This is a genomic window from Pseudoalteromonas sp. BDTF-M6, from assembly GCF_018334135.1.
Taxonomy (GTDB): domain Bacteria; phylum Pseudomonadota; class Gammaproteobacteria; order Enterobacterales; family Alteromonadaceae; genus Pseudoalteromonas.
The window spans coordinates 344,935-402,605 of sequence record NZ_JAGXTQ010000003.1 but is presented as its reverse complement, the minus strand read 5'-3'; the positions used below and the strand labels follow the sequence as shown (position 1 = coordinate 402,605).

54 protein-coding genes (2 of these 54 only partly in view) are annotated in these 57,671 nt (G+C 51.0%); 29 read left to right on the top strand and 25 right to left on the bottom strand.

Annotation, left to right across the window (positions count from 1 at the left end):
- A protein-coding gene (locus KD147_RS09040) for a TonB-dependent receptor domain-containing protein (RefSeq protein WP_212547594.1) crosses the window boundary here: on the top strand, positions 1–1,359 show its final stretch. Its footprint begins 1,563 nt before the window's first position; 1,359 of the gene's 2,922 nt are visible here — the last part of the coding sequence; its start codon lies off the left edge, out of view; it ends in the stop codon at positions 1,357–1,359.
- Between the two features lie 533 nt (positions 1,360–1,892).
- Here the strand turns inward: KD147_RS09040 and KD147_RS09035 are convergent.
- From KD147_RS09035 to KD147_RS09025, 3 genes are all read right to left on the bottom strand, one after another.
- The gene (locus KD147_RS09035; RefSeq protein WP_212547593.1) at positions 1,893–3,956 is read right to left on the bottom strand and encodes a S9 family peptidase; all 2,064 of its coding nucleotides are present in this window, start codon (positions 3,954–3,956) and stop codon (positions 1,893–1,895) included.
- Positions 3,957–4,154: 198 nt separating this feature from the next.
- The gene (locus tag KD147_RS09030) at positions 4,155–5,549 is read right to left on the bottom strand and encodes a hypothetical protein (RefSeq protein ID WP_212547592.1); all 1,395 of its coding nucleotides are present in this window, start codon (positions 5,547–5,549) and stop codon (positions 4,155–4,157) included.
- 187 nt (positions 5,550–5,736) lie between these two features.
- A complete protein-coding gene (locus KD147_RS09025) occupies positions 5,737–6,684 on the bottom strand; it encodes a LysR family transcriptional regulator (RefSeq protein WP_212547591.1) in 948 nt (315 codons plus the stop codon).
- A gap of 378 nt (positions 6,685–7,062) precedes the next feature.
- Here KD147_RS09025 and KD147_RS09020 point away from each other — a divergent pair, with 378 nt between their 5' ends.
- Positions 7,063–8,079, top strand: a complete 1,017-nt coding sequence (locus KD147_RS09020) for a zinc-binding dehydrogenase (RefSeq protein ID WP_212547590.1) — start codon at positions 7,063–7,065, stop codon at positions 8,077–8,079.
- Between the two features lie 88 nt (positions 8,080–8,167).
- Here KD147_RS09020 and KD147_RS09015 read toward each other — a convergent pair whose 3' ends face one another.
- Positions 8,168–8,707 carry an acyloxyacyl hydrolase gene (locus KD147_RS09015; RefSeq protein WP_212547589.1) on the bottom strand — a complete coding sequence of 180 codons (540 nt, stop codon included), beginning with the start codon at positions 8,705–8,707 and terminating at the stop codon, positions 8,168–8,170.
- 233 nt (positions 8,708–8,940) lie between these two features.
- Here KD147_RS09015 and KD147_RS09010 point away from each other — a divergent pair, with 233 nt between their 5' ends.
- Positions 8,941–9,552, top strand: coding sequence for an MlaC/ttg2D family ABC transporter substrate-binding protein (locus tag KD147_RS09010; RefSeq protein WP_212547588.1), 612 nt, complete (start codon positions 8,941–8,943; stop codon positions 9,550–9,552).
- Between the two features lie 228 nt (positions 9,553–9,780).
- Here the strand turns inward: KD147_RS09010 and KD147_RS09005 are convergent, their stop codons facing one another.
- The 3 genes from KD147_RS09005 to KD147_RS08995 form a co-directional block, all read right to left on the bottom strand.
- On the bottom strand, positions 9,781–11,007 hold the full coding sequence (locus KD147_RS09005) for a threonine/serine exporter family protein (RefSeq protein WP_212547587.1): 1,227 nt from the start codon (positions 11,005–11,007) through the stop codon (positions 9,781–9,783).
- An 81-nt stretch (positions 11,008–11,088) separates the two neighbouring features.
- A complete protein-coding gene (locus KD147_RS09000) occupies positions 11,089–12,318 on the bottom strand; it encodes a glycosyltransferase (protein ID WP_212547586.1) in 1,230 nt (409 codons plus the stop codon).
- Entirely contained in the window at positions 12,315–13,355 is a 1,041-nt protein-coding gene (locus KD147_RS08995) for a LacI family DNA-binding transcriptional regulator (protein WP_212547585.1), read from the bottom strand. Before KD147_RS08995 ends, KD147_RS09000 begins: the two co-directional genes overlap by 4 nt.
- An 80-nt stretch (positions 13,356–13,435) precedes the next feature.
- Here KD147_RS08995 and KD147_RS08990 point away from each other — a divergent pair, with 80 nt between their 5' ends.
- Positions 13,436–14,128 (top strand): SDR family oxidoreductase, encoded by a 693-nt coding sequence (locus tag KD147_RS08990; protein WP_212547584.1) that lies wholly within the window; start codon positions 13,436–13,438, stop codon positions 14,126–14,128.
- A 131-nt stretch (positions 14,129–14,259) separates the two neighbouring features.
- Positions 14,260–16,719, top strand: coding sequence for a S9 family peptidase (locus KD147_RS08985; protein WP_212547583.1), 2,460 nt, complete (start codon positions 14,260–14,262; stop codon positions 16,717–16,719).
- 65 nt (positions 16,720–16,784) lie between these two features.
- Here the strand turns inward: KD147_RS08985 and KD147_RS08980 are convergent, their stop codons facing one another.
- From KD147_RS08980 to KD147_RS08965, 4 genes are all read right to left on the bottom strand, one after another.
- Positions 16,785–17,207 (bottom strand): GNAT family N-acetyltransferase, encoded by a 423-nt coding sequence (locus KD147_RS08980; protein ID WP_349304683.1) that lies wholly within the window; start codon positions 17,205–17,207, stop codon positions 16,785–16,787.
- Between the two features lie 20 nt (positions 17,208–17,227).
- Entirely contained in the window at positions 17,228–18,847 is a 1,620-nt protein-coding gene (locus KD147_RS08975; protein ID WP_212547582.1) for a sensor histidine kinase, read from the bottom strand.
- Between the two features lie 268 nt (positions 18,848–19,115).
- Positions 19,116–20,327 carry a M24 family metallopeptidase gene (locus tag KD147_RS08970; RefSeq protein ID WP_212547581.1) on the bottom strand — a complete coding sequence of 404 codons (1,212 nt, stop codon included), beginning with the start codon at positions 20,325–20,327 and terminating at the stop codon, positions 19,116–19,118.
- A 17-nt stretch (positions 20,328–20,344) separates the two neighbouring features.
- The gene (locus tag KD147_RS08965; protein WP_212547580.1) at positions 20,345–21,610 is read right to left on the bottom strand and encodes an NAD(P)/FAD-dependent oxidoreductase; all 1,266 of its coding nucleotides are present in this window, start codon (positions 21,608–21,610) and stop codon (positions 20,345–20,347) included.
- 190 nt (positions 21,611–21,800) lie between these two features.
- Here KD147_RS08965 and KD147_RS08960 point away from each other — a divergent pair, with 190 nt between their 5' ends.
- The 4 genes from KD147_RS08960 to KD147_RS08945 all read left to right on the top strand — a co-directional run bounded on the left by KD147_RS08960 (position 21,801) and on the right by KD147_RS08945 (position 26,055).
- Positions 21,801–22,715 carry a dihydrodipicolinate synthase family protein gene (locus KD147_RS08960; RefSeq protein ID WP_212547579.1) on the top strand — a complete coding sequence of 305 codons (915 nt, stop codon included), beginning with the start codon at positions 21,801–21,803 and terminating at the stop codon, positions 22,713–22,715.
- Positions 22,716–22,718: 3 nt separating this feature from the next.
- Positions 22,719–23,720, top strand: coding sequence for a 4-hydroxyproline epimerase (locus KD147_RS08955; RefSeq protein WP_212547578.1), 1,002 nt, complete (start codon positions 22,719–22,721; stop codon positions 23,718–23,720).
- Between the two features lie 10 nt (positions 23,721–23,730).
- Positions 23,731–25,227: an aldehyde dehydrogenase (NADP(+)) gene (locus KD147_RS08950; RefSeq protein WP_249319090.1), complete on the top strand. Its 1,497-nt coding sequence runs from the start codon at positions 23,731–23,733 to the stop codon at positions 25,225–25,227.
- Between the two features lie 159 nt (positions 25,228–25,386).
- On the top strand, positions 25,387–26,055 hold the full coding sequence (locus KD147_RS08945; RefSeq protein WP_212547576.1) for a GntR family transcriptional regulator: 669 nt from the start codon (positions 25,387–25,389) through the stop codon (positions 26,053–26,055).
- A gap of 110 nt (positions 26,056–26,165) precedes the next feature.
- Here KD147_RS08945 and KD147_RS08940 read toward each other — a convergent pair whose 3' ends face one another.
- Positions 26,166–27,710: a S8 family serine peptidase gene (locus tag KD147_RS08940; protein ID WP_212547575.1), complete on the bottom strand. Its 1,545-nt coding sequence runs from the start codon at positions 27,708–27,710 to the stop codon at positions 26,166–26,168.
- Positions 27,711–27,726: 16 nt separating this feature from the next.
- Complete coding sequence (locus KD147_RS08935; protein ID WP_212547574.1) at positions 27,727–28,296, bottom strand: hypothetical protein; 570 nt, start codon at positions 28,294–28,296, stop codon at positions 27,727–27,729.
- A 649-nt stretch (positions 28,297–28,945) separates the two neighbouring features.
- On the opposite strand from KD147_RS08935, the gene KD147_RS08930 reads away from it, so the two are divergent.
- From KD147_RS08930 to KD147_RS08910, 5 genes are all read left to right on the top strand, one after another.
- On the top strand, positions 28,946–30,031 hold the full coding sequence (locus KD147_RS08930) for a M24 family metallopeptidase (protein WP_212547573.1): 1,086 nt from the start codon (positions 28,946–28,948) through the stop codon (positions 30,029–30,031).
- Position 30,032: 1 nt separating this feature from the next.
- Positions 30,033–30,983 (top strand): bifunctional Delta(1)-pyrroline-2-carboxylate/Delta(1)-piperideine-2-carboxylate reductase, encoded by a 951-nt coding sequence (gene lhpI / locus KD147_RS08925; protein ID WP_212547572.1) that lies wholly within the window; start codon positions 30,033–30,035, stop codon positions 30,981–30,983.
- On the top strand, positions 30,958–31,272 hold the full coding sequence (locus tag KD147_RS08920) for a hypothetical protein (RefSeq protein WP_212547571.1): 315 nt from the start codon (positions 30,958–30,960) through the stop codon (positions 31,270–31,272). Before lhpI ends, KD147_RS08920 begins: the two co-directional genes overlap by 26 nt.
- A gap of 134 nt (positions 31,273–31,406) precedes the next feature.
- A complete protein-coding gene (locus tag KD147_RS08915; protein ID WP_212547570.1) occupies positions 31,407–31,808 on the top strand; it encodes a hypothetical protein in 402 nt (133 codons plus the stop codon).
- Between the two features lie 219 nt (positions 31,809–32,027).
- A complete protein-coding gene (locus KD147_RS08910; protein ID WP_212547569.1) occupies positions 32,028–33,434 on the top strand; it encodes an InlB B-repeat-containing protein in 1,407 nt (468 codons plus the stop codon).
- A 52-nt stretch (positions 33,435–33,486) separates the two neighbouring features.
- On the opposite strand, the gene KD147_RS08905 is transcribed toward KD147_RS08910, so the two are convergent.
- Entirely contained in the window at positions 33,487–34,185 is a 699-nt protein-coding gene (locus KD147_RS08905) for a cation efflux transmembrane domain-containing protein (protein WP_212547568.1), read from the bottom strand.
- A gap of 197 nt (positions 34,186–34,382) precedes the next feature.
- Here KD147_RS08905 and KD147_RS08900 point away from each other — a divergent pair, with 197 nt between their 5' ends.
- A complete protein-coding gene (locus KD147_RS08900) occupies positions 34,383–35,264 on the top strand; it encodes a LysR family transcriptional regulator (protein WP_212547567.1) in 882 nt (293 codons plus the stop codon).
- Between the two features lie 12 nt (positions 35,265–35,276).
- Here KD147_RS08900 and KD147_RS08895 read toward each other — a convergent pair whose 3' ends face one another.
- The 3 genes from KD147_RS08895 to KD147_RS08885 form a co-directional block, all read right to left on the bottom strand.
- Entirely contained in the window at positions 35,277–36,497 is a 1,221-nt protein-coding gene (locus KD147_RS08895; RefSeq protein ID WP_212547566.1) for an iron-containing alcohol dehydrogenase, read from the bottom strand.
- A gap of 120 nt (positions 36,498–36,617) precedes the next feature.
- Positions 36,618–37,118, bottom strand: a complete 501-nt coding sequence (locus KD147_RS08890) for a GNAT family N-acetyltransferase (protein WP_212547565.1) — start codon at positions 37,116–37,118, stop codon at positions 36,618–36,620.
- A gap of 115 nt (positions 37,119–37,233) precedes the next feature.
- Positions 37,234–38,973, bottom strand: coding sequence for a collagenase (locus KD147_RS08885; RefSeq protein WP_212547564.1), 1,740 nt, complete (start codon positions 38,971–38,973; stop codon positions 37,234–37,236).
- A gap of 138 nt (positions 38,974–39,111) precedes the next feature.
- Between KD147_RS08885 and KD147_RS08880 the strand changes: the two genes are divergently transcribed.
- From KD147_RS08880 to KD147_RS08860, 5 genes are all read left to right on the top strand, one after another.
- Complete coding sequence (locus KD147_RS08880; protein WP_212547563.1) at positions 39,112–39,594, top strand: glutathione peroxidase; 483 nt, start codon at positions 39,112–39,114, stop codon at positions 39,592–39,594.
- Between the two features lies 1 nt (position 39,595).
- A complete protein-coding gene (locus KD147_RS08875; protein ID WP_212547562.1) occupies positions 39,596–40,048 on the top strand; it encodes a MarR family winged helix-turn-helix transcriptional regulator in 453 nt (150 codons plus the stop codon).
- Between the two features lie 73 nt (positions 40,049–40,121).
- A complete protein-coding gene (locus KD147_RS08870) occupies positions 40,122–40,568 on the top strand; it encodes a hypothetical protein (RefSeq protein ID WP_212547561.1) in 447 nt (148 codons plus the stop codon).
- Between the two features lie 78 nt (positions 40,569–40,646).
- Positions 40,647–41,042, top strand: coding sequence for a DUF4019 domain-containing protein (locus KD147_RS08865; protein ID WP_105254478.1), 396 nt, complete (start codon positions 40,647–40,649; stop codon positions 41,040–41,042).
- A 60-nt stretch (positions 41,043–41,102) separates the two neighbouring features.
- Positions 41,103–42,035: a patatin-like phospholipase family protein gene (locus tag KD147_RS08860; RefSeq protein WP_212547560.1), complete on the top strand. Its 933-nt coding sequence runs from the start codon at positions 41,103–41,105 to the stop codon at positions 42,033–42,035.
- Here KD147_RS08860 and KD147_RS08855 read toward each other — a convergent pair.
- Complete coding sequence (locus KD147_RS08855; RefSeq protein WP_212547559.1) at positions 42,032–42,904, bottom strand: EamA family transporter; 873 nt, start codon at positions 42,902–42,904, stop codon at positions 42,032–42,034. The two genes, KD147_RS08860 and KD147_RS08855, sit on opposite strands and share 4 nt — an antisense overlap.
- A 210-nt stretch (positions 42,905–43,114) precedes the next feature.
- Between KD147_RS08855 and KD147_RS08850 the strand changes: the two genes are divergently transcribed.
- From KD147_RS08850 to KD147_RS08835, 4 genes are all read left to right on the top strand, one after another.
- Positions 43,115–44,824, top strand: a complete 1,710-nt coding sequence (locus KD147_RS08850) for a sensor histidine kinase (RefSeq protein WP_212547558.1) — start codon at positions 43,115–43,117, stop codon at positions 44,822–44,824.
- Positions 44,821–46,161 (top strand): sigma-54-dependent transcriptional regulator, encoded by a 1,341-nt coding sequence (locus KD147_RS08845; RefSeq protein ID WP_105254482.1) that lies wholly within the window; start codon positions 44,821–44,823, stop codon positions 46,159–46,161. Before KD147_RS08850 ends, KD147_RS08845 begins: the two co-directional genes overlap by 4 nt.
- A 165-nt stretch (positions 46,162–46,326) precedes the next feature.
- Entirely contained in the window at positions 46,327–47,274 is a 948-nt protein-coding gene (locus KD147_RS08840; RefSeq protein ID WP_212547557.1) for a porin, read from the top strand.
- 12 nt (positions 47,275–47,286) lie between these two features.
- Positions 47,287–48,735: an SLC13 family permease gene (locus KD147_RS08835; protein WP_249319088.1), complete on the top strand. Its 1,449-nt coding sequence runs from the start codon at positions 47,287–47,289 to the stop codon at positions 48,733–48,735.
- A 152-nt stretch (positions 48,736–48,887) separates the two neighbouring features.
- Here the strand turns inward: KD147_RS08835 and KD147_RS08830 are convergent, their stop codons facing one another.
- The gene (locus KD147_RS08830) at positions 48,888–49,853 is read right to left on the bottom strand and encodes a GlxA family transcriptional regulator (RefSeq protein ID WP_105189157.1); all 966 of its coding nucleotides are present in this window, start codon (positions 49,851–49,853) and stop codon (positions 48,888–48,890) included.
- A gap of 53 nt (positions 49,854–49,906) precedes the next feature.
- Between KD147_RS08830 and KD147_RS08825 the strand changes: the two genes are divergently transcribed.
- Positions 49,907–50,722 carry an MBL fold metallo-hydrolase gene (locus tag KD147_RS08825; RefSeq protein WP_212547556.1) on the top strand — a complete coding sequence of 272 codons (816 nt, stop codon included), beginning with the start codon at positions 49,907–49,909 and terminating at the stop codon, positions 50,720–50,722.
- A gap of 39 nt (positions 50,723–50,761) precedes the next feature.
- Complete coding sequence (locus KD147_RS08820; RefSeq protein ID WP_158678888.1) at positions 50,762–51,427, top strand: SGNH/GDSL hydrolase family protein; 666 nt, start codon at positions 50,762–50,764, stop codon at positions 51,425–51,427.
- Here KD147_RS08820 and KD147_RS08815 read toward each other — a convergent pair.
- The 5 genes from KD147_RS08815 to KD147_RS08795 form a co-directional block, all read right to left on the bottom strand.
- Complete coding sequence (locus KD147_RS08815) at positions 51,407–51,973, bottom strand: DUF2799 domain-containing protein (RefSeq protein WP_105254485.1); 567 nt, start codon at positions 51,971–51,973, stop codon at positions 51,407–51,409. The genes KD147_RS08820 and KD147_RS08815 overlap by 21 nt on opposite strands.
- A gap of 193 nt (positions 51,974–52,166) precedes the next feature.
- Positions 52,167–53,675: an FG-GAP repeat domain-containing protein gene (locus KD147_RS08810; protein WP_212547555.1), complete on the bottom strand. Its 1,509-nt coding sequence runs from the start codon at positions 53,673–53,675 to the stop codon at positions 52,167–52,169.
- A 215-nt stretch (positions 53,676–53,890) separates the two neighbouring features.
- On the bottom strand, positions 53,891–54,700 hold the full coding sequence (locus KD147_RS08805) for a Rossmann-like fold-containing protein (protein WP_212547554.1): 810 nt from the start codon (positions 54,698–54,700) through the stop codon (positions 53,891–53,893).
- 6 nt (positions 54,701–54,706) lie between these two features.
- Positions 54,707–55,078, bottom strand: coding sequence for a hypothetical protein (locus KD147_RS08800; RefSeq protein WP_212547553.1), 372 nt, complete (start codon positions 55,076–55,078; stop codon positions 54,707–54,709).
- Positions 55,079–55,142: 64 nt separating this feature from the next.
- Positions 55,143–55,556 (bottom strand): DUF3429 domain-containing protein, encoded by a 414-nt coding sequence (locus tag KD147_RS08795; protein ID WP_212547723.1) that lies wholly within the window; start codon positions 55,554–55,556, stop codon positions 55,143–55,145.
- A 160-nt stretch (positions 55,557–55,716) separates the two neighbouring features.
- On the opposite strand from KD147_RS08795, the gene KD147_RS08790 reads away from it, so the two are divergent.
- On the top strand, positions 55,717–55,869 hold the full coding sequence (locus tag KD147_RS08790) for a hypothetical protein (RefSeq protein ID WP_212547552.1): 153 nt from the start codon (positions 55,717–55,719) through the stop codon (positions 55,867–55,869).
- 231 nt (positions 55,870–56,100) lie between these two features.
- Positions 56,101–56,508, top strand: coding sequence for a GFA family protein (locus KD147_RS08785; protein WP_212547551.1), 408 nt, complete (start codon positions 56,101–56,103; stop codon positions 56,506–56,508).
- A gap of 44 nt (positions 56,509–56,552) precedes the next feature.
- Here KD147_RS08785 and KD147_RS08780 read toward each other — a convergent pair whose 3' ends face one another.
- Positions 56,553–57,116 (bottom strand): TetR/AcrR family transcriptional regulator, encoded by a 564-nt coding sequence (locus KD147_RS08780; RefSeq protein WP_105189150.1) that lies wholly within the window; start codon positions 57,114–57,116, stop codon positions 56,553–56,555.
- A 97-nt stretch (positions 57,117–57,213) separates the two neighbouring features.
- Between KD147_RS08780 and KD147_RS08775 the strand changes: the two genes are divergently transcribed.
- A protein-coding gene (locus tag KD147_RS08775) for an HPP family protein (RefSeq protein ID WP_105189149.1) crosses the window boundary here: on the top strand, positions 57,214–57,671 show its 5' portion. 1 nt of this gene lie beyond the right edge of the window; the window shows 458 of its 459 coding nt (coding positions 1–458); its start codon is at positions 57,214–57,216; the stop codon is cut by the window's right edge — 2 of its three bases fall inside, at positions 57,670–57,671.

Here is a 57,671-nt window from a genome sequence, read left to right as displayed (position 1 = left end):
GACGTAACGCGTGTAGATAAAATCACTCAAGAAGTTATTGGTGGTTATGTATCATTTGATACCGCTGAGCTATTTGAACTTCAAGGTGGTCCAATCGCTATCGCAACCGGTTTTGAATACCGTGAAGAAACATCAGAAACTACTACTGATGAGTTCTCTAAAGCAGGCTTCCTAACAACAGCGGCAACACCTGATTCATATGGTGAGTATGACGTAACTGAAGGTTTTATAGAGGTTAACTTACCTCTTCTAGCTGATTTGTCCTTTGCAAAAGAGCTATCTCTAGATGCAGCTTACCGTCATGCTGATTACTCACACACAGGTTCAAGTAGCTCTTGGAAAGTAGGCTTGATGTACCAACCGTTCGATGATATTCGAGTTCGCGGTACTGTTGGTGAAGCAGAGCGTGCGCCGAACATCGCAGAAGCTTTCTCTCCTGTTTCACCTGGCTTTGGACGTGTATCAGATCCGTGTGATGCTGATAACATTGGTGATAACCCGAACCGAGCTGCAAACTGTGCTGCCTTGGGTATTCCAGCAGACTTCCAAGCAAATGATAACGTAAGTGTTGATACTCTAAGCGGTGGTAACCCTGACCTTAAGCCTGAAAAATCGACTTCTTACACTGCAGGTATCGTCTGGACTCCAAGCTTCGCTGAGAATTTCTCAATGACAGTGGATTACTATGATATTGAAATTGAAGACGCAATCTCCTTCATCTCTACTCAAAGTATCGCTGACAACTGTGTGGATGCCCCTGGAGGTATCGATCAGTCATTCTGTAGTCAAATCGATCGTAATCCAACGACTAAAGATATTGAGCTAGTTCGTTCAGGTTACTTAAATGCTGCTGCACTTACTACTCGTGGTATTGACGCAGATTTTGATTACCGTACTGATTTATCAAGCTTTGATCTTGAAGGTGAACTTAATTTCAACCTATTTGTGAACCACTTACTAGAACTTGAGGATTTTGAATTCCAAAACCGTCCTGACAAAGTGAATGTTGAAGATGGTGAAATTGGTGATCCAAGTTGGCAAGGTCGTTTCTCAGTTCAATATAGCTGGGAAGACTTGAACTTAACGTGGACAACACGTTATACAGATCGTTCTGCTCGTATCGACTTGTCTCCTGACGGCGATATTCCAGAAGATCTTTCTCCAGCTTATGTTGGTAGCATTGTTACTCATGACTTAGCTGCTCGTTACCAGCTTACGGATAACATGCAAGTTGATTTAGGTCTTCGTAACCTTACCGACAAGCTGCCTCCGGCTTATATCCAAGCAAGCGGTGGTAATGAAGCGATTTACGACGTAGTAGGACGTCGCTTCTATGCTAACGTTAATGTAACTTTCTAATAAGTTACTTTTGTTGATAGTTGAAGGGCCAGCAAACTTTGCTGGCCCTTTTTTTGTTAATTTTTAACATTCTCTTATGGAAATGCGCTCCTTGGATTAATTTCAATACAGGGCAAGATTCGATACAAATCGATACTAGGTGGGATCCTAATTTTGTCGCTATATATGAAGTACAGATATAAGGTTGTGTATGTACTTGACTCACACATAAACCGAGGAAGCCATTTATCCTGCAAGACAAAAACATAAGGGTCGTAGGAGAATATAGTTAGATAAATAATAGAAAAATCATCCTTCACAACTCCGGAAGTTCGCTTATATGGTTGGAGTGAACAAGGAAACCGTAGACACTATGTGTGTCGAGAGGATGCAGGGCAACAGGAGCCGGCTCCAATATCATTGAGCGCTGGCAAAAGATGCTCGCGTTTTTTCGACAAACACATAGGTGAATAACCTGGTTTGTTCATTAGTAAACAAAAAAGCCTGCTTAGTGCAGGCTTTTTTATAAACAAGGGTTTGCTTAGGGCAACGCCTTAGTCTTCTTTTTGCGCGTCTTTCACCGCTTTTAGTTTGGCGGCGTGGTCAATCTTAAATTCCGGCATGTCTTTGTTGCCTTCCATCAAGTAGTTGTCCATCCAACGCATTAAACGCAGGCTATAGTCGTATTGCGCCGCAACCTTACGGTTACCATGGCCTTCGCCCGGGTAGTAAACCAAGCGCACGTCTTTACCTTGCACCTTCATATAGCGATAAAGCTCCATGGATTGTGCCGGGTGAACGCGCGGGTCGTCTTTACCATGCATGATAAGCAGAGGTGTTTTAGACTGACCCGCCCAGTAGATTGGGCTGCGCTCTAAGTACCATTGCCACTTATCCCAAGGATAAGAGCGGGCGTGAACCAGGTGCATTTCGTTGGAAATATCCGTGGTACCAAACTTGGAAAGCTGGTTGGTCACACCGACGAACATCACACTGGCGGCAAAGTGCTCGGTCAGTTTAGTTGCACCCCAGGCCGAGGCATAACCACCGTATGAACCACCGGTGATACCCACGCGCTTGCTGTCAACCAGGCCCATTTCTACAAGGTATTGCTTCATGTCGACCAGATCGTCGAACTCTTTACCGGCATAGTCGTTTTGACCCAGCTTAGAGTACTCAACGCCTTTACCCGTTGAACCACGGTAGTTGGGGTAGAATACCGCATAACCGCGGGCTGCACCCATTTGACCCGGATCGGAATAACTGGTGACCCAGCCATTTTTGTCGTGGCTTTCAGGGCCGCCGTGTACCGCCATGATCAGTGGGTAGGTTTTGTCTTCTTCATAGTCGAGTGGGTAAACTAGCACACCACCGATTTCAACGCCATCGCGGGCCTTAAACGTTAACGCTTCCTGCTTGGCGAAGCGTTTGTCATTGAGCCATGGGTTTGAGTCACTTAAACGCGTGGCCTTCGAGCCGCGCACCATATACACCTCGTTCGGGTGTTTGGCGGTGTTGGCACGCAGGGCTAAGGTTTTGTCCGAGTCGGAAATGCTTAGAGAGCCGGCGATAAACTTGCCTTCTTTTACCAGCTTCTTGTATTTTTTTGAGCCGACCTTAATCTGGCCAATAAAGCTTTCCGGGCTAACCTGAGCCACAAAGTTTAGGGTGTTGCGCTTGTTTGACCATTCAAAATCGCTGATATGACCCATAAAATCAGGAAGCCATTCGTTGATCTCAGCCGTTTCGGTATCAGCGAGGTACAAGCGACCTGTGGCCGGGTCATGCTTATCTTCGGCACCAAGGATAGCCACATAGCGACCATCGTGAGACAGCTCGGCAGCGCCTAGCTTACCTTCGGTTTTAAATGACAAGGTCACTTGCTTGGATGCGACATCGAATAGGTGCCATTGTGACTTCATATACTTGTCATCAATAAGCGCCGTAGGTTGGGTCTTCACCAAGAGCTTTTTACCATCGGCTGAGTAATTCATGTCGCTGACATAACCATCAATGCTAATGGCTTCTGGGTCTAATGGCTCGTCTGACTGGCTAAGGTCAACCAGGTGCAGTTGTTTGTTGTCCAGACCAAGTTCGTACACCTCGGCCATAAAGCCAAGTTTTTTCAGCTCTTTTTCAGACTTGTCTTTTGCCGGCATGGCCAGCAAGGCTACCTGCTCGCCATTGGGGCTGAGCTCGTAGCTGGCAATGGCGCGACCTTTGAGGGCCATTACCTTTTGGGCCTGACCGCCATCAACGGGGATCTGATACAGGGCCGTGAATTTATCTTCTGCAAGCTTGGCCAGGAAATAGATGTGTTTGCCGTCGGCAGACCAGCTAATGCTCTTGATATTGACCTTGCCGGTAATAAACGGACGCTCAACGCCTTCATCATCAATAACGTACAACTCGCTGTAGTTAAGACCGTTTTTGTCCTTGTATAACTCGCGTGGCAGGGAGCGAGTAAAGGCCACCTGCTCGCCATCCGGGCTTACTGCGGTTTGTAAAACGCTTTTAATTTTTGGAATGTCTTCAACGGTGATGGTGTCATTGGCAAACGCCGGTGCGCTTATGCTCACGGCCATGGCCATGGCCAGCGTCGATTTTAATAATTTCATGTCTGTCCTTCGCTTGTTGTCAGTGAGCGATATTCTACAAAAGCGCGCCGCGAAAGCCAGTGTTTGCGATTAAGGCCAGAATCAGTGGGTTAAACAACGGGTTGGAATAAGGTGTTGGTAGGGCCTGGTTGCCGTGCGCCTACCAACATGGGTTGGGAACTGCTGTTTAGAATTTGCGTTAGGGAAAGACGTTGATACCTATTGAGCCTGTTCTTCGCTCTCGGCCGCCACCGTATGCAAGGTGGTCAGCTTATAACCCGAAGCGGTGCTGGCATCGGCCTCTAAGATCAGTATGTAGTTGCCGTCCTCGGTCACATCAATCCTAGCTTCCTGATGCAGCACTATCTCCTGACCGTTATCTTCTAAAATGGCATAAAAGCCGTATTGTTTGTCGAGCAGGGTCAATGACTTCGCACTGTAGCTGTTGACGTTATCAAGGTGATGTTCGGTTTGCGAAATGGGCTGGCCATCGAGAGTAAAGTAGATGTCCAACTTGTGTACCGGCAAACCGGCGTATTCATCGACTAGGTTCACCAGGGTAACCTGATGACTGACGCTATTGGGTACTAGGTTTTGCGCCACACTCATCAGCCTTGGCCCGTGCTCGGCGTCCTGATAGAACACGCCCAGGGCGCTTTGCTCTTGCTCCAGGGTTAACAGATAATTATCTACCAGGGTATTGCCCTGCTCATCGAGCATGGAGATGGAGTAGCTGTTCGGTGCCAATTGTAGCGTTTGCGACAGGGTATCGGCGGCGGTACTCACCGTGCTTAGTTGGACATCCCCCTTGCTGGCGCTGAATTGGGCGCTTGGGTACTCGTCTATGCTGTTGTAAAACTGCACCTGCGCCTGGGCATCCTTGTTTTTCAAGCTATACGGGGTGTTGCCATTGGTAATGATATCGACGGTTAGGTAGTCGCTGTTATTGTCATAGCTGGGGCGAATGGCCATCACCAGGGCGTCGTCCGCGCTGATCCGGGTTTCATCTGATTGCCAAATAGGCATGGTTGTACCGGCCTCGGTCAGATAGAAGGTGTAGGTATCGACCTTATGCTCGGTGCTTGGAGTAAGGGTTTCAAACATTGCTGAGCCGACCAGTTCGGCCTGCTCGAATACGCCGTTATCAGCGGCCATATACAGGTCGAAATTGCGACCCTCGGTGGTGATATTGAGCACTTGCAGCGAAAACATATCGCTGGCTTCACGATAGGGCAGCTCAATGCTGAGCAGCTTTTTATCTTCGATATTGCCATACATCATTAAGAGGGTCTTGGTGTCGTCCACAATACTCAAGGTATCGCTGATAATATCGACCAGGTTGCCCTGATCATTGCTGTATTGTATGGCGTATTCGTAGTCGTCGGCGGTGTAGTTGTGCGCTGAGGTCACATCGCCCAGCTCTGCGGTGGTGCGTGCAACATCGGCGATGCTCAGTGTCATGGTTGGGCCATTTATGGTGCCGTTGTATAGCTGAATACTGCCCGAGTCGCTGTTGCCGTCGGAGCTGCTGCCGCAACCGCTGAGGGTGACTAGGGCGGTGCCGGCAAGCGCCGCCAGGGTTGGCTTAAGGCCTTTATTATTGTTGTGTTTCATACTTGATTCCATAGTGAACTAGGTGCCCAGTATGACCGATAAAAAATAAAAAAATCCCATGTTTTACATAGTATTACTCCACTTAACAGATGTTTACACAAGTGTGAAAAAGTGTGCGAATTTTGACTGTGCGGGTTACATATGAAGCCCCCAAACGTACCGCCCGTCTGTAACCAGACGACAGCGGTTATTGGGGTTTATACAGGGAGTCCAGTTCGGGAATATTCAGCTCCCAACGGGGCACGGGCTCGCCGATATAATGACGCACCGCATCCAGGAGTAAGCGGGTACGCACCGGTAGATCGCGATGAGGATAGAGGGCATACATGGCGCCATAGTCGGGTAAATTAACGTCGGGCAAGAGCGGTGTGAGCAGGCCGTCGCTTATTTCATTTTCGATTAAAAACGCCGGCACCAGACAAAAAGCGGTGCCGGAAATCACCTTATCGAGGATCACCTCACCGTCGTTGGAGGTATACACGGCGTTGATCACCTGCTCACACTCCTCGCCTTTGGCATTTATATAGTTAATGGTATCAAGACGGGTGTGAGAAGTGGCGTAGGTGGCCGCCGGCAATTGTCCGAGCTCCTCTATGGATTGGGGATTACCATAGGTGGCGATAAACTCCGGGCTTGCTAACAGGAGCATGCGGTTGCGGGCAATTTTTCTGGCGATCAAAGAGGAATCGCGCGGCTCACCGATGCGAAAAGCCAAGTCATAGCCTTCGGAGATCATATCGACTGGGCGGTCACCCAAGCGCATATCCACGTTGACCTGAGGGAAGCGCTTTTGAAAGTCGTTGATCACCGGCTGAATGTAGCGTCGTCCCAGGGTGTGCGAGGTGGCAATGCGCAGCAGGCCGCGAGGCTCCTGGTGGTAGTTTTCCGCCAATTGCACCGTGTCCGTTAACAGCATCCGTAGATCCCGGGCTTTTTTCACCATTTCCGCCCCGGCGGCGGTCAATGAAAAGGAGCGGGTAGTGCGATTAAGTAGGCGTACGCCCAGCTCATCTTCTAACTTACTGATCTGTTTCGAAATCACCGAGCGATCTATGTTACGCATGGCGGCGGCCTTAGAAAAAGAACCCTGTTCCACTACTTCAAGTAGCATAATGAGTCGGCTGGTGGTATCCATAGATAGGGTCTCGGTGGGGCAGCATCAATTGATGCCATTCTGGCATTAATGTTTTTATAAAACCAGTATATCTGATGTGGCGGTGGTTATTTACCATGGTAACACCAATTCTGTTAAGTATGTGATCAGATACAGCGCTGGATAAATGATGTGATAACAAGGCGGAGTTTTTCTTATGTAGTATTCTCCATAGAAAAATTCCAACGCCGTTAGTATGATATGTAGCCCGCTAGAATGATTAGCTATTTAAGTGAATTGGTATAAGGTTGTATCTTGGTGTCTATTTACTCAGTATTGAGCACAGCAATTGACGCCAGCAGCGATAATTACACTTGCCGTAAGGCGGCGATATGAATTCTCAATGATAGGAATTAGGTTATGCCCGGCCCCACAAATACCATGCAGGCGCTTGTTTTAAATGAGCCTTCTCCGTCTTTGACGTTACAGGTCCAGGAGCTGCCAGTACCGCACATTGGTGCCAATGAAGTGCTGGTGGAAGTCGAGTATGTGGGCCTTAATCATATTGATGCGCGACTGGGGGCGGAGGGTTTTTGTCGTTGGCAATATCCTCATGTGCTGGGCCTAGACGCCGTAGGCACGGTCGTTGAGGCGCCGGTAGGGGTGTTCCCCAAGCGCGGAACTCGGGTGATATTTACCACCAGTTTGGCCGAGCAGGGGGTGCTAAAGCGCTATACCAAGGTGGCCAACTATGCCGTGGCCGAAGTACCCGCGTCCATTCCCAGTGCTGTGGCCGCCACCTTGCCCAACGCCGGGATGACGGCGCTGGCGGCTCTGGACAAAATCCAGCTGCAGGCGGGGGAGAGTATCTATATCAATTCCGGCTGTGGGGCGGTGGCCCATTTTGCCATTCAATATGCGCGAAAGCGCGGGGCCAAGGTGTTTGTCAGTGCCCCGCAAAGCGAGCATGAGCGCATTAAAGCCTTGGGCGCCGATGTTTTGTTTGCCAGCGAAGGAGAGCGGCTAGTGCAGGATATTAAGCACGAACTCGGCCCTGACGGTTTCGATACCATACTCAACAGCTGCGGTGGTGAGACCTTTGTTGCCGATTTGGCGCATCTGCGCTTCGGTGGCCGTATTGCCTGCCTCAATGGTTTTGCCCAGATCCCCCAGGAGCTGCTATTTAGCCGGGCACCCATTATCGCCGCCGTGTCTTTGGGTGGAGCCTGGTTGGCAAACAGCCTGTGTGCGCAGCAAAAATTGAGCTTTATGGGACAGCAGTTATTGCAGGACGTAGGCGCCGGTCATATTCAGCCCCCCGCCCATCGCACCCTGGCCTTTGAGGTAGAGCAGGTCAGCGAGGCCTTGCGCCAGCTCTATCAACAGGGGGCCAGTGTACGTCCGGTAGTCGCCGTGAAATCAGGCGCCTTGCCATAACCTTAACCAAGAGCGTTACCCTTAATGCTGGATAGAGCTTTACGCTAACAAGGTGAAATGTTTCAATCAGTTAGCGTGACTTGATTCACTAAAAGGAGCGCGAATAGGACAAGGAAATAAAATCCAACCCCGGGTTAGGGCTTTCAAAACCGGCATTGGAATAATGCAGGTAGCGCAGTCCGAATTCGGCATTTCCCAGCTTATATACTACGCCAATTCTGTCTTCAAATTGATAGTGGGTGCTTACGTCCTTACCTGCAAACTGAGTGTCATCCAAAAGCGAAAAGCCGATACCAAATTCAAACAGCAGCGGGTGGCCCCGATATTGCGTGATCGGGTATTGAAATACCGGAGTCAGTGCCACAACAAAGTTGTGATCATAGTCATTGTTGTCGCCATAGCGCCAAAAGTTCACACTGCTTTCAAAAAACATTTCGACGTTATTGAAGCGCTCCGGCAGGTAGTCGCTGAGATAATACTGATAGCCTAACTTAATCCCTTGTACATCCCCTTCACCCTGAATGTAATGCAGAGTATAACCCTGTCGCGGCGCTTCCTGAGCCTGAGCGGCTGCCAGGGGAACCAGGCTTAAGGCGCCCGTCAAGGTGACTAATATTAGTGATTTCATACGCTTAACCTCACAACAAAAAGGGCGCGTACTATTTATTTTGTGAGGGCTTAGATCAATGCACAAAAATGCACAGGGGTGGTGCAAACACGGCAACAATAAACTAACTATATGAATAATAAGAATAAAGTTATATGTGCATAAATGGAATCAATAATGTGCGTATTTGTTGCTTATAATTCAAAATCCAATCCGCTACTATGGCCGCCAATTCGATGTGAGGAGAGTGGCCAATGCGAGCACCCAAGCTGTTTTTACTATTTATTACCACCGCCATGCTGACGCTGTCGGCCGGCAAGGCTCAGGCCGCAACTGCCGAAGAGCCGTACACCATGCTTAAGCAGGTTGGCGAGCAGCTATTTGTTGATATCGGTAATATCGATGCCGATGAACAACAGAAAAAGGCGCAACTACGCACCCTGGTAAAGGCGCAGCTAATTCCGCACATCGACACCAAATTCGTGTCGTTTAAGCTCCTTGGCAAGCATGTTCGCGAGATCAATAAGCAACAGGCGCTCACCTTTATCGATGCCATCGAGTCATACCTGACCAATACCTATGCCAATGCGTTGATGAGCTATAAGGGTCAGGAAGTACATTTTATTAAGCCTAATGCGGCGCCAAGCAATGGTTATACGGCGGTGAAAACCGAAATCGTCGAAGCGGGCAAGCCGACCATAGATATCGTCTTTAAATTGCGTCAAGACAAGGCCGGCAGCTGGCGCGTTTATGACCTGGTAGCCGAGGGTATCTCGCTACTCGATGCCAAGCAGAAAGAAATTATCGCCCGCATCACCGAGGTGGGTATCGACCAGGTTAATCAAGAGTTGTTAGCGAAGGGTTAATGGAGAGTTTTGTTCCTGCAGTGTTTTGGGGAAGCTTGTAGCCTTTTACCCATGAGGCTCTCTACCTGGGGCTATCCCAGGAGTTCCCCCTTTTTTTTCTCTGCTTGAACGCGTTTGTACAGATTGCTAGTACGTTGTTGTTATTGTTGTGACAACACTTTTTGGGGTGAACTTATAGCCTTTTCCCTGTGGCTTCCTATCAATAAGTTCACCCTTTTTTTTACCTGCTTATAAGCTCTTCTTCGGTGGCAGCACCACATTTGCAAAAATAAGCCCAGCCACAAGTGACATAAAGATCAAAAAGGTTTGTTGGCCGATGTGGTCGGCATAGACAAAGTCTTGCCCTTCAATCAAAGAGTTAAGTCCGATGTAGGTTTTTGATCCCGGCACCAGAACGATCAGGCCCTGCATGGCAACGATGGAGGCCGGAGCATTGGCGATGCGGTTAAAGAGGTTACTAAAAATTCCCACCGCCAGGGCGCCGACAAAGGTACCCAGGGTGTAATCCAGGTAGGCGGCGGAGCCGATGCTGGCACCATAGGCAATAAAACCGGCGGCCAGCGACCAAAGCGCATGCTTGGTTTTGGTTCTAAAAATCACCACCAAAGACATACATAGCAGCAAAATAGCGAGCCAGGCGGTCCATTTAGGCAAGGGCTCTGGCGTCACAAAGTCCGCTTGTCCAAAGAGAGCAAAGCCAATTCCTATGCCGATAAAGGCACCGAAATAGAGCTTAAACAGCAGCATAAAGGAGTCCATCACTCGCGCCGTGCCGGATACCAGATGTCGTGCCGCCAGCTCGGCAAGACCGAGCGCCAAGGCCAGACCGGGGATAAAGACAATGATACTGGAGAGCACCACCAGACGAATATTTATCTGGGCGTCCAAATAAACGCTAATGGCACAGGCTAAAATGGCCGAAACCACGGCAACCAGGGGCTCGAGCATGTGTGCAACACGGCGAGAATAGCTCGACCAGAGCACGAACAAATACACCACTAGGGTGAGCAGGCCGGAATAAAAGACATCATTCCAGCTGGTACCCATCAACATGGCGAAGGCGCCGCCAGAGAAGGCAAAGGCTCCGGCGGTGACCAACTTGTTGTACGGTGGCGGCATTACGGCGATTTCATCAAGGCGTTTATCCGCCTCGTTAATGGTTAATTCGCCCTTTAGCAGCGAATTAACCACCTCGTCGGTGTTGGCTAACGAGCCCAGATCGTGCTCGCCCGGGTCAACACGAGCCACGTGGGTGTACTCGTTTTCATGACCCTCGGTCCAGATCACAAAGGTCACCGAGGTGGGGGACATTACGAAAGAAGACTTCAGCTCCAGGTAGGTCGCAACCTCCATCAGGTGCGCCTCGAGTCGATAGGCCGGGGTACCGTATTTGTGCAGCATCTTGCCGAGCTTAACGATAAATTTACGTTTTTCTTTAAAGAGAGCGTCTTCCACGCAGCGGTCCTCGGTTGTCGATCATAATGCATAGCGCGTGCGCATTTTATTGATCTAAGGTTACCTGTCTACTGATTTCTATCAAGATTTTATTGAATTTTTTGCTTCAATCCACTGTGCCATGTATTGGGTACTGCGCATGGTGTGGTGTTTTAGCATTTGCCCGGTGAAGTTGGCTTGCCGGTGCTGCATCAGGTTTTGCTGTAACTCCTTGATGCGTGCCAACAAGTCAGACGACAAGACTTGGCTGTCGTAGATCTGGTTGAGTATTTGCTGGCCGTGGCCCTGGGCGGTAATAAATTCGTCTTCATTCTCATGTAAGCGCACCGCGGCATCGGCAAATTGCTGAGGGTCGTTGTGCACAGCTCCGTTCCACGGCAAGTCTAAATGCATACCTTCGGCGCCAATGCGGGTGGTTACCGAAGGCGTGGCGGTGATCATGGCTTCCAACAATTTCCCCTTAATGCCGGCGCCAAAGCGCAATGGCGCCAAACACACGCGTGCCGAGCTCATTACTTTCAGGGCGTCATCGGCCCAGCCTTTAATCAAAAAGCCGGTTTTTGGGTTATGCAAGGCGGTGGCCTTAGGTGGCGGGTAAGAGCCGTAAATATGCAGCTCTGCCTTGGGCAGTTGCTTGCGGATCAATGGCCAAATCTGTTGTAAATACAGCACCGCATCCCAGTTGGGTGCATGCCTGAAGTTACCAATGGTCATAAAATGTTGGCGCTGGGCAAAGGTTGGTGTGTCGCTGGGCAGGGCGGTTAAATCCACCATAAAGGGCAGGTGATGCAGCAGTGCGCAGTCAACCTTAAATACCTGGTTGAGCAACTGCATCTCATAGCTGGAGATGATCAAGCTGAGATCGCAGCGCAAAATCGCGGCGATTTCGCGCTTGGCCAAATCCGTGTGTAGGTCGCTAGTCGTAAATTCCTTGCCCGCTTTATGGGCCTCATGGCGAGCACCGCGCAAACACTGCAGGTCTTCGGTATCGAGGATTTTCAGGGCATCAGGTGCATACTTATCAACCCGCCAGCCAAATTGCTCTTCCATCATAAAGCGATCGAACATCACAATATCCGGATTTAATTCGCTGAGGTAGGCGTCAAAGCTGCTGCAGTTGAGGGCAATATCCGCGCTGCTGATCCCATATTCTGCCAAGTCTTCCATATGCTCTGTGCGCTGCGCCGGTGAGGCGAACTCTACCTGCCAACCTTGATTACGAAACAGTTTGAGTAGCGACATCATATGGCTGCCGGCCGCCGACGAATTGGGCTCTGGCCACACATAGCCAATCACTAATACTTGGGTCATAAACAAGACGCTCGTTTAATAAGGGTTACATCGATAAGGGTGCGACGGGGCACGTTTTGATCATTGAGTAACGCGGTTAAAATGCTTAGGCTGTGCTCGGCGAGATCGTCGCTGCGATAGGCCACCGAGCTGAGCGGACAAGGCAAAAAAGCGGAGTCGGGCAGATCGCCAAAACCCACGACCTTAAGCTCTTTGCCAGCACATAGGCCATGGCTTGGCAGGGCATCGAGCACGCCATAGGCGAGTTGGTCGCTAGCACATAAAAGTCCCACGGGCGCAGCCCCGTCATCGGCACGCACTGTGGCGAGCACCTTGGCCAGTGCTGGGTCATTCAAGGCCTGCTGACCGGCCAGACGGGTATTGTCACAGGGGATGTATTGGCTGCTCGGGGTATCTGGGTGCAAATGTACCGCCTGCTCAAACCCTTCTTTAAAATGTGCATAATTGCTCAAAGAGGAGCCGCCCACCAAGGCCAGTGAGTGACAGCCCTGCTCCAGTAATGCCTGGGTCGCCAAAAACGCCCCGCGCTGAGTATCGGCCAATACACAAGGGGCCTCGCTAAAGGGCACTTCACGGAGCACATTAATGATCACCATGCCGCTATTGTTAAGTGCGTTTTGCCAATTAACATCCGTGCCCGTGGCCGGACACAAAATCACCGCGGTCACATTGGATTCCTTGAGACGTTCCATCAACCGTTGCTGGGTGTCGAGCTCATCATTACTGCTAAGCAGCATGGGCACAAAGCCGCGCTCCAGCACGCCTTGTTGCAGCGTCGTTGCAAGCTCTGTGAATTTGGGGTTATCCAAGGTTGGCAGCATAATTGCCACCAGGCCCGAGCGTTTTGAGCGCAGCGCAGCGGCATCTCGGTTATACACATATCCCAATTCGGCCATCGCCTGGCGCACCTTTTCCTTGGTTTTAATGCTGACCTTGTCCGGTTGCGTTAGCACCAGGGACACGGTGGATTTAGACACCCCGGCGTGCTCGGCAACTTGGATAATGGTGACTTTGGGATGAGGTGGTGTGCTGTTCATGGCATTATAAGGCGCTGATTAAGCTCTACATGGTAGCAGATTCTGCGCTTTAGCGTCAGTACAAATACAGGAGTTAACCCATGAAAACCGTCCTTATTACCGGTGCCAATCGCGGCATAGGTTTAGCCCTTGCTGAACTCTATGTGGCGCAAGGCTGGCAGGTACTTGCCTGTTGCCGAAAGCCCGAGGAAGCCATGCAATTGCAAGCGCTTGCCCAGCAAGATAACGCGCTGAGCGTGCACCGACTCGATATCACCGACTTTGAGCAAATAGACAAACTCGCCGAGCAGATTAACGACCAGGCCATCGATGTGTTACTCAGTAATGCGGGTATGTATGGTCCCAAGGGGTACGGCCTGGATGACATCGACTTTGCCCAGTGGCAGCAGGTTATGAGCACTAATGTGCTGGCAGTAGCCAAGTTGGCGCAGGCCTTTTTACCACACCTCTTAAAAGCCTCGACCCCGGTTTTTGCCGCGTTATCATCCAAGGTCGGCAGTCATACGGAGAACACCAAGGGCGGCGGATATATCTATCGTAGCTCCAAGGCTGCACTCAATTCGGTAGTGAAAAGTTTGAGCAATGATCTGCTAAGCCGGGGGATCAAAACCGTCTCCTTGCACCCGGGGTGGGTGAAAACCGAGATGGGGGGTCCTAACGCGCTGATCGATGCGGCCACCTCGGCCAAGGGGCTGAAACAGGTAATCGATGCGCTCAGCCCTGAGCAAAGCGGCGGCTTCTACACCTATTTGGGTGAACGCATTCCCTGGTAATTGTGAACAAAACTAACAAGTTAACCCTATTTAGTTGCTTGGTTTTTATACCGAGGTAGACTGTACCCAAGAGCCTGTTTATTTAGATAAATAGGCCCTGGAGGATAATAATCACAACAAAAGGGTTTTCTATGAAACAACACCTCATCGCCTCAGTGCTCCTTGGGGCATTGGGCCTGGGATGTGCGTCGACGGCATTTGCTCAGCAAGAGGCGCCGGCCGGGGCACAAAATGACGTTGGCTATCAAGTGCCATCGAAAGAGCTGGCGCAGGTCGTCGATGCCAAGTTGGCACCGCATTCCATGTTATCACCGGACGGCCAATGGCTGGCATTACTTGAACGCCGCCGCGTTGAGAGCTTACAGGAGCTGGCCAAGCCAGAGCTGAAACTGGCCGGTATTAAGCTCAATCCAGATAATTTTTCTCGCTCGCGAGTGCGCAACAAGTACACGGCGCTGACGTTTAAATCCCTCGAGGGTGATATTAGCCTGGACGTAAGCGGTCTGGATGAGGGCATTATGCGCTCGCCACAGTGGTCCAGCGACAGCCGCTATCTGAGCTTTGTCTATGAAACGCCAGCATCGGCCACCTTGTGGGTGTACGACATAAGTACGCGTACCCTGAAACAGCTGAGTGAATACGCACTCAACTCTGTGGTTACCGCCACCCCTTATCAATGGATGCCCGATGCCAGTGGGTTAATCATTAACCATGCGGTGAACCTGGGTAAGGCCCAGCCACAAGACGATGCCAGCACGGTCGTACCTGTGATCCAACAAACCACGGGTGAAAAGGCGCCGGCCCGTACCTATCAGAATCTATTGACCAGTCCCCACGACGAAGCGCTGTTTTCCTTCTATGGTCAGGGTCAGTTGATGCGTGTGAGTTTGGATGGCGAGGCCAAAGCCATAGGTAAGGCCAAGCTATTTAGTAATTTCAGTATCTCACCCGATAGCAACAATATTCTTGTGGCGACCTTGGATCAGCCCTTCTCTTATCAGGTGCCGTATTTCCGTTTTGCCACTACCTGGTCTGTGTGGGGAATGAGTGGCTACGAGCTAACAGAGCTGGTTAAACAGCCGTTGGCCGACAACATTCCCCAGGGTTTTGATAGTGTGCGCACCGGCCCTCGCGACTTTGAGTGGCGCAGCGATAAAGGTGCAACGCTGATCTGGGCCGAAGCCCAAGATGGCGGCGATATGAAAAAAGATGTGCCGCATCACGACCATATTTACACCCTGAGCGCGCCGTTTAAACGTAAGCCTAAGTTATTTGCAAAAACAGAGCGTCGTTTTGCCGGGGTGACCTGGGGCAATGAGAATCTAGCGATGCTTTCCGAGTGGCGCTTTAGCGACCGTCAGGTGCGCAGCTGGATTATCGCGCCTAACGATGCCAGTGCTTCACCTGTGCTCTTCTCCGAGCGCAGTTATAACGATGCCTATAAAGATCCGGGCGACCCCATTTACACCCACAATGATTTGGGGGCGCGCGTAATGCAGGTCGTGGGTGACCGCTATATTTACCTGCGCGGCGATGGTGCCTCGGAGCAGGGTAATATCCCGTTTTTAGACCGTTACGATGTTAAAACCAATAGCACCGAGCGCCTGTGGCGCAGCGAGGCGCCTTACTATGAGCGCGTTGTTGACTTGCTAGACGAAGAGGGTGAGCGCTTTATTACCGTGCGTGAGTCTAAAACCGAACAACCCAATTTGTTCGTGCGCGATTTGGATGACGATTCCCTGACGCAACTGACTCAGTTCCCTCATCCTTATCCGGCCTTTAAGGGCATTCAAAAAGAGCAGTTACGCTATAAACGTGACGATGGTGTTGAGTTGTCCGGTACCCTGTATTTGCCAGCCGGTTATGAGCCGTCACAAGGCCCAATCCCCGTGCTGATGTGGGCCTACCCACTGGAGTACAAGGACAAAAATGTGGCCTCGCAAGTGCGTGAATCGCCTTATGAATTTACCTATATAGGTTATTGGGGCCCCATGCCTTATTTGGCCAAGGGCATTGCCGTGTTCGACGACCCGAAAATGCCCATAGTTGGGGTAGATGGCAAGGAGCCGAACGACACCTTCCGCAAGCAGCTGGTAGCCAGTGCTCAGGCGGCGGTGGATGTGCTGGTTGAAAAAGGCGTGGCGGATAAAGATAAGATAGCCATTGCCGGTCATTCCTACGGTGCCTTTATGGTGGCCAATCTGCTGGCACACAGCGACCTGTTTAAAGCCGGTATTGCCCGCAGCGGCGCCTACAACCGTACCTTGACGCCATTTGGTTTCCAGGGTGAAGAGCGTAACTTCTGGGAAGGTCAGGCGGTGTACGCCAATATGTCACCGTTTTTCCATGCGGAAAAGATTAACGAACCCATGCTGATGATCCACGGCAAGGAAGACCCTAACAGCGGCACCTTCCCGATGCAAAGTGAACGCATGTATGCGGCAATGAAAGGTCTGGGTAAAGACGCCCGTCTGGTGATGCTACCCTACGAAGCACACGGCTACCGTGCCCGCAAGAGCTTGCTGCATGTTTTATGGGAGCAAGAGCAGTGGCTGGATAAGTATCTGCTCAGCGAAGATAGCGCCGAGTAAACTGCATTTAAAAGTAAAACCCACGCATATGCGTGGGTTTTTTATGGGGGAGGCTAAGCCTTTTGCTAGCTGTAGATATTGGGTTGCCAAATTTGCATTAGTATTTCCGGGTTCTCTATCCCTTTGAAACCATATTGAGCATATAAACTATGGGCATCTCTTGTGGCCAACACCATACGCCTTAACCCCTGTAGATCCGGGTGAGAAACAATCGACTCTACAAGCCATTTGCTCAGCCCCTTGCCGCGATGCGCTTCGACAACAAATACATCGGCCAGGTAAGCAAATGTCGCTCTGTCCGTGATTAAACGGGCGAAGCCCACTTGTATGCCGCCATTTTCAAACACGCCAAAGCAAAAAGAATTATCAATTGCTTTACGCAAGGTTGCTCTTGGAATGCCCATGGCCCAATAACTTTGAGAAATGAATTGATAGATAACCTCGAAATCCAGGTCTTCATGTTTGGTACTGATTCGATATCCTTTCACTGAACCTTCCTCGCTTGTTACTAGCCATTCTCCTTGGCTGTAGATTGCCTGAAGCCATCAAGTGGCATGGTGATAGCAAAGCATGCGCCTCCTTCACTGTGCGACTTATATTCCAGCGTTCCGCAAAAATATTGACTAATAATTTCATGTGCTAAACACAAGCCCAGCTCCGTAACTGTTGCATCGCGGTTACCGACAACAAGGGTATCGAACAGGTTGCCTTTTATAGCATCAGGAATACCACAGCCGTTGTCGCAAACCCTTATTGTTAGCTCTTGATTAGTTAAACTGGCTTGAATGTGTAATTTATATTGGGTGGATGGATGCTCAAAGGCATGGTTAAAAGAATTTTCTATCAAGATAGCCAGAGGCAGATGCAGTAAAAATCGAGGTGCTTCAATTTGAATGTGTTCATCGACATCGATGTCTAACTCTACATCCATCCCTTTGTTATCCGCGTCTTCAACACAGGCGCGTATTTCATCTGCAAGCACGAGCATTTGTGCTTTTTCGTCAAATCCATACTGAGTAATCACTTTTAGTTTGGTCATTATATTGCTGATGCGACTGGCGCTGTTACCGACTAAATTCGCACAATTTTCTATGCTTTCAATTGATTCAAGTAAGGATGTTTTGGCTAATTTATTCTCGTTAACACAGGCTTTGACTTCTTCAAGGGCAAGAAGCTGACTACTTGATGCGGTCACGGCAATGCCAACTGGCGTGTTTATCTCATGCGCTAGCCCTGGAATAAGGCGCATCAAGGTTGCCGACTTCTCGGCGTTAACCAACCTGGCTTGCACCTGCTCAAGATCGGATACTGCGGCACAGAGCGCGTTATTTTTTGATACGAGCTCGTTGGTTTGATTTTTTACTTCAGAATTCAAAAAGGAAATAATGTTTTTGCGTATGCGTGAACGGGCGTTGTAGAAGAAAATGAGGACGCAAAGTAGGGATAAAAAGCAAACCACAGCAGCGAAATAATAGACGTTGAGTTTCATCGTAGAGTAAGCGATAAACTCGTCCAGCTTTTGTTCTCGAATAGATAAAAATTCGTTGATATGGCTCATTATGCGTACCTTACTTTGCAGATAGGCTTCGCTATATAAGATTGTTAACGCTTCTTGATTTTTACCTTGGCGCACTAAATCAAAGGCTTGGTTTTCTAATAGCACCAAAGATTCACTTTGCTCATAGGCACGCGTCAGGGCTGTTAACTCTTGCTCGGACGCGCCATTTTTTTTGAGTAGGTCGAGCAGTGATTTAGGTTCGCCACTGGGGAAGGGAGGTGACCCATCGAGCACCATAAGCATGTCCCAGTACACCCTGTTGAGGTGTTTAGGCCTGGGGCTCTCGCCGGAGCGAATACTCAGAATTTGTTCAAAAAACTGTTTAAACTTGGGATTCGATGTAGCAGCATAGGCTCTTGCCATCATGGTGAGTTGATCTGAACTCAAGCGTAGTTCTTGAGAGAGCCGTACTAGGTTAAAGTTTTGCTCCAAGCCTTTTTGTTGCTCACTCTTACTGACAAAGGCTAGAACCACAAACACTAATGCGGCTATAAATAAGGTTAAACACAGTCCGATAATATATTCGAAGTATTTGAAGCTAAGAAACTTTTGATATTGCTTTTCATTCATTGGCCAATTCAGCTCGTAACTAATATAAAGCTCAACCCTTGGTTCTTAGTATAGGTGAAGTTTTTTTGGCCCTGCGTGTTCTTCTTATTGGGGTGTGAGATTTATGCAGGCGAACTGCTATTTTCCAGCTAATTATTCAGACCTTGATAGCGGCCAGAAAGCAAACCAAAGTAGGTCTATAAACTCCCTGATTTATATCTAAAAGGTAGTGAGTTAGTGGTGAAAATGCAGCACCAAAAAAGTGCTGCATATGTGTTCGGTTTTATATTTAAAGCCCAAACGGGTTATCGATACTGTGCGCTGGCTCGGTAAACCACACCGGACCTTTTTCCGTGGTATAGAAGTGATCTTCCAAACGCACACCAAATTCGCCCGGGATCACCAGCATGGGCTCATTGGAGAAACACATCCCCGGCGCCAGCACCTGCGGGTTGTTTTTAACCAAATAGGGCCATTCGTGAATATCCATGCCAATGCCGTGGCCGGTGCGGTGCGGGCAGCCCGGTAGTTGATAATCTGGTCCCAGCTTTTGCTCTGCTAGATAACTGCGTGCGGCGAAATCTACATCACCACAGGTGTTACCCACTTGTGCCGCTGCAAAGGCTTTTAATTGGGCGTTTTTCTCAAATTCCCAGAACATACGCTGGCGCTCGGTGGCCTCGCCAAACACATAGGTGCGGGTGATATCGCTTAAGTAACCCTTGAGCTGACAACCGGTATCGATCAGCACCATGTCACCTTTTTTCAGGGTTTGCGGGTCTTTCACGCCATGGGGGAAGCTGGTGGCCTGGCCGAACAGCACGATGCAAAAATAGTTACCGGCCACGGCGCCTACTTTTTTGTGTGCCGCATTGATAAAGGCTTCTACTTCGCGGGTGGTGATGCCTTCATGAAGAATCGAGGCCGCCGCTTTGTGTACTTCCAAGGTCATGTCCATGGCACGCTGGATCAGCGCCAGCTCATTGCTTGATTTGTGCATGCGACAATGGGCTGTTACCTGACCGCCGTTAACCAAGGTGTAATTAGGGGCCGCTTTTTTAATGCCATCGGCAATAAAGAATTGCGCGCTTTCATCAATGGCCAGTGTAGCAGTGTTGCCATAACCCAGTTGTGTCATCACCTCGCGCACCAGTTCATAGGGGTTTTCTTCTTCCTGCCAGGCATGAATTGGCGCATCAATCACCTGGTAATCGCGCAATGAGCCAATTTCAAAAAACGGTGCCACAAAGGCGATGTCACCTTGTGCGGGCAGAAGTGCACCGACTAAGCGCTCACTGGCATACCATTTTAAGCCGGTGAAATAGGTCATATTGGTGCCAGCATTAAGGTAGACGGCATCGATGTGATTTGCCTGCATGTAGGCCTGTGCCTTGGCGATGCGCGCACGGTATTCCGCCTCTTCAATGGGCTTAATATCCGTGGTCATGTCGCTCAGTTGCGCCAGTGCTTGTTCTTGTGTTTGATAGCCAATGCCTTTCATTGCGCCTAGCTCCTTACTTATTGAAACCGCGAGATGCAAAATGCATCGAGATTTATCGCAGTGGGTTGTTCGTTAATACTTGCTGCAATCAGCTCGCTCGTTATTGCTGCTTGGGTTAGCCCTAAGTGCTGGTGGCCCAGGGCAAAATAAACATTTGGGTGTTTGGGCGCCGGGCCTATCACAGGTAATGAATCCGGTAGTGATGGTCGTGCCCCTTGCCAACAAGCCTGTTGTTTGTATTCTTCGTTAATGCAGGGTACCAGCTCTTTGCCATGCTTGAGCAGGTTCTTGGCGCGGCGATAATCCGCTGGCGTATGTAAGCCAGCAAACTCCACGGTTCCTGCCAAACGCAGCCCCTGCTGCATAGGCGTTACGATAAACTGACGTTCAGCACAGGCAATGGGGCGCGTCACCTTGTGGTGCGTTTGCAATTGATAGTGATAGCCGCGTTCTGCTTCTATGGGAAGCCTGTAACCAAGTCGTTGGCACAATACTTTACTGTATGCACCGGTGCATACAACCACTTTGCGATAAGCACGTGTCTGGCCTGCGGTAACTAACTGGCAAAAAGACCCTTTATCCTGTATTGCTTCGACGTGCAAGGCCAAATACTTCGCGCCCGCTTGAATTAATGTATCAAAAAGATGATCGCTCAGGGCTTGTGGGGAGGCGGTATGGCCAACCTCGGTGAAATAAAGTGCATAAGTGATATTGGCGTTTAGCTCAGGCTCAAGTGCCTGCACTTGCGCTTTGTTGAGCACTTCAACGGCAATGCCGTGCGCTGCGTATTTATCGGCAAGTGCCTGAACCCTGCTCAGTGGCGTGCGCTCAAAGGTCAGCAATGAGCCATTGCATTGAATATGAGTATCAAAATCATCGGCCAGTAGACATTGCCAAGCGCGAAGCGCCTGTCCATTGAGCGCTTTAAGGGCCAGGGTGTTGCGCGTAAATGGGCGCTGTCGCATGTTTATACAAAACCGCCAAAGCCAGGGCAGTAGTTTAAAAAAGTAAGCAGGGCGAATGCGCAGCGCACTGGTTGGCGTGAACAGCATTTTAGGTAACTTAGGCAGTAAGCTTTTGCAAGCAAGGGGAAATACTTGCTCGGTAGCAAAATGCCCGGCATTACCAAGCGAACATTGACTGCCCGGTCGCTCTGGGTCGTATAAATGGACCTTGTACCCTTGGCGCTGTAATTGCAACGCACAACTTAAGCCGACAACTCCCGCGCCGATCACCGCTATGGGTAAATCGTCTATGTTTACGTCGCTAGAATGATTTTGCATCTAACCCTTCCTGATCCTACACCGCTATTTTCTTAGGTTTCTTTGTTTACTCTTTGCAATGTGTTGCATTTTTCTTGTGTGCTTAAACGGGTGTTGCAAGCACTTTGTCAATCTAATTTAATTTTGCATGTTGAATATTGTATACAATATATCTATCATGGCAAGCACAACGACAACATGAGGAATAACCATGAAGGTAAATTGGCAGGGTGTATACCCAGCAGTCACGACCCAATTCAATAGCGATGACAGCATTAATTTTGAAACCACGGCAGCGATGATCGACACCCTGATTAAAGAGGGAGTGCACGGCATTATTGTGCTCGGCACCGTGGGCGAGAATTGCTCATTACGCAGTGATGAAAAGCGCCAGGTATTAGCCATGGCCAAAGAGGTGGTGGCAGGTCGCGTACCATTGCTAAGCGGTGTGGCTGAAACCACTACGCAATTTGCTATCGAGTTTGCCCAGGATGCCGAAAAGCTGGGTATCGATGGTTTAATGGTGCTACCGGGTATGGTGTATCGTAGCAGCGAGCGTGAGGCCATCGACCATTACCAAAAAATAGCCCGCGCTACCGCATTACCCATCATGATTTACAACAACCCGGTCACCTACGGCGTTGATGTGTCTATTGAAGGTATGCGTGTACTGGCCGAGGAAGCCAATATCGTGTCGGTAAAAGAAGCCACCGAAGACACCCGTCGTATCACCGAGCTATTTAGTGCCTTTGGCGATCGTTATGTGGTGTTCGGCGGCGTTGATGATATCGCCCTTGAGTCTATGATGCTGGGCGCAACCGGTTGGATTTCTGGCTTAACGAATGTGTTCCCTCGCGAGTCTGTGGCCATTTATAAACTGGCGCAACAGGGGCGTTATGAAGAAGCGCGTGAGTTGTGGCGCTGGTTCTTACCACTGTTACGTTTGGATACCATCCCTACCTTGGTGCAGTGCATCAAGTATGCTGAGCATTTGGCTGGTCGCGGCAGTGAGCGCACCCGTGCTCCGCGTTTATCCCTGACCGCCGATGAAAAAGCGTACGTTGAGCGCCTTTACAACGAAGCGCTTGAGAATCGCATCGACCTTAGCAAGTACAACCTGGACTAGCCTATGAACCGCGGAACCTTCTTTTGTATCGACGGCCATACCTGCGGGAATCCGGTGCGCTTGGTCACAAGCGCCCATCCTTCTTTAGAAGGGCAAAGTATGAGCCAAAAACGTCAGCACTTTTTGCGTGATTATGACTGGATCCGCAAGGCGTTAATGTTTGAGCCGCGCGGCCACGACATGATGTCGGGCTCATTTCTCTATCCGCCGACAACAGCAGACGGTGACGCGGCCATTTTATTTATCGAAACATCGGGCTGCTTGCCCATGTGTGGTCACGGCACTATCGGTACCGTGACCTTTGCCATCGAAAACGGCCTGCTAAACCCAAGAACACCAGGAGTGGTCAAGCTGGATACTCCGGCAGGAAGAGTCGAAGCTCACTACCGCATGCAAGGTAAAAAGGTGGAGGCGGTGAAAATTTTCAACGTGCCCGCCTACCTTGCCTATGAGCAAGTGCATGTTGAGGTGCCTGAGCTCGGCTCCTTGTGCGTTGATATCAGCTTCGGCGGAAACTTCTACATCATAGTCGAGCCACAGGCGAACTTCCCCGGTATCGAGTATTGCACGGCGGCGCAGTTATTACGCTGGAGCCCTTTACTGCGTGATGCCATCAACGCGCAGCTTGAGTGTGTGCATCCGGATGATGCAACCATGCGCGGTGCCTCTCATGTGCTCTGGACCGGGTTACCTAAAAATGGCAATTCGGATGCCGCTAACGCGGTGTTTTATGGCGACAAAGCCATTGATCGCTCGCCCTGTGGCACAGGCACCAGTGCCCGTATGGCGCAGCTGTTTGCCAAGGGCCAATTAGGGCAGGGGCAGCCGTTTGTGCACGAAAGTTACATTGGCAGCCAGTTTATCGGTTGCATCGAGTCGGTGACCGAAGTGGCGGGCAAAACCGCCATAGTGCCCAGTATTGAAGGCTGGGCTAGGGTAACCGGTCACAACGCCATAGTGGTTGATGATGACGATCCCTATGCTTTCGGGTTTCAAGTTTTATAAGGAGACAGTAATGCCACATACACTGAAGGGTTATAGTTACATTGCCGGGCAATGGCAGCAAGGCAGCAGTGAGCGCTTTTTTAGCTTTAGCCCAGCAAACAATGAGCCACTAAACCAGGCCTATTACGATATCACTCTGGATCTAGTCGATACCGCATGCGAGGCGGCACAGCAGGCGTTCGTTATTTATCGACAAACCAGCATGCAGGTGCGCAGCGCGTTTTTACACGCCATCGCCGATGAAATTGAAGCCTTGGGCGAACAATTACTCGATGTAACCCATCAAGAAACCAACCTGCCCATAGCGCGCTTGCAGGGCGAACGTGGTCGCACCATTAATCAATTGCGTGCGTTTGCCGATGCCTTGGCAGATAACTTAGCGCCTTTGCATGTCACCCGCGAAGATCTGGCCGAGCCAGAACGACAGCCGTTGCCAAAGCCGCATACTAGGCTTAAATATTTGCCGGTTGGCCCAGTTGCGGTATTTGGTGCCTCTAACTTCCCTTATGCCTTCTCCACGCTCGGCGGCGATACTGCTGCGGCGCTGGCGGCGGGCTGCCCCGTGGTGATGAAAAGTCACCGGGCTCATCCTGGCACCAGTGAACTGATGACCCGTGCAATCGATAAGGCCATCCAGCGTTGTGATATGCCCTCAGGCGTGTTCTCTATGCTGCAAGGCGTAAACTATGACATCTCCCATCGCCTGGTAGCCGCACCGCAAATAAAAGCAGTGGGCTTTACCGGCTCCATGGGGGTTGCCAAAGCCTTGATGGCCACCATTCAAACCCGGGCTGAAACAATCCCCTTTTATGGTGAACTGGGCTCCATCAACCCTCAAGTTGTCTTGCCAGAGGCATTGCAAAGTAAGCCAGCACTTGCAGAGCAGTTGTGCGCATCCATGTTGATGGGCAACGGTCAATTCTGTACCAGTCCGGGGCTGTGGTTGGTGCCGGCCGATGGCTGTGATGCCTTTATGGATAAGGTGATAGAAAGTATTAACTCTGCCCCTTCCGATACCTTACTAACACCGGGGATTGTGCGCTCATTTGAACATGCGATTGAAAGTCTCACCGACTGTAAGGCAACTAGGCTGGTGGCACAGGGGGAAAGACAGAGGGATTTCCACGCCAACGCCCATGTGTTTAGCTGTGATGCCAAGGCATTTTTGCAAACATCCTTGCTCCATGAAGAGGTGTTTGGTCCTTGCGCCCTGATTGTGCACTACCAGGACTTGATGCAACTGATGGAGGTGATCAATGCGCTAGAGGGACAGCTTACGGCCTCTGTACATGGCGCCAATGAGCAAAACGATGAGCATCAGGCTTTGCTGGAGGCATTGAGCTACAAGGTAGGGCGCCTGATCATGGAGCAAATGCCAACGGGTGTTGAAGTCTGTCCGTCGATGAACCATGGAGGGCCGTTCCCATCGTCTACCGATGTACGTTCAACCTCGGTAGGCCTGGAGGCCATGCGCCGCTTTATGCGTCCCCTGTGCGTGCAAAAATAATTCCCTGATAGGAAATAAACGTTAAGCAAAACGTCCCCAAGCGCTGCCGCATCCCGTGCGTGGTAGCGCTTTTTCATTCCCACAAAAGTATACAATGTACTCGAAATAGGTAGCGTCCATCTGTATACTGTATAAAAGATGCAACTTATTGAAAGTATTATGGCAATCGAACATAAAACCCGCACCCAGCTGGTCGCCGAGGTGCTCCGTGAAAAGATCCTAACGGGTGAATTTAAATCAGGCTCACCGCTGCGTCAGGCGGCCTTGGCCGAAGAGCTTAATGTCAGCCGTATTCCGGTGCGTGAAGCCTTGTTGCAACTTGAAGCCGAAGGCCTGGTTAATTTTGAAGCTCATAAAGGGGCCACGGTGACCGAGGTCAGTGCCTCGCAAGTGGATGAAATTTTCGACTTACGTGCCTTGCTCGAGGCGGAGTTGCTGCGCCACTCGCTGGAAAAATTAACTGAAGACGATTTTCAAAGTGCAGAAGTATTATTACAAGAGCTAGAAGCCGCTATGGCTGCCGGTGATACTCAGGCCGCGACGGGTCATCTTAACAGCGCCTTTCATGGCAAGCTGTATAGTCGCGCCGAGCGTCCACAAACCCGTGAACTGGTAGAGCAATTCAGTAAAAACTCCGAACGTTATGTGCGTATGCATATTCTCCTTGCCGGAGGCCTTAACACCGCCCCGGAAGAGCACCGCGAATTGCTGAAACTCTGCCGGGCCAAGCAAGTGGATGCAGCCTGTGATTACCTTATTCGCCATATAACTGGTGCCAAAGAAGACATCAAAAAGCTGCTTATTAAGATGGAAGAGCAGAGCGATTAAAGAAAAAAGCAGGCTGAATTGCCTGCTTTTTTAATGTCAATTCTGCAATAAAAAAGCGCTCACTAGGAGCGCTTGAAGTAACGATTATAAAGGAATAAAAACGAACTCGTTTAGCCTTGACCGCCTTTCATGTTGCCTTGCGGAGCTTGGCAGCCATTGGCCTTGATATAGTCGACCGCATCCTTGGCCTGAACCAGACCCCAGCCATAAGCATAGTCATAGCCCGACTCACCCAAGTCCTGTGCCGATGCTCTAAGCGCTAAGCGAATACCTTGGGCAGAACACTCCGGGAAGTTACTCCACACCAGGGCCGCAACGCCTGAGACATGTGGTGTCGCCATAGAGGTGCCGGACATAAAGTCATGATCCGGGAAGTTGGCCGTTGAAATCGTGGTTTCCTTGCCAAGATTATCCATCAGTTTCATACCTTCTTGGTAGGTGACTGCTCCGGCAATCATGTCAGTTGGATAGATCATGGGGATCAATTTACCAGGCATGTTATTGCGCACGATAACGCCTACACCACCATCGGCTTCACACTGTTCCACTTTTTGGTAGAAAGGAATTTGGCCACGTTCTATTAAGCAGATTTTGCCCGTCATGTCGCCACAACTTTCGGTACCCAGACCGCAGTCCACAAGCTCACCGGTGACGCTACCTTTGGCCGAATTTTCCATGGCGTAGTGAAGTAGGTTTAAGCCGTCTTGAACCACGTTAAACTTATCAAAGCGAGCGCCTCGTCCTTGAGGAACGGTCGAAAAGATATCCACGCCTGGGGCGCTTAACTCAACCTGACTCGTACGTTGGGAGAAAGGGGCACGATCTTTAATGCTATCAACGGCCGCTACTGAAACCACGCTGTCGTATGAGGCCGGATAACTGTGGCTTGGTTGGCCCGAGTTACCCGCGGCGGCAATCATCAACACGTTGTTGCGAGCGGTTTTGGCGATGGCGCGTTCTTCGATAGGGCTGGAGAAGGTACCGCCTAAACTCATGGAGATGATGTTTGCACCTGCGTCGTTACATTCATTGATGGCATGAGCCAGATCCGAGGCATAAGCCCAACGGCCATCACCGCCAAAGACACGTACAATATGCATCTCGAGGGAATGATCCGAGACCAAGCCAACCGTGCCGATGTCGTTGTTCACGGCCGCTATGGTGCCGGCAACATGGGTGCCGTGACCAAATGGGTCTTCATACCATACGCCGGCGCCTCCGTCTTCGGCACCCGTTACAGCCGCGCTAGGCAGATCTGGATGGCTTAATCCATAACCGCTGTCAATTACGCACACCTTCTGGCCGCCTTGGTAGCTTACTTGATCTCCTTGCACCATGGGCAGGCCATAAGGAATAAATTGGGTGCTGCCCTCAGACATAAGCTTTCGCGGCATATCCGGGTAAAATGCTTGAATGCCTTTTAATGCAGACACATTGCCCAGCTGACTTTTATCCAGGGTGATCGCCAGGCTGTCTAAAGCGGATATTTCGCGATTGATTTGAATGCCCTGAGCAACAAGTTGTGATTTAACGCTGTCAAAGTCGTTGGCATTGACCTCTAAGACCATACGCAGTGGCTCGGCGGCCGTTGCCGGTAGGCTCAGTAGGGTGGCGATACTCGCTGCAAGTAGGGTTTTATTTTTTAGTAGTTTCATTTTTGGCTCCTTGCGCTTAGGCGTCGTCATCGCTTGATGGACAATCGTGTACTTGAACGTTACCGCTCATGGTTCCGGCATTGTGATAACCCTCATAAGGGCCAGACTCGAGTAACATCACATTTAAGATACCGTTGGCGCCAAAGCCCGAGTTGATCCCCTCGCCGATATCCATCATGCAGGCAAAGCCTGTGCCTTCCCCGGGCGCCGCCGGGTTGGTAGAGTCATAATTGAACTCAACCTGGAACATGCCCTCGGTACAGATATCCTGTTTACAATGACGTGTCTCGTCTTCTAAACCATCCGGTGCAACGGGATCTTCACTGCATAAACCGGCACCAGAAACGCTGGCTCTAAAGGCTACGCCGCCGAATTGTTGCCAGTCGATGGCGGTTTTATCCTGGTAATTTACGCGGCCATTGATATCGCCATCACAGCGTGCCGCATGAGCCGTAAAGACCGCTTTGCCGTCACCGCCTTGCGAGTGCAAGGTGCCGCCAGCCGTCACACGGCCATCGAGCTTGGCGCAACCGCTTAACGTGGTCATTGCCCCAAGTATGAGTAATCCGAGATATGTTGATTTCATTGGACCTTCCCCAAAAATTTAAGATTTTTGTTTTTATATATGTTGCCGCTTGTTATGCAAAAGGCCTGTCAGGCGCTTTACCGACAAGCAGCGATTTACTGCCTACAAAAATTAGTAGAGCATTCGCCATGTGATTACAACGCCCCGTCACGGCGAAAAGTACAAGAGATGGGATGGAGAAAAGCGAGGTGCAATTAAAAAATCAGTGTTAACAGGGTGTTAAAAGTGATTTTAAACACATGTGCCAAATGGTGTTATTTTGTACTCTTGTGTATCAGGCTTTGGCATTTAATACTTTTTGTTGTTGTTAGAATATAAGCTCTACTAATTCAGAGTTATCAGTCACTTAATTATTTAATCGGGTTTGCTACTCGCAGAGATAACGAAGAACTTGTGTGTCGTTTATGGACATGGCATTATATGATTTATTGGATATTGTATGCAATTTCGGGGGCGCCGATATAGATTGAGGCGTTATGTAGAGCCAAGGGTGTAAACCATCTTCTTTGCCTGCGCCAGCGAACGCAAAAACAGGCACTGACGCATTGTTAAGGCTAGATTGGCTTGGCTGCTGTTATAAGGCATGCATTGGCCGTAACGGCCTTCTCATTTTATTTATAGGGTCTTCTTACAAGGGGTTTCATTTAACATGAGTCAGGTTTTTTCTACGCGTTTGGCACGAATACAAAATCTTGTGCACTCGCAGGGCGATGAACTGCTAATAGTGCAGAGCTTTGAGAACATCTCCTACCTTACCGGCTTCTCTGGCCACGCGGCAACCCTCTTGGTGATGCCGCAAAAAGCGATGATGATCACAGATTATCGTTATTACCAACGCGCCCTGAGTGAAACCCAGGATATCGAGGTGGTGCAGCGGGACCGTGATAATGAAAGTCTGGGGGCCTGTATTGCACGACTCGGTGGCGCAAACCTGCGCATTGGCTTTGAAGCGGCGCACTTTAGCGTGGCGCAGTGGCAAGGCATAGCAAGTGAATTGAACGCCGCCGCGCTTACACCAAGAACCGATATGGTCGAGTCCTTATGCCGGGTCAAAGACGAGTATGAAATTGACTGTATACGTCGGGCGGCGGGCATCGCCGACAGTGCCTTGGCACAGACGCTAACACAAATCAAAACCGGTATTACAGAGCGCGAGCTGGCCATTGAGCTGGACTATCAAATGCAGTTGCGCGGCTCCACCGGCACCTCGTTTGACACCATTTTACTCTTTGCCGAGCGCAGCGCCTTGCCCCATGGTAATCCGGGGGATAAGCGACTGCACGAAGGGGACTTTATTTTGATAGATTTTGGTGCCGTGGTGAATGGCTATCGCTCCGACATGACCCGCAGTTATGTGTGGGGGCAGCCCAGTGCCGAACAACAGGCGATTTTCGATACGGTGCAAAATGCCCAGCGTGCAGCGCTGGATGCGGTGCGCCCGGGTATAAGCGCCCATGAGCTCAACGCCAAAGCCCACGAGGTGCTCCAGGCAAGCCCGTTCGGCCAATATGCCGGAGAAGGACTGGGTCACGGTTTGGGTTTATTCCTGCATGAAATCCCATTTTTAAAGCCCGGCGAGCAGTACCGTTTGCAAGCCGGTAATGTGATCACCATAGAGCCAGGTATTTATATCCCACACCTTGGCGGCGTGCGTTTGGAAGAAGACATAGTGGTCACCCCCGAGGGCTATGACTGTCTGACTCAGGCACCGCAACAATTCATTCTAGGAGGCTGATATGAACATCATTACCGCCGAGCAGGTGCAACAGGTGATGGCCTACACGCCACTGCTACGGGCCTTACAACGGGGCTTCGCCGGTGAGGCTGGCACACCCAGGCGCACTGTCTATGCGCTTGATAATAAGCCGAATAACCACGATGCCTTTGCCGTGTTACCGGCCTGGAATGACGAGGTAATTGGCGTCAAGGCGTTTACTTACTTTCCCGAGAACGAGCGCCAAGGTCGCTCGTCTTTGTACTCAAAAATTATGCTGTTCTCGCGGGAATTTGGCGAGCCGCTGGCTTTGGTGGATGGCACCGAGGTGACCCTATGGCGTACCTCTGCGGTATCGGCCCTGGCCGCCGATTATCTTGTGAGGAAAGATGCAAAACACCTGGTTTTATTTGGCTCGGGAAAGCTGGCGCCCTTTATGGCGCGAGCCCATCTGGCGGTTCGTAACTACGCAAAAGTGAGCATAGTGGCGCGCAATGAACAAAAAGCGCAGGCGCTGATAGCGCTGCTTCAGGGGGAGTACCCTCATTGCCAGTTTAGCCATGAACCTGTCAGTGAGGAGCTGATCGCCAGCGCCGATACCATCTGTTGTGCCACCGGCAGTCATGCGCCCTTGTTCGATGGCCGCTGGCTAACGGCCGGCACCCATGTGGACTTAATTGGTAACCACCATCGCGATGCCAGGGAATGCGATACCCACACTGTGGTCAATGCCCGGGTGTTCGTCGATAGTCGAGAAAACGTATTAAACGAAGCCGGAGAGCTGCTTATTCCAATCAATGAAGGGGTGTTTAGCGAAACGGATGTGAGAGGGGAACTTAGCTGTCTCGCTCGTGATAACGTCCATGCCCGTGAAAACGACACCGACATTACCCTGTTTAAATCGGTCGGTACGGCCTTGAGCGACCTGGTGGCGGCTAAATATGCTTATGATCAAATCACTTCTGTGGCGTAAGCCCAAAGCGCGCAGCTGTAAGGTGGTGGATATCACCGCAGTGCGCGACAACCGCGTCCTTCCCCTGGAATTAGTGGGCCAGCAGCAGATGCTGCTGACCTACCGTTACGGTAATGAATTGCGCTCGCAACTGATGCCCATGGAACCAAGGCAGGCGGTACCGCGTTATATATTGGCGGATGAGCAGGGTGTGATAGCCACATTATCACAACGGCGATTGTTTTATGTGGTTTGGGCATTGGCAGCTGTGGCCATTGGTTTGGCCGCGATGGTGGTCACTTTACGCTAATTGAAGCTGCTTAAGGTCACCCTAAAAATAGATTAGAATTTTGCTTATCTTCATGTGTGTAAAGCAGGAAAGGACATCTCATAAATTTCAATGTTGCTGATATTGATAAATTTAATGCTGTTAGGAGCTTATAAATGGGTTTGTTTGAGAGATTAATAATATTTTTATTTTTGGCATTTGCTTATGCAGAAGATGTTAGAAGTAACACGCCAATATTGAACCTAGATGCTATTTTTAGAGAAATACAGGAACTTGATAACAAAGAGGTTGTATTTAAAGGTTATTATGCAGAAGGCATTTTCTTCAACAATAGTGACTTTTCCTGGGAATTCAATGAACACCATATCGTAATGCCTTTTTCAGGTGAGAGAACCACACCCTTTATCGACAAGTGTACGGGGAAGTTGTTAGTCGCTCGAGGAACTCTGCATGTTGAAGAAAAGCGAGCTCCTAGAGTCAAAAATGTGGACTTGCTGTACCCCTTTGATGAGCCAGAAATTAATTGTTTGTCTTTGATCATTAACTTTGACAGTTAAAGTTTGAGCCTATTAACTAGGAAGGTAAGCCTTCATACTAGAATTATGGCGAGCTTCATCAGTTCAGCGTTGTGTGCAAATAAAGGGCTTTAACTTTTAGTCGTCATTAATCCAATCCGTAATCAAACCGCAAATTAGTTTATTTATCCCCAGTTCGTTGATTTGTTGGGTACAATTATTTAAATTGACCGATACACATGATTAACGATTGATAACATTATGATTAAAAAAACAAAAACAGCGCTTTTTGCGCCAGGGATCTTGAGTTTGGCTTTAGTGGGGTGCGGCGGCGGTGGCTCAAGTGATCCTGAACCTCAACCCGTTGAACAGTCTTATACGGTGACCATTAATATCAATGGCAACGGCTCGGTCACCACGGATGACACCAGCTATTCTAATGAACAGGTGGCCGTATTTACCGTGACCCCGGATGAGGGTTATTTGCTGGAAAGCTTCACCGGGTGTGGTGTTGAACTAAGTCTTGACCAACAAAACGCCACGACCAGCTTTGAAACCTACTCGCAGGCCATGACCTCAAACTGTGAAGTCACCGCCACATTTGCCGAGCGCATTGAATTGAGTGCGGTTATAGCCGATGAAACTCTGTTAGTTTGCGCTCAACACTCTGGCCCGCAAGATACTAGCCAGCTCAAATATGCCGATGACGTCTCTCATCTGAATTGCAAGGATCAAATGGTGGGTTCAACGCAAGGGATTGAGTATCTAGTGAATTTGATAAGGCTGGATCTAACCCGTTCAGGCATCACTAATTTGGATATCTCGGCAAATACCAGATTAAACTATCTAGCTGTTGCTCAGAACAAACTCACCGAGTTAGACACGTCCAGTAACCCATATTTATCTTGGATAGACGCCGATTATAATGAGTTAGCCCACATAGATACCAGTAATAACCCCCTGTTGGAAAACCTCAGTGTGTATGGGAATGAACTGGCTGCAATCGATGTCAGCCAAAATACCCAGCTAAGTCGGTTAAGTGTTGGCTCAAATGCCATTGCAGAGGTTGACCTATCTCAGAACGAATCTCTGACCTTTCTCAACGTGGAAGCTCTGCAGCTCTCAGACCTTATCCTTGCCCACAATCCCAATCTTGAAACGCTTTATGCCGGAGGCAATCAGCTGGGCAACATTGATCTGTCAAACAATCCGCTGCTTGAAACCGTCGCTTTGAGTGGCAATGTGCAGTTAACACAGGTCGATGTGTCCGTATTACCCCAGCTAACCGATCTTTTTATCGTTATGAATGAGGCTCGCCCAGGTGTGATGTCGGTGTTGGACTTAAGTCAGAACGCAAACTTAGAGCGCCTGTGGCTGGGTTATCAATCTTTTACCCAGATAGACCTGGCTGCAAACCAGAAGCTCACCGATCTTAATATCGAGAACAATAAATTGACCAGTATCGATGTCACCAATAACTCAGCGCTTACCTCGTTGACCCTCAACGATAACCAACTGACCAGTATTGATCTGGCCAATAACCCAGAGCTTGATACCCTGTATCTAAATAATAACCCCTTAACATCTTTGGATTTAACGGCAAATACCAAGCTTACGTATGTGTATTACGATGCCGATGTTCAATGCGTGGGCACAGCCTGTAACTAGGCGTTAGTCTTAGCTTCTAGGTCAAAAGTTATGCCAACAAGGCGGGGTTATTTTACCCCGCCTTTTGCATTGCGCTTGAACAAGCCGTGTCGGTGTTTTGTCGGTAAAGCACGAGTAACTGACGCAGGGCGCCTTGGGTCATCTTTAATGGCACCAGGGTAAAATACACAGAAGCAATCACTACCATCACAGGATCGGCAAACACGGCGTACTTTGCCAGGCCTGCATAGCTTAGCAGGGAGGCAATAATAAACCCGGCCATCACCGCGGCGCTGATCGCCGAGTCCATCAGCCATTGTTTAGACTCCGCCTCAATCAGCGCCGACTTAGTCTTGCCGCCGCGTTTGGCCAAGAGCCAATAGGTGGCGAGGCAGCCGACAAGGTTGATCACCCCGAATACTAAGGCAAGGCCAGTATCTACCTCGCGCCCCCCCGCTAAAATAGCAAGGAGCGCAGAAGTGAATGACGCCACACACATCAAGGCAATGGCAATACCCTTAAAAGCGATCACCGCCGGCTCAATTAAGCTGATATGGGATTTATTCCGGTGTTTTCCAGGTGAGCGAATATACCAGGCAGCTGCCAAAGAGAGGGTTGTCAGTAACAGGCTCACCAGTGAATAGGCACCGTCGAACAGGATCACCAGCGAGCCCATCCACACACCTAGGCCGATACCCATCAGGGCAAACACCAAGGCCGACGCGGTAGAGAAGGTTAATAATTTTCGCTCTAAAGAAATACTGCAGGACATAGACACCTCGGTTATGGCAATTATTCGTCAGCAAACGCGGCTGTTTTTGTTGCTTGGTGCCATTTTAAATGGGATTTCGCTATATCAATAACCGCTCAGCGACGATATTATCGTCGCTGGATGTATGCGGGCATTCGCGAAAGTACTTTTCCATGACGGTTAAATACTTAGATATCAATGGATCTGTTTGGGTGTAAATGATGAAGATCAGCCAGTTAGAAATGTTTCTTGCCATCAGCGAGTCGGGCTCTATCGCCGAAGCCGCACGGCGGCTGGGCAAAAGTCGCACCACCTTGAGCTCTTCACTGAGTGCGTTGGAGGATGAGCTCGGCGTTGAGCTCTTGGAGCGTAGCGGTAATCAGGTGACCCTGACCAACATAGGGCAGGTGATCAAGAACGACTGCGAGCGTATGGTGATGATAGGCAATGATATTACCGGGCGCTGCCGGCAGCATTTGCAGGGCGTTGAGTCCGTGCTGCGGATCGCCCGGGACGATGCGCTGCCCGAGTCTTATTGGCGCCAGCTTATTCATGAGATGAGCCTGCAGTTTCCAGGCACCAGTGTGTCCGTGTATATGGCGCCGCCGCCGGAGCTTAACGACATGGTGGAGCACAATCTGGTTGATATCGCCTACTGCCTATTGCCTCACAGCAACCGTTTGCCAAACACTCATCACGTCAAGCTGGGTGAAATTCGTATGATGACGGTGGCCAACAGCGACCACCCCCTGTGTAAGCTCTCAAGGGTGGTGCGCTCCGACTTAGCGCGCTATACCGAATTTGCCCTCGCCAGCATAGACGATGAGGGGCTACGCGCCGTGGCGCCGGCCTCAAGCAACTACATTGCGCTGCCGTTTTATGAGCATCTGCGCAATGCGGTGCTCGATGGCACCGGCTTTTCCAACGTGCCTTCGGTACTTATTAACCCCTATCTGCGCGATGGCAGCGTTAAGGTGCTCAACTATGATCAGGCGATGCAGCGCCAAGCCTATGGCATGATCCAAAACCGCTATAGCCAGCTTGGTGGCCTCACTCAATGGCTGGCCGAACAACTTGAGGACTATTTGGCGGAGGATTAAGCTTGCTAATAGCTAGCTAATAGCTGGCTCATTATTAGGCTTATTATTAGGTATGAGCGAGCGCAGAACGGCTTCCATTTCCTGCTGCGTCATAAAGCAAGGCACTGGGTAGTCGGGATGCGCTTCCGCCAGCGCCTGCTTGGCAATGAGGGGGATATCCTCGGCTTTTAAATCGGCAATGCAGTGTGGGATAGCCAGTTCATCGAGCAGGGAGTAGATTTTTTCCCTGAGCTCGGCGGCGCTGCTGTGCTCGTCCAAGGAGTGCTTGGCTAAACGCTCCAGCTTGGTATCTATTTTATCGCCGTAAAATTCCAGTATGGGCCTGAGTACCAGGGCATTGGCCAAGCCATGACCCAGGCCGTAAACAGCCCCTAACTGATGGGCGATGGCATGCACATAACCTACGGAAGTTCGGGTAAAGGCCTGACCCGCGTACATGGCGGCCCAGAGCATGTCGGTGCGGGCGCCGAGGTTTTGTGGCTGGTGGTAGGCCCTGGGCAACGCATCGAGAATAAGCGCCACGGCTTTTTCACTTTTATCCCGCGTATAGGCGTTGGCATTGATGCCAATGTAGGCCTCTAGGGCATGGGTGAGCGCATCGATGCCGGTGCTGGCGGTCAGCCCCGGCGGCAGTCCGGTGGTGAGCTCGGGCAAAAACAACACGCCCTTGGGCACCAGGCAGAGATCATTGATGGAAAATTTGATTTTACGCTCGGTGTCGCTGACTACGGCGACCACCGTAACCTCGGAGCCGGTGCCCGCGGTGGTGGGGACAACATACACAGGGGGCAAGGTGCGCAGCACCTTAAATAGTCCCTGCATTTGTCGTAACGACTTGTTGGGGCGAGCGATACGTGCGGCGATAAGCTTGGCGCAATCCATGGCCGAGCCGCCGCCAATGGCTAACAGGGTGTCGCATCGGTGCGCTTGGTAGCAGCTTACGCCTTGCTCTATCTGTTCGATACTGGGGTTGGCGCCAAGCTCGCTAAAGATAATCACCTCGATATCATTGGCCAGCAGTTGTTCTTTTAGCTGGGCATGTAAATCAAGGGCGAGTACACCCGGATCGCTGACCAGCAGGATGCGTTGGCACTTTTGCGCGCGTAAATATGCCAGCCATTGTTCAATGGCCTTATCACCGTGAAACACATGGGGCTCGGGAATAGGCAAAAGCATGGCCGCCAGGCGCAACTCCAGATGATACATGCGATAAAAAAGGTGTTGAGCGGCCATGTTTTCCCTGTGCTAACTCATTGAATAAAATCTTATTCTTATAAAAGCAAATTTAGGTACAAAACACTAGGTTCGTGGAGCATGCTGTTATTTTTGGTGCTACGGCGGCGCCGAAATCGGTTAGCGCCTAACCACATAGCGCTGCACGCACTTATCACCGACTTCTATCTCAGAGTCGAGCCGACCGCCGCAGGCGATGATGGTTCGGCCGGAGGCCTGATTATCCTTATAGCAATGGATATGCACCTCATTGACCTGGCGCTGCTGCAAAAACGCAATGGATTTGGCCATCAGTACCTTGCCCAAACCCAGCCCGCGCTTGGAAGGGCGAATGCTTAAGCCGATATGACCGCCGCAATGGGCAATGGCGTCATTCAGGGTGTGGCGAATATTGGTGACCCCAAGGATTTCACCCCTATCGACCAGCCAAAGAGTTGAGCTGGGTACATAACCTGCCGGCAGGTTCACTCCCTTGGCAAAGTTATCCAGCCTTGCCAGTAGCGCGGGAAAATCCTGGTGCTCAAAGTCTAGGGGAAACGGGTAGCGCTCTTCATCGCCTAACTCGACGATATAGTCGCGGTACGATTGCTCAAATGCCTGGCCAGGGGTAACTAACTCCATGTATTTAATTCACTTTATATTGCGATTTTGATTTCAGCCAGCTTATATCAAGTGTGCGGAGAACGGCTAGCGTATTTGCAAAATAATGGGGCCAACTGGCCCCGGATAAAGTGAGCTAAAATAAATGTCGATGCTGCTCATCGTAGCTGAGGTGCTTTGGCATCAGGTAATCGCGATACAGATAGCGATAAAGCTTGTTGATCTTCTGTTTTGCTTTGTCTTCTGCGTTTTCCTCCGTCGCCGGGTAGTTATCTAAAAAGGCGGTGAAGCCATCCTGGTGTTTCTTGGCAAGCTTGGCCAGGTTATTGGCGTAACCTTGATAGAAATCCCCTTTTAGGTGCTGTTGCAACTGGCGCAGGGCATTTAAATCCTGCTCGGCCAGATAGCGAATTGCAAGATAAGACCATTGGTAAATTTGCTGGCTCGAATCCTCATAGCTGGTGGCAAAAATGGCCTCCAGTGTCGGGTGCTCATGCTTTGGCGTTTCGGCAATGGCTTTATAGGCTTTGGGGTTGTGCTCTCCTTTGGCGACTAATTCCGCTAAGCCTTCACTCCACCACACCAGTTGTGCCGGGAAGTGCCCAAAGCCGCCGTATTTATTAAAACGACCATCCAGGTAATGCACGTATTCATGGTTTAAATTCCATACCTTATTTCTGTCTTGTAGCCAAAATGCCCTAAAGGTATAAAACGTGGCCTGGTTATTGGGGTCGCTTGGTGTGCCTTCGATATACATACCGCCGTTATTGGTATCTATGTCGAACAGCAGTTGGCCGTAGCGGTTATAGTCTGCATATTGGTCAAAAATAATCACCCGCAGGGCTCGGTTATGATCGTTGGCCACGGCCTGGTATTGGGTGTCGAGCAGGGTATGAAAGTCCTCCTCCTGTGCGGTAAGCCTGTTACAGCTATAGGCGAGTTGCTCGGCGTCTAATGAGGTGGCGCGAATAAACAGGCGTTCGCTGCACTGATGATTTATTGGTAGCGCCTGGTCGATATCAATATCTAGGCACTGGCCTTTAAAGGTTTCACCACAACTGCTTTTGCCGCGAAAGCTATTAACCAGGTAAACGCCTGAGAACAGCGTTTGTTGCTGGGTTTTGTTTGGTTCTGCCTTGGTCAATGCCTGCCATACCTGAGTGTCCAGTAGCTGCTGTTGCTCCCGCGCCAACAACTGGTGCACATAGCCCAGCACCCACAGGGCATGGGTCTGCTGCCAATCGCCCAGGGCAATGTTCTTGAGTAAGACCTGGCGCAGCCTAGCGTCTGAACTAATGCTCTGGGCCAGTTGCTCGTTATCACGGGCGCTAAAGGCCAAAAAGCCCAGGGCGCGGTAGTGCTCCCACAGCGCATAATCACGCTCTAGCGAAGGTGCTGTTTGCTCTTTAGCCAGGGTATTGAGTGTATTTTCAAGCCACAGTGGCGCCTGATCATAGAGCTTTGGGGTATCGAGTAGGCGGTAGAGTGTCACCGCATAGTGCTCTAAAAATCGCTGTTGTTGTACCTTTGGCGCACCCTCAACTCGCTCTATTAAGGCCTGTAACTGAGAGCTTAGAGCCACTAATTGCGACTCTTTGATGGCATCTAGATCGCCCTTGTAACTGTAGGCGCGCAAAAAATACAAGGCACTGTTAAGTGTGGGCCAATCGACCGTGCGCGCATCGGCCTGGGTTGAGATAAATGTCAGAGTGTCCTCAAAGGCCCTGCCAAAGGCTTCGTCTGACGGGGTGAGTGTCGGCGAGCTTTGCCAGATATCAACATAGTTATAAGCATCTGTTGTCGAAAGAGTTTTATGCACTGAGGTACTACAGGCGCTGATCAGGGTCAGCGCGATAAGTGCTGTAATTTTTGTCATTGTGATCGCGTTAGAGTGAACGAATAGAGCAACAAAATACATTTAAAATATATTGTATACAATAATTTGAGGTGGATTTCTTGCAAAGGGTTGGATTTTGATCAATTATATTGTGCACAATGTAAATGAGATTCCCTTATGTCTATCTATGAATTTTCCGCGACCAATAACCGGGGTGAAGAAGTATCTTTATCCGCCTATAAAGGCAAGGTGATGCTGATTGCCAATACCGCCAGCAAGTGTGGCTTTACGCCTCAATACCAGGGCTTAAATGATCTATATAAAGACCTGCAAGCAAAGGGGCTTGTGGTGCTAGGTTTTCCCTGTAACCAGTTTGGCGAGCAAGAGCCGGGCAGCGACAGTGAGATAAGCGAGTTTTGCGAGCTGAACTATGGCGTGTCTTTCCCCATTATGAGCAAGATAGATGTTAATGGCGCAGGCGCCCATCCTTTGTTTGACTACCTTAAGGCTCAGGCACCCGGTCTGCTGGGCACTAAGAAGATCAAATGGAACTTTACCAAGTTTCTGGTCGATCAAAATGGCAAGGTACTGAAGCGATATGCCCCTTTGACCAAGCCCGAAGCGATTCGTGCCGATATCGAAGCCCTGCTGGGGAATTAAGATGAGCGGGGATCAGGATCTCTATTTGCAAAACCAGCTGTGTTTTAAGCTCTATACCGCTTCACGGCTGGTGATCCGCGGCTACCAGCCGATGCTGAAAGACCTTGGGATCACCTACCCCCAATACCTGGTGTTGCTGGTACTGTGGCAGGCCAAGGAGCAAGAAGAGTTGCCGCTAAGCTTAAAGGCGCTGGGGGCGCGTTTGCATCTCGACTCGGGCACCCTAACACCCTTATTAAAACGCATGCAGCAGCTCGGCTTGATCAGCCGGGTGCGCAGTGAGCAGGACGAACGGCAATTGCAGATTGCCTTGACGGAGCAGGGGATAGCCCTGGCACCCAAGGCTAAAAAATGGCGGGAAACACTCAGGGAGGGCCTGGCCTGCCAGCAGCAAATGCTGACGCAGATGGCCCAGCAGCTCGATCAGTTTATCGGCTTGCTGGAAAAAGAATGACTCGAATCCGTCATTTAAGTAAATGAAAAATATGATATGTTTTTAACCACTTGCATTGAATGAGCACCCGCTTATGACCAGCGTCTGGCTATTACTTGGTTTGGTTGTGGCCCTTATCATCATGATCACCTTTGCACGGCGTGGGCTTTGGGCCAGTCGTAAGGGTTATCCCCTGTTGCTTGCCAGCTTCCCCCTTTATTACTGGCTTTTTGCTCTCTGGGCCATGGACTTTCAGGCGTTGCTCTATGAAGCGGCCACCGCCGTGGTCTTTTTTCTGCTTGCCGGGTGGGCCATTAAAAGTCGTAATCCAGCCCGTTGGTGGCTGGTGGGGCTGGGGATGTTTTTGCACGCTGGTTATGATTTCTATCACGATACCCTCTTTAGTAATGCCGGCACGCCCATCTGGTGGCCACAATTTTGCGGCATGGTGGATCTGGTGTTAGCCCTGTACTTATGTGCGCTGGCGGCCTGTTCCGGCGAGCTCAGGCTGCCGGGGCAGCGTCTGATCCACAAAGAATAATGACGGCGCGCCATTACAAGGCGGCAAAATAAGCTAAGGTTAATAGGGAAAATTAACCTTAAATAAAAAGGACTTATAATGAAAACACTCTTCGTAATTTTGAGCCTGATGGTGACTAGCCTAAGCTGGGCTGGGCAAACGCCGAGCGTGGAAGTGGCGAAATCCTGGCTAGGCGGCATAGATGCAGGTCAATATGAGCAAAGCTGGGATGAGGCCGGAGCGCTTTTTCAGGAGCAGGTCACCAAGGACCAATGGCGTGACATCATCAAGGCGGTACGCTCGCCCTTGGGTAAGGTTATCAGCCGCACCGAATTGGGCCGTCAAAACTTTACCTCTTTGCCAGGTGCCCCAGAAGGTGAATACCTGGTGGTGCAATTTCAAACCGAATTCGCCAATAAGGCGGGAGCCATAGAGACCCTGACATTGAGTAAAAATCAGGAGCAATGGCGTCCGGTGGGTTACTTTATCAAGTAGCCACTGCAGTTCATAAATAAGCCTATTTAGGCCCCGGGGTAAACTAATCAAGGAAGGAGTATGAAGGCAATATTAAGTATTGATGGCGGCGGTATTCGCGGCGTGCTACCAGCGCTGGTGCTGGCGCACATTGAAACACGCGTGGGTCGCCCCGTTGCCCAGTGCTTTGATCTGATCGCCGGCACCTCGACTGGGGGAATTCTCGCTTTGGGCCTGGGTAAGGATAACGGTGAGGGGGTACCGCAATACAGCGCCCAGGCGCTGGCGGATATGTATGAACAGCACGGCAAGGAAATATTTTCACGCTCCCTGTGGCGCGGCGTGTCTTCTGTGGGTGGTTTACTCGATGAAACCTATACCCATAAAGGCCTGGAACGCCTGCTTGAACATTACTTTAACGATGAGCCCCTGGGGGCGTCGCTGACCCGATTACTGCTTACCAGCTATGATATTCATAACCGTAAGCCGTTGTTTTTAAAAAGTTGGCGTCAAGAGCATCGCGCCGTCTTGATGCGCCACGCGGCGCGGGCCACCTCCGCCGCACCCACCTATTTTGAACCAGCCCATATTCCTGTTGATGGGGCCAAACGCGCCCTGGTCGATGGCGGCGTATTTATTAATTCGCCCTCGGTGTCGGCCTATGCCGAGGCGCAACGTATTTTTCCCGAGGAAGAAGACTTTCTGCTTGTCTCTATCGGCACCGGAGAGCTTAATCGTCCCATTGAACTGCGCGACGCCAAGGATTGGGGCAAGGCCGGCTGGGTGACACCCTTGTTAAGTTGTATCTTTGATGGCGTGGCGGATGCCGCCGACTACCAAATGGATAAGCTATTGGGGGACAACTACATTCGCCTGCAAACCACCTTGGACCTGGCTTCCGATGATATGGACGATGTCACTCGGGGTAACATCGCCAATCTAAAATCCGAGGCCGCCAGGCTGTTAAAGACCCATAAAACAGAGCTGGACCTCGTTTGCCAGCACCTTGCCTAATCAGTTTCGCTCTTGCTTTCGGACTGCAGTGAGCTGCCGATGGAGGCGATGATCACCAGGGCAATGGCGAGCCATTGCAGTGGCGTGAGTAATTCGCTGAGGATCAAAAAACCGGCCAAAGCGGCGATGGCGGGCTCCATGCTCATCATCACGCTAAAGCCTTGAGCCGGCATATTGCGCAGTGCCACCATTTCCAAGGTATAGGGCAGGGCGCTGGACATAATCGCAACCAGGATCCCAAGCGGGATCACTTCCCAGCTCAGCAGCGCCATGCCTTGGTGTGCGGCGCCGTAGGGCACTAGCACCATGGCCGCTACCGTCATGCCCAGGGCCACGGTGCGCCCGCCAGAGCTTTGGGTCCCAGTACGCTTGCCAAATAAAATATACCCGGCCCAACAGGCGCCGGCGATTAAGGCCAGGGCGACACCCACGGGATCAAGACCGGTTTCGGCATCGATTTCCGGCAATAGCAGAATAATCCCGGTGATGGCAAAGGCCACCCACAGCAGATCCCGTTTCCGTTTTGAGCTCAATAGCGCCACCGCCAGTGGTCCGGTGAATTCCAAAGCCACACCGATACCCAAGGGAATACGCTCGATGGCGTAATAGAAGGTGATGTTCATGCCGCCTAAACACAGGCCATAGACGATAATGCTGCGCCATTGCTGGCCCTCCGGCAGCGCCTTCCAGGGACGAAAAACAAGACACAACACTAGGGCGGAAAAACCCAGGCGCAGCGCCGTGGTGCCCTCGGGGCCAATCAAGGGAAACAATTGCTTGGCGATGGAGGCGCCGGACTGAATGGTAACCATGGCCAGTAAAACACAGCCGATGGCCGCCAGGAGCACACGGTGGTGAGCGAAAAACATGTTGGAAACCCGTGTTTGGTGAAGTGGCGCTAGTGTAGCTAAGCCCCTTGTTTGGGTAAATACTACAAAGTGCCACTGGTCGTATTTTTATTGGTTTTGGTCTAAACCACTTATGCCCCGGTGCTTATCAAGCTATCGGCACTACCATAGCGGCGACAGCGTTGTTACACTCGTGAATTCGTTCTTGGTTTGCGCTGCGGGAGAAATTGGGTGTCGCGTCAGTTAATAAAATTTGCCACCTATTTGGTGTTGTTTGTGCTTGGCCTGGGGCTGACCCATACCTTAACGCAGGAGCAGTTACTGGAGCAAAACCAAGAGCGCACCGCCCGCCATGCAACGGCTTTGAACGATTATATTCACAGTGAATTTACCCGCTTCAGTACCATTGTTTCGTTTTTGAGTAGTAGCGCCTTGGTGCACCAGGCACTTCAATATGACCAACAGGATAACGCCGTAGATCGCTACCTAAGCGATGTGCAACGGGCCAGCGGCGCCTCCGATGTCTATCTGTTAAATGCCCAGGGTACTGTGGTGGCCAGCAGTAACTGGCACCTGCCGCACAGCTATAAGGGCAATAATTTTGCCTTTCGCCCTTATTTTGCCCGCGCCATGGCCGGGGAAACGGTGACCGATTTTGCCCTTGGCCAACGCTCCATGCGTCGCGGCTTTTATTTTTCCAAGGCGGTTGATTTTGCCGAGAATGGCCGAGGCGTGATCGTGCTTAAGGTCAACGCCAGTAAATTTGAAACCGATAAAGCCCGTTTAGATACGGGCGAAGAAAGTCATTTTGTCCTGCTCGATGCTAATGATGTGGTGCTGCTCTCCGATCACCCCGACTGGCAACTGCATGCCACTAAAGCGCTCAGCGGCGAGGCTCAAGAGCAGCTAGCACAGTCGCAGCAGTTTTTAGGGCAGACGATTAATCCCCTAGGGTGGCACTGGCTGGCCAACGATGGTCAAATTATCGCTGAGCAGCGGCGTTATTTGGTCAGCGCCTCGACCTTGGAGGGGACCTCCTATCGGCTGCTGATGCTCAGTCCTATCGTTCCCTTTAACGAGGTGCACGCGGCGCGTTTGGGTCTGGCCATGTTACTGCTGCTACTGGTGATTGCGCTTGTCGAATACCTGTCGGTCAAGGTCGCAGGCTATCGGCAACTGTTATTTAGTCAACGCACGCTGGAAGAGCAGGTGCAGGAGCGTACCCGGGAGTTAGAGCAGGCCCAGGACGCGCTGATCCGTGCCACCAAGCTGGCCACCATAGGCCAGTTGAGTGCCAGTGTGAATCATGAAATCAATCAGCCGCTCAGTGCCATGAGCGCCTATGTGGCCGCGTGCAAACGCCTGCTGATGCGCTCTGAGCCGGAGAAGGCGATGGAAAACCTGCAGTTGATAGAGCAGTTGATCCGCCGCGTGCACGCCATCGCCGGCCAGCTTAAATCCTTTAGTCAAAAGCGTCCGGTGAAGATGCAAAGCATCTCGCTGCAACAAAGCGTGCAAAATGCCCTCTTGGTAGTTGGCCCCGAGCTCAATAAACATCATGTCAGTGTGCATGAATCCGGGCTCGAGGTGTCGGTGTGGGTCGACCCTTATCAGTTTGAGCAGGTGCTGGTGAATCTGCTGTCCAATGCCTGCCATGCCATGGAGCACTGCCAGAACAAGTGGCTGCGCCTGGAGGCAAGCAGCAACGAGAGTAAGGTGTACTTGTCCATTATCGATAATGGCCCGGGCATAGACCAGCACGCCCTCAGTACCATTTTTGAGCCCTTCTATACCACTAAGTCGGAGCATGGTTTAGGCTTGGGGCTGTCAATTTCAAAACAAATTATCGAATCCTTTCAGGGTAACCTCAGCGCCCATAATCATCGTGATGGCGGCGCCGAATTTTTGCTTAGCCTGCACCAACAAGAGCCACAATCATGAGCCGAGAACAAACCATTTATGTTATTGATGACGAAGCCAGCATTCGTCATTCGCTACAACAACTGCTCGAGCTTGAGGGCTATCGGGTGCAATGTTTCGACGATGCTAGCAAGGCCTTGCATAGCCTTAATCGCCGCTTTGATGGCGTGGTACTCAGCGATATCAGCATGCCAAATATGGATGGCATCAGCTTTTTGCAGCAGGTGCAGCAATTTGACTCCGAGCTGCCGGTGATCTTTTTGACCGGTTATGCCGATGTCAGTACCGCGGTAAAGGCCATGCAACTGGGCGCCTATGATCTGTTTGAAAAGCCGATTACCGAGCAGCTCCTTGATTGCCTGGCGCGCGCCCTAGATAAGCGCACCCTGGTGTTGGAAAACCGCCAACTAAAACGCCAGGTGCAAAAACAATCGGCACCCGGGGTACGGATTTTGGGCGAGACCCAACAAATGCAGCAGATGATGCAACTACTTGATGCGGTAATAGACACTCCGGCGGACGTGCTGATTGAAGGGGAAACCGGCACCGGCAAGGAGCTGGTCGCCCGCTACCTGCATGAGCAAAGCCAGCGTGCCAATCATCACTTTGTCGCCATTAACTGTGGCGCCATTCCCGAGCAGCTGATAGAAAGCGAACTTTTTGGTGCCGCCAGTGGCGCCTACACCGGCGCCAATCAGGCCCGCGAGGGGAAGTTCACCTATGCCAATGGTGGCACCGTCTTTTTGGATGAAATCGAAGCCATGTCGCCAAGCCTGCAGGTGAAGCTGCTACGGGTGTTGGAAGAGCGTCAGGTGACGCCGGTGGGCAGCAATCAGGGCATTGAGCTCGATATTCGCGTGGTGGCCGCCACCAAGGTCGACCTGCAAACCCTGGTCGATGCCGGGCAGTTCCGCGCCGATCTGTATTTTCGTCTTAATCTGGTGAAGGTGCCGATCCCGGCGCTGCGCCAGCGTAAGGCGGATATTCCTTTGCTTTATCAGCATTTTTTATCCATCGCCGCAACCCGTTTTCATAAACCAACCCAGCCGCTCAGTGATGAGCTGCGGGCGCGGTTAATGCAGTATGACTGGCCAGGCAATGTGCGCGAGCTGCGTAATCATGCCGAGCGCACCTTGTTGCTGGGTGAGCAGTTGGCGCAGCAATCCGACGGGACACAGGAGCAGGAAGTCTTGAGTCTGGCGCAAAAAGTGGCCTATTACGAGCAATCGCTGATCGAAGATGCGCTGGCCCAAAGTCAGGGTAGCATTAAAGAGGCGATGGCATTATTGCAAATACCGCGCAAAACCCTGTACGACAAAATGGCCAAATATGGTTTACAACGCACCATGTACACCTAACCCTTGTGTGGGTTTGGTGATAAATACGTAAATCGGTGTGCGGGAATCCGCACGTTTATTCCGATGTATTTCCATGATTTATCCATAACTCATTGTAAAATATGAATTAAAAAAGTTGGTTGGGTTTTTGTATGTGTCTTTGTTAACAACAAGTAGGATACAGCAATGATAAAACAACTAACATTTTCCAGCGCCGCCATGCTTATGGCTGGTGCCACCACCGTCCACGCGGCCGACTATGACATCTACGGCAAGGCCGAGGTGCAGATTGCCCACACCGATAAAGGGGTGATGCGCTATACCGAGGAAGGTACCCAGATAGATGCACCCTTTTCGCGCATCGGCGTCAAGGGTCAGCACGCCCTGAACGACACCACCCACTTAGTTTTTAAATACGAGGTACAGGTAAAGGGCTTTGATGGCGACTCAACCAATGACCCGTTTTCAGCCCGCAACACCTATGTTGGCGTGCAATCTCAATACGGCACCGTGCTGGTGGGGCGCAACGACACCCGCTTTAAATACTCCGAAGGCAAGGTGGATCAGTTTAACGAAACCCAGGGCGATATCGCCCAGGTGTTGTCCGGTCAATCCCGGGTGGGCGACAGCATCACCTACAGTACGCCGAAATTTGGGCTTTGGGCGGCGGCGTTGACCTGGGTTCCCAAAGATGACAGCAACAGCGAAGACAATGGTGTGGCGGCGCTAGTAAGCTATGGCGACCGCGGCCTTAAGCGCACCCCTTACTTTGTTGCTCTGAGCTACTCCGATGCCCTGGGCGATTTACAGGCCACTCGTTTCACGGCCGCCTATCGCTGGCAGCAGCTGCAACTGGGCGCCATCGTTCAACGCAGCGAAAACCTGGCCGGCGATAAAGAGGGCGATGGCCTGGTACTGAGTGCACGCTACTGGCTCAGCGACGCCTGGCAGCCCAAGTTGCAATACAGCCGTGATGACAGCGGCCTGCGCCATGAGGGGGATGCCGAGCAGTTTACGGTGGGCGTCGACTATGTGGTCGACAAGCAAACCACCTTTTATCTCCTTGTCAGCCAATTGGAACTCGATACCAGCGATGACACCAGCACCGCTTTGGGTCTAAAGTATATGTTCTAAGGGGAGCGACAAATGACCGAAAACAAACCAAATAAAATCAATCGCCTGGTGTTCTTATGGCTAGGGCCCCTGGTGATGCTGCTGACCTGTTTAATCGACCCGCCGAGCGGCATGTCGGTGGCGGCCTGGCGCACCGCCGGCTTAACCGTGTGGCTGGCCACCTGGTGGGTCAGTGAGGTGGTGCCCATTCCGGCGACCTCCCTACTGCCTTTGGTGGTGGTGCCCCTGGCCGATATTGCCTCCATCAAGGCCGCGGCAGCGCCCTATGCGCACCCGCTTATCTATCTGTTTTTGGGGGGCTTCTTGCTTTCCATCGCGATGGAGCGCTGGGGCCTGCATAAGCGTATTGCTCTAACTACTTTGTTGTTGGCGGGCAGCAAACCCAGCACCCAGATCATGGCCATGATGCTGGTTACTGCGTTCTTATCCATGTGGATGTCGAATACCGCCACGGCGGTAATGATGCTGCCCATTGCCCTGTCCGTGGTGCACCTGCTGCGCGATAACGGCAGCGAGTGCGATAACTTCGGTAAGGCGCTGCTCTTGTCTATTGCCTATGGGGCCAGTATCGGTGGTATCGCCACCTTGATTGGCACCCCGCCTAATGCGCTGATGGCTGCCTATTTGGCTGACAGCTATAACATAGAAATTGGTTTTGCCACCTGGATGTTGATTGGTGTGCCGCTGTCTGTGGTGATGCTGGCATTGACCTGGCTGTGGCTCACCAAGGTGATGTACAAGGTGGATAAAACCGCGGCGCAGGTGGAAACCCGAGGCATGTTTAAGCAACAGCTTGCGGCACTGGGTACCATGTCACGGGCGGAGAAAGGCGTATTAGCCGTGTTTGCTCTTGCCGCCGTCAGCTGGGTATTGCGCCCCTTGTTGGCTAAGGCCTCCGGGCTGGCTATTTCCGACACCGGCATTGCCATCGCCGCGGCCTTGTTGCTGTTTATTTTGCCCGCCAAAAAAGACAGCGAAGAGCGTATTCTCAATTGGGACAGCGCTGCCAAGGTGCCTTGGGGGATCTTATTGTTGTTCGGTGGCGGCTTAACCCTGGCTGCCAAGATTAAATCATCGGGCCTGGCCGATTATATCGCCAATATGCTCAGTGGCGCCGGCGCCATGGAGCTGGCATTGGGGATTTTAATCGTCACGGCGCTTATCACCTTCTTAACCGAGATCACCAGTAATACGGCGACCGCCGCTGGTTTCTTGCCGTTACTTGGCCCCGTAGCCGAGTCGATTACCGGCACGCCTTTGGTGTGGGTGATCCCCGCCGCCATCGCTGCCAGTTGCGCCTTTATGATGCCGGTAGCAACGCCACCCAATGCCATCGTTTTCGGCTCGGGTGAGCTGAAGATCAAGGACATGATACGTGCCGGCTTTGTGCTTAACCTGATTGCCATCGGCCTTATCACCCTGGTGACCTTAACCCTGGCACCATTGGTGTTGGGATTCTAACGCTTAATCTTTCCTAACCAAGGGCCGCCTAGCGGCCTTTTTTATTGCCGCTAAGGGTCTTCACTTCACAGCGCGAGTAACCTTGTGCATATGGTTATCCGCTAGTTATTTACATGCCTTAGACCAAGGCACCAACAAGTTACGGTCCTTCGCTAGGCGATAAGTTGGCGATATTGCGCCGGGGTTAGCGTGGTAACTTGCTTAAAGGTGCGCCGAAACGAGGTTTCATCGCCATAGCCCAATCGATCCACCACTTCCTTCACCGACAACCCCTGGTAGGTGATGAGATCGCAGGCCTGCTGAATTTTTACCAAACGCATAAACTGCGCCGCCGACAACTCCGTGCTGCTGGCGAGACGCCGCGCCAGGGTTCGGGTCGACATATTCATGGCTGAAGCAAAATTGCTCAGGGTTAAATCCTGCACCGGCGTTTGTTCAACCCAGCGATAGGCTCGCGCCACTTCCGGAGATTTCGATTTGATCATTTCGATACGTTGCCACGGCAGGGAGGCTTTTTGCGGTCTGGCAATCACCATCAGCTTAGTGATATCGGCGAGAATAGCGGCGCCGCAATGACTTTGGATCAGCGTGTTGGCAATGGCCAAATAGCCCTGTACGCCACTGCTGGTGGATAACTGCTTGTCCTGAACCAGGGTGTCATTAAATTGCCAGTTAACGCCTGTAAAAGCGGTGCTAAGGTATTGGGCTAACCACCAGGTAGCGGTGGCGCGGCGGCCCTCCAATTGTTTGCTGGCGGCCAGCAGACACACCGCGGAGCAATAGCCCCACAGCTGGGTCGTTGACGGCAGCCGACTGAGCGTGTCGATCAGCTCGCGATTTACCGCCAGCGCTTTTGTGCAATCCTGCTCCGAGCTGGCCCAAAAGCCGGGCAATAAAAGGGCATCAAACTGGCCTTCGGCAAGGCTGGTTTCGGGCTCGATAGTGATGCTCGGGCCCTGAGAGGCTAAGGTCAGGGTAACGGCAGCGCCGTCGACGCTGGTAAAGACACATTCGAAGGTGCGCTGTTGTGTTCTTTGATTACACGCAGTGAGTATTTCGGCAAAGGCCATCAGGCCCGAGGGGATACAGCCGGGGTAAACAACAAGACCTATACGCATAATTGGCAATAATTGTATTAATTGTGACTTAATTAGCCATATTAGGTGCCGCGATGGCGAAATACAATAAGGTCATTGTTACTTTTTCGAGCACCTCAATGAAAATTACCCAGTTACGCAATGCCACAGTGATCATTGAATATAAACAAGAGACCTTATTGGTGGACCCCATGCTGGCGCCACAGGGCAAGGCGCCGGCGCTAAAATACCTGGGGGCAAAACGGCGCAAAAACCCACTGGTAGAGTTGCCGGATAACAGCGAGGAGTTACTGGCCAAGGTCACTCACTGCTTGATCACCCATTGCCAAAAAGGTCATTTTGATCATTTGGACCGTGCCGCGGTGCGCTGGTTACGGCAAAGGCAAATTCCGGTGCTGGCTGCTAACGCCGATGAGGCGTTTTTGCAAAAACGCGGTTTGCATGTGATGCCCCTGTCGTCAAAAATGAGCAATGCTTTTGCCGGTGGGCTTATTGAGCTAGTGCCTTGTGTTCATGGTCATGGCATAGTGGGGAAGCTGATGGCCCATGGCGTTGGTTATTACATTGAAATGCCAGGGGAGCCCAGCGTGTATATCACCGGCGATACCTTGCTGACAGAGACCATTATCGATTTTGTGCAAGCCCGGCAGCCCGATGTGATTATCGCTCCGGCGGGGGGAGCGCGTTTTGATTTTGGTGGCGAAATTATTATGGGTGCCGAGGATGTGTTGGAGCTGGCATCCATCGCTTACGGGCAGGTAATAGCCAACCACTTGGAAGCGCTGGATCATTGCCCGGTAAGTCGCCTACAGTTGGGCGAAGCGGCGTTGGATGCCGACCTGGGCGAGCGCGTGCTGATCCCCGATGATGGTCAGACATTGGCATTTTAATGGCGATTAACGCCGAGCTTTATTTTTGGAGGCAGTAGGGTGACTCATATTCTTTGTTTTGGCGATAGTATTACCCGAGGCGAAAACGACGCGGCAGCAGGCGGCTGGGTCGACAGATTAAAAGCACGGGAAATTTGTCGGTTTGTTACCGGTTCACGGGCTGAAACCTGCGTGTTCAATATGGGCATAGGCGGAGAGACCAGCGATGGTCTGGTGCAGCGCTTTGCTAATGAGCTCGCGCCGCGTATGGCTTCGCCGCAGCGTACTTTTGTTACCCTGGCTTATGGCGCTAATGATGTGGCGATCACGGCGCAGCAGCGCAGCGTACCCCTAGCGCGTTTTATTAGCAATTTGCACATCTGTATCGAGCATGCCCTGGATATGGGCGTCCAGCCGATTTTGATCAATATCCTGCCCGTTGCCCAATGCTTGGATGGTGTGACCAATAACCTGGGTAAGCGCCGCCTGAATACGGATATAGCCAGTTATAATCAGGCCTTGGCGCAGTTGGCCGAGGAGACCTCGGTGCCGCTTATCGATGTTGCGGCCTTGTTTTCCAATAGTCGGGGTGGATTCGGGCTATTGACCGCCGATGGCGTACACCCCAACAGCGCCGGACACCGGCTGCTGTTTGAGTGTATTGATAGCCACCTCGAGAAAATCACCCAGGGAGAGCCTGTGGCACTAGTGGATATGCAGCTCTAGCTTATTATCCAGTATGGGCAGCAGGGCGCGCTCGCGACGCAAGTCGTCCTGTTCATGCTCAAGGCGATGACGACGGTGTTTAAGCTCGCGGCGCTGCTCGCGGGTCAGTTCTTCTGAGTGCAGTTGCCAGTGAATGTGTTTCAGTTCGTCGTCAATCTGGTTGAGTCGCGAGGAAATTTCATTGCGATGGCGATTCACCACGTATCTGTCATGGCCTTGCTGCCAGGCGAGGCGAAATTCTTCGCTGCGACAAATGGGGTTGTAGTCTCTGCCATTGAGGCCTTGGGTAAAGGCGTTTTCCGGCTCGCAATAATCTTTTAAGCCCTCCTGGTGGCCGCGCTTATAGTCTTCCAAGGTCGGGCGCACACCGTATTCGAGGCAGTCATAAATAATGTTTTTACCATTGGCTAGGGTGCGACCTTGCTGGCCATGACCAAAGCCGATATCAAACCAGTCACCCCGTTCACATTGTTGCTGCGATATGCTTGAGCAGCCGCTGAGCAAAGCCAGCATCATTATTATTAATCCGCTTCGGACTAAACCCATAGTGATATCCTGTTGTAGTTATTATTGAAACACCGACTTGAAGCAGTATCTAGCGCCGTCAAAATGGCACAAATTAGGGGTAATTTACCCAAGTTCAGTGAGTTATTAAAGAGTAGTGAGGATGAACAAGCGCTGTTTTTGAATCAACAGCGCTTGCTAGACGCGTTCCGAGTGAGGCGCCAAAACACCTAAGTTAGCGGGCAAACAACAGGCTTAAGCGTCGTTTCAGCTCGGGCTTGTCGAGCTGGCCATAATAGAGTAGCAGATCACTTTTGCCGTCGTCGTTGATATCCGTGCTGCTAATATTGCTGCCGGATTGCGGCAGGGCGAGCTTTTGTTTTTGGCTGCGGGCAAAGGCCTGCTGGCCCTGATTAAGGCGATAGACCAGGGTGTCGTTATCTTGTGAAAACAGCAGATCCTTGCGGCCATCGCCATTGATATCGGCGAGCATGACCAGGGGTTGACTGGCGCGACCCTTACTGATGCTGAAGTTCATTTCCGTTTCATAATCCAGCGACGGCTTTTTCGGGAACTGCCCTTGCTGATTTTGCCAATACAGCAGAATATCCTGATCTATGCTGCTGGCCAGCAGCGCCGAGATCACTTGCGAGACCCCGAGCTCAAAGCTGGCGACCATCACTTCCAGGCGACCATCGCCGTCGATATCTTGCAGTTGCAGGTCTGTTAAGGTGCCCTCGGCGCTGACCGTGGTATCGGCCTTATTGGCGTAGCTAAGCTGGCGCTGCTTATCCAGGCTACCGTAATAAATTTCGTAATCATTGCTTCTATCGAACACCCCGGAGCTCTTGGTGTAGCGCACCACTAAATCGGGGATGGCATCGCCATTAATATCCTCAAAGCGCTCTAATTTGCGGTATCTAAGGTCGCTTTGGTCCAGGGGCTGGCCGTCATCATCGAGCTGATCCCACCAGTCTATGCTGTAGATGCCACCGCGGATCGCCAGTTGCTGATGCTCAAAATGCCGTTTATGGGCGTAGTAAAGGTGCAACTTACCTTCATGCAAATTGGCAATATCCAGGCGACCATCCCGATTCAGATCCAGCGTAAACACCTGTGCCGGCGAGGCATTGAGTTCAACGCCTTTAAGCACGCTGTGGCTGCCAATATCCAGGCTGACCTTTTTATGGCCACCTTCGTGTTGTGAAAGCCACACGTGCAAGTCGGTGAAATCCGCCAGCATGATGTCGCTGTCGCCGTCGTTATTAAAGTCATGGATAAAATCGATTTGGCGCATAAAGTTACTGCGCTTAATGCGATAAATGGAAGACACATCGGCAAACGCAAACAGGCGCGCCTCGCCTTGTTGCTGCGGATACTGATAGCGGCCCACATGATCATGGGCTAAGAAGTAAAGCGTTTGCTCGGCCTTTTTCTGCTCACTGATATCGTAAGCAAAATACTCTTCGCCGATGGCAAAGCGGTCAACCTGTTGCAGCTTGCCATCGACCACGGCCAGCACCGCCACCTGATGGGCCTGGGCTTCATTGCGACCAAAGACCACAATTTCCTTGCCCGGATGAGGCGTGAGATCGGCGCTTAGCGGCGTGCGACTGATATTAAAATCAAGATCTATGCTCAGAGCCTGGAATGGTTCGGCCCGAACGGGCTCGGCCTGAATGGGCGTTGCCATCAGGCCCAAAGGCAGGCTGGCCAACAGTGCTGTTTGTAGAAATCCCTTCATGGTCAACTCTAATAGTTCGCATTATTTCTACTACAGTGCCAACAGCAGCACTCGAGTGCAAGGGTCAATATGTAAGCAAGTGTTCGTATTATGCAAGCAAGCGTTAACACCATACGAGCAAGTGTTAGCACCATGCTGGCAAGCGTTGGCACCATGCGAGCAAGCGTTGGCACCATGCGAGCAAGCGTTGGCACCATGCGAGCAAGCGTTAGTTGCTAATCTGTGTTTTTATGAAAGTCCGCCAGCCAGCGTTGCCATTGGCTGTCATAGCCCTGCATATGGCGATGTTGTTTGGAGTTCATGTGGCCCTGGCGGTCTCGCTCGCTTTGAAATGGGCCGGCGCGGCAAAGTAGACAGCAGTGCGGGTCATCAAGGTGATGGCGTCGGTGGCAATGCGTGCTCATCTCACTCTCGGCGTTGAGGGCGTAGGTGTAGGTAATGCCCAAGGTGTCTTTAACATGCTTGTCGCGGTCAACATTGCGTACCTTGTAGCCGGGAAAGCGACGTAAATCGAAGGGCTGCTCGCCTAAGAAGTGCATCGGCGTACGCGATGTTAAGGCATGGTCTAACCCCCAATGGCTATAGGGTTTAACGTCTTTGGAGGTGATATAGCACAGGCCCGCGCCTTGTGGTTCGAGGGCATAACGGGCGCTGTTAAGTAAATACCGGTGTAACAGGGCGCGATTGAGAATATTCAAGCCGCCGTTTTGTTTTGCCGCGGTAAAGGCCTGCTCTGAGCCGAGCTGGCTTAACAGCGGAAACTGGAAAATAACCAGATCGAAGCGCTTTTCACCCAGGCGCTGCCAGCTCTCTAATGAGGTGACGTCAAATTCAAAATCTAGGCTGACCTTTGCGGCGCGCAGCGCATCTATGCCGTGGTGCTGGTATTTATCGCGCAGCGTTGTTTCGCTGTCGTAGACACTGCCGTGTAATTGCGACGCCGGGTAGAAATCCAATAAAGCCTTGGTGAAGGTGAGATCGCCATCGCCTACGGTTAACACCCGCCAGTTGCGCTGCAAATACATGATTATTTATTCACCTTGTGGTTGCGGCTCGTCGCGGCGCAGAGCCCCAGCGGCATATAAACGCGCCTTTAGTGACTCGATGGCGATTTGGCGAATAAGCACATGCAGGGCAATCAGGGTGGCAATGGCAAAATGCACCGGGCCATGGCTGAAGCCCAGTTCCGGGTTGTAAATGGTGGCGCCAAACATGATAAACAGCAAAACCATGGCAATTTCCAGCAGTTGGTTGCTGTAGAAGGTCAGTTTGCCTTCACGCTTATGGTCTTTTTTGATGTTGACCGCGCAGAAAAACGGGATCACTTTCACCTTAAAGGCGGCATTTTTCTCAACATAAATCTCACCTATTTCATCCAAGGCGTGGCGCAGGGCATCTATCATAATTTTGCTCGTGTTCTGTTAGGCCGGCGCAGTGTAATGCAAAGGCGCCGGACTGTCTAAGGGTTCAGTCGAGAAGACTGGCGATCATCAGCAGGTGGGTGACAAACACCACGGAAGTCAGCACAAAGCGCATCTTGCGATAGTCCTTATGGTGCTCTTGCCAGGCGGGCGCCTTGGCCTCAAACAGCAATACCAGCCAATAGCTGGCGCTGAGCCAGGCCAGGGTGAAAATACTGTTGCCTAACGCCAATAGCGGGATGGGTAAAATAGGCACTATAGCAGCAATGGCGCGGCCGTGGGGCTGGTTGCCCGGGCGCCACAGCTGACCGGCTAAAAAGCTGACAATGGCGATACTGTAATAGATAAATAAGGGGGCAACCGACTCGCCCTGGCCGGATAATAAGGTCCAGCCCTGCATGGCCAAAAATGGCAACAAACCCAAATAACCCAGTTGAATATGATTTACATAGCGCTCAATAGCCACAAATAACTCCGCAAATTAGCAACCTACCAATTGTACGTGTCAGCGGGCATTAAGTTCAATAAACTTTCCATCTGCTTTTTTAGGGTAATTGCCTGCGCTTCGAGGTGCTGATAGCTGAAGGGTTAATCATATTCAGTAAGAAGCGAGCTGGGACATGCAGGTTAAGTTCTTAACAGAGGATCAGGATCACCCCGAGGTACTCTCTGAGGTACTTGAAGTTTTATTGCAATTGCGTGGTCAATACACGCCTGAGACCCTGACCGAGCAGGTGAAAAAGCAACAGGCCCAGGGCTATCTGCTGGTTTAAGGGCTACGCTCAGGCCAATCAATACCCGCAAATCCACCTCGACTCCGGTGTGCAGCGCTTCCCCGCCCACCGTTTTTATCTGCGTGAGGGCTTTAATATTGCCAGCCATCATTTTTCTTTGCTTGATGTCTAATCGCCGCTAAGGCACTCTGTAACTAAAAGAGAAATAAGCTATTTATACCCTCATCAATATCAAACGGTGAGGGGGTTTCCGGCTAATAAGGAAAAGCGATGTACAAAGGAAGTTGTCTGTGTGGTTCAATCCAGTTTTTGTTGCATGGCAGTGTGACGGACATCATTCACTGCCACTGTTCGTTATGCCGCAAGGCCAGTGGCAGTGCCTACGCTACCAATGGCTTTATAAATGCCGATGAGCTGGAGCTGACGGATAATAACGGTATGCTGACTTTTTTTGAAAGTAGTGAGGGTAAGCGAAAATACTTTTGTAAAACATGCGGCGCGCCCATCTATAGTGCAAACGCGCAATCCCCAACAAGATACCGTCTTCGTCTAGGAGCCCTGGACAGTGATATTTCCGAGCGTCCCATTTCCCATAATTTTGTAACTTCTAAGGCAAACTGGGAAGACTTGGATCTGATGCTTCCCCGTTATGAGAAGCACGAGCCCGGACGAAAATAGGCGCAGTTGGTAGCTTGCCAACTTAGGTGTTTGATACCCACCGTTTACTCGGGACTTTTGGTTGCAAAAGTGTGCAGTATGTCGATGCACCTTTTCGTAATAAGTTGTTTTTTCCCGCCCAGATGAGCACTGACAATGGCTCCTTCCTTCATAAGGCAAATGGCATCAAGCAATAGGCCATCGGCGCTCTTGAGGTGGCGAGCGATGATTTCGCGAGTCGCTTCTTTATGGTGATGACAAAAGCGAAGGATATCGCTGTTAACATCACTAAACTCCGCCGAGGTATTGATAAAAAAACAGCCCCTAAAGTCTCCGAGTTGGGATTCTCCATCGTTAAACCAACTTTCCAATGCCGAAAATAATTTCAGGACAACTTCCTCATCTGATTTAGCTCCCGTCAACACTGTTTCTAACCAGGCGGCAAAAGTATCGTGTCGTTGCTGCAAGGCGGCTAACACCAAAGCCTCTTTACTTTGAAAATAAGCGTAGAGTGTGCGCTTGGCAACGCCGGAAACATTCAGTATTTCATTGATACCAATAGAGTTAATTCCATTTCTATAAAAAAGCGTGAGGGCTGTATCTACCAGCAATTGACGTTTTTGGCTCATGGGATGCCTCCTTTATATGCATATTGACAAAGGTAGACCGAATTGTCTACATTAATGCGAGGTAGACAGAGTGGTCTACTTTTTTTGGGAGTTTTAAATGAACAATCTAGTGTTATCGGTTATTGCGGGTGTTGGCGCTTTCCTGGCCATAGGTTTACTTTCTTTTTTTGACGCCACAATGAGCAACGTGGCCTTGCTTATGGCTCCGTTTGGAGCGACGGCGGTACTCGTTTTTGGCGTGCCGGAGAGCCCACTAGCGCAACCAAAAAACGTGATTCTGGGTCACTTAATTACTGCATTTGTTGGTGTATTCTTCAGCCAATATCTGGAGGTATCACCCTTAACATTATCTTTAGCAACTGGCATTGCCGTCAGTGCCATGCTGGTAACCAAAACCACCCATCCGCCCGCAGGCGCTAACCCTCTGCTGATTATGTTGTCGGGGCAAACTTGGTCGTTTCTTTTTACTCCGGTGCTGGTGGGGGCGATTTTGATCGTTTTGGTCGGTAAAGGTATGCAGATGGTGCTGAAGCAATACCAAAAAACGGCTAACTG

Excerpts from the sequence above, each read along its gene's own strand:
- KD147_RS08885 (WP_212547564.1), bottom strand. The coding sequence starts at position 38,973 with ATGACAAAAATTACAGCACTTATCGCGCTGACCCTGATCAGCGCCTGT.
- KD147_RS08995 (WP_212547585.1), bottom strand. The coding sequence starts at position 13,355 with ATGAACAGCACACCACCTCATCCCAAAGTCACCATTATCCAAGTTGCC.
- KD147_RS08960 (WP_212547579.1), top strand. The coding sequence starts at position 21,801 with ATGAAGGTAAATTGGCAGGGTGTATACCCAGCAGTCACGACCCAATTC.
- KD147_RS08935 (WP_212547574.1), bottom strand. The coding sequence starts at position 28,296 with ATGAAATCAACATATCTCGGATTACTCATACTTGGGGCAATGACCACG.
- KD147_RS09010 (WP_212547588.1), top strand. The coding sequence starts at position 8,941 with ATGCGAGCACCCAAGCTGTTTTTACTATTTATTACCACCGCCATGCTG.
- KD147_RS08975 (WP_212547582.1), bottom strand. The coding sequence starts at position 18,847 with ATGAATGAAAAGCAATATCAAAAGTTTCTTAGCTTCAAATACTTCGAA.
- KD147_RS08965 (WP_212547580.1), bottom strand. The coding sequence starts at position 21,610 with ATGCAAAATCATTCTAGCGACGTAAACATAGACGATTTACCCATAGCG.
- KD147_RS08915 (WP_212547570.1), top strand. The coding sequence starts at position 31,407 with ATGGGTTTGTTTGAGAGATTAATAATATTTTTATTTTTGGCATTTGCT.
- KD147_RS08825 (WP_212547556.1), top strand. The coding sequence starts at position 49,907 with ATGGCGAAATACAATAAGGTCATTGTTACTTTTTCGAGCACCTCAATG.
- KD147_RS08865 (WP_105254478.1), top strand. The coding sequence starts at position 40,647 with ATGAAAACACTCTTCGTAATTTTGAGCCTGATGGTGACTAGCCTAAGC.
- KD147_RS08805 (WP_212547554.1), bottom strand. The coding sequence starts at position 54,700 with ATGTATTTGCAGCGCAACTGGCGGGTGTTAACCGTAGGCGATGGCGAT.
- KD147_RS09030 (WP_212547592.1), bottom strand. The coding sequence starts at position 5,549 with ATGAAACACAACAATAATAAAGGCCTTAAGCCAACCCTGGCGGCGCTT.
- KD147_RS08970 (WP_212547581.1), bottom strand. The coding sequence starts at position 20,327 with ATGAAAGGCATTGGCTATCAAACACAAGAACAAGCACTGGCGCAACTG.
- KD147_RS09015 (WP_212547589.1), bottom strand. The coding sequence starts at position 8,707 with ATGAAATCACTAATATTAGTCACCTTGACGGGCGCCTTAAGCCTGGTT.
- KD147_RS08950 (WP_249319090.1), top strand. The coding sequence starts at position 23,731 with ATGCCACATACACTGAAGGGTTATAGTTACATTGCCGGGCAATGGCAG.
- KD147_RS08790 (WP_212547552.1), top strand. The coding sequence starts at position 55,717 with ATGCAGGTTAAGTTCTTAACAGAGGATCAGGATCACCCCGAGGTACTC.
- KD147_RS08835 (WP_249319088.1), top strand. The coding sequence starts at position 47,287 with ATGACCGAAAACAAACCAAATAAAATCAATCGCCTGGTGTTCTTATGG.
- KD147_RS08880 (WP_212547563.1), top strand. The coding sequence starts at position 39,112 with ATGTCTATCTATGAATTTTCCGCGACCAATAACCGGGGTGAAGAAGTA.
- KD147_RS09025 (WP_212547591.1), bottom strand. The coding sequence starts at position 6,684 with ATGGATACCACCAGCCGACTCATTATGCTACTTGAAGTAGTGGAACAG.
- KD147_RS08875 (WP_212547562.1), top strand. The coding sequence starts at position 39,596 with ATGAGCGGGGATCAGGATCTCTATTTGCAAAACCAGCTGTGTTTTAAG.
- KD147_RS08990 (WP_212547584.1), top strand. The coding sequence starts at position 13,436 with ATGAAAACCGTCCTTATTACCGGTGCCAATCGCGGCATAGGTTTAGCC.
- KD147_RS08830 (WP_105189157.1), bottom strand. The coding sequence starts at position 49,853 with ATGCGTATAGGTCTTGTTGTTTACCCCGGCTGTATCCCCTCGGGCCTG.
- KD147_RS08815 (WP_105254485.1), bottom strand. The coding sequence starts at position 51,973 with ATGGGTTTAGTCCGAAGCGGATTAATAATAATGATGCTGGCTTTGCTC.
- KD147_RS08900 (WP_212547567.1), top strand. The coding sequence starts at position 34,383 with ATGATGAAGATCAGCCAGTTAGAAATGTTTCTTGCCATCAGCGAGTCG.
- KD147_RS08920 (WP_212547571.1), top strand. The coding sequence starts at position 30,958 with ATGATCAAATCACTTCTGTGGCGTAAGCCCAAAGCGCGCAGCTGTAAG.
- KD147_RS08930 (WP_212547573.1), top strand. The coding sequence starts at position 28,946 with ATGAGTCAGGTTTTTTCTACGCGTTTGGCACGAATACAAAATCTTGTG.
- KD147_RS08895 (WP_212547566.1), bottom strand. The coding sequence starts at position 36,497 with ATGGCCGCTCAACACCTTTTTTATCGCATGTATCATCTGGAGTTGCGC.
- KD147_RS08940 (WP_212547575.1), bottom strand. The coding sequence starts at position 27,710 with ATGAAACTACTAAAAAATAAAACCCTACTTGCAGCGAGTATCGCCACC.
- KD147_RS09000 (WP_212547586.1), bottom strand. The coding sequence starts at position 12,318 with ATGACCCAAGTATTAGTGATTGGCTATGTGTGGCCAGAGCCCAATTCG.
- KD147_RS08810 (WP_212547555.1), bottom strand. The coding sequence starts at position 53,675 with ATGAAGGGATTTCTACAAACAGCACTGTTGGCCAGCCTGCCTTTGGGC.
- KD147_RS08780 (WP_105189150.1), bottom strand. The coding sequence starts at position 57,116 with ATGAGCCAAAAACGTCAATTGCTGGTAGATACAGCCCTCACGCTTTTT.
- KD147_RS08890 (WP_212547565.1), bottom strand. The coding sequence starts at position 37,118 with ATGGAGTTAGTTACCCCTGGCCAGGCATTTGAGCAATCGTACCGCGAC.
- KD147_RS08985 (WP_212547583.1), top strand. The coding sequence starts at position 14,260 with ATGAAACAACACCTCATCGCCTCAGTGCTCCTTGGGGCATTGGGCCTG.
- KD147_RS08785 (WP_212547551.1), top strand. The coding sequence starts at position 56,101 with ATGTACAAAGGAAGTTGTCTGTGTGGTTCAATCCAGTTTTTGTTGCAT.
- KD147_RS08845 (WP_105254482.1), top strand. The coding sequence starts at position 44,821 with ATGAGCCGAGAACAAACCATTTATGTTATTGATGACGAAGCCAGCATT.
- KD147_RS08860 (WP_212547560.1), top strand. The coding sequence starts at position 41,103 with ATGAAGGCAATATTAAGTATTGATGGCGGCGGTATTCGCGGCGTGCTA.
- KD147_RS08870 (WP_212547561.1), top strand. The coding sequence starts at position 40,122 with ATGACCAGCGTCTGGCTATTACTTGGTTTGGTTGTGGCCCTTATCATC.
- KD147_RS08910 (WP_212547569.1), top strand. The coding sequence starts at position 32,028 with ATGATTAAAAAAACAAAAACAGCGCTTTTTGCGCCAGGGATCTTGAGT.
- KD147_RS09020 (WP_212547590.1), top strand. The coding sequence starts at position 7,063 with ATGCCCGGCCCCACAAATACCATGCAGGCGCTTGTTTTAAATGAGCCT.
- KD147_RS08945 (WP_212547576.1), top strand. The coding sequence starts at position 25,387 with ATGGCAATCGAACATAAAACCCGCACCCAGCTGGTCGCCGAGGTGCTC.
- KD147_RS08855 (WP_212547559.1), bottom strand. The coding sequence starts at position 42,904 with ATGTTTTTCGCTCACCACCGTGTGCTCCTGGCGGCCATCGGCTGTGTT.
- KD147_RS08800 (WP_212547553.1), bottom strand. The coding sequence starts at position 55,078 with ATGATAGATGCCCTGCGCCACGCCTTGGATGAAATAGGTGAGATTTAT.
- KD147_RS08955 (WP_212547578.1), top strand. The coding sequence starts at position 22,719 with ATGAACCGCGGAACCTTCTTTTGTATCGACGGCCATACCTGCGGGAAT.
- KD147_RS08905 (WP_212547568.1), bottom strand. The coding sequence starts at position 34,185 with ATGTCCTGCAGTATTTCTTTAGAGCGAAAATTATTAACCTTCTCTACC.
- KD147_RS09035 (WP_212547593.1), bottom strand. The coding sequence starts at position 3,956 with ATGAAATTATTAAAATCGACGCTGGCCATGGCCATGGCCGTGAGCATA.
- KD147_RS08840 (WP_212547557.1), top strand. The coding sequence starts at position 46,327 with ATGATAAAACAACTAACATTTTCCAGCGCCGCCATGCTTATGGCTGGT.
- lhpI (WP_212547572.1), top strand. The coding sequence starts at position 30,033 with ATGAACATCATTACCGCCGAGCAGGTGCAACAGGTGATGGCCTACACG.